Source organism: Kistimonas scapharcae, assembly GCF_039540975.1.
GTDB classification, from domain to species: domain Bacteria; phylum Pseudomonadota; class Gammaproteobacteria; order Pseudomonadales; family Endozoicomonadaceae; genus Kistimonas; species Kistimonas scapharcae.
On record NZ_BAABFL010000467.1, the window covers coordinates 1 to 49,160 of the forward strand.

Consider the following 49,160-nt stretch of genomic DNA (forward strand, 5'->3'; position numbering starts at 1 on the left):
CTAAAGCGAAACTTTGTCAGTGTCGTAGCTCTGGCTTGTGCTTTTGTCTGGTTACCAATGTGAAACGTCAACAGCTCCTAGTCGCTTATTAAACGATAACGCTTCATAGCCATCGAAACCACACGGTTCATCGGGCGAAATAAACGACTTACGTTATACTTCAGTCGCTTTCCTAGATGCACATGCAGACAGGAGTACCCTCCATGAAGCTGGCTTATTCCCTTATCGCTCTACTATTGCTGACATTACTTTCCTCCTGTATCGTCAAGCCACAGGTTAACTGGGATTACGACCCACAGGTCAACTGGCCCAGTCTGAAAACTTGGGCATGGCTGGAACCCAAGGGTAAATTCAAAGAGCGTATGATTCATGGCTTTATGAGCCAACGGATTCATCGCGCCGTAGAACAAGACATGGTACTAAAAGGGCTGAAGGAAGTAGCAGCCAAAGATGCGGATATGTTGCTTAGCTGGGGGTTTACGGAAAAAAGACGTCTGCAGGAAACACGCTATAACGCCGGTTTTTCATGGTATCCCTACCCTTGGATGATGAGCAGCTGGCCCACGGAAACGATCATTGATACCTATCAGGAAGGGTATTTAACATTAAACATGATCAATCCAAAGACAAAAAACCTGGTCTGGCAGGGCGTTGCTCGCCATCGAATCACAGGTGCCATGGCTCCAGCAGAGAAAAGAGACTATATTCGAAGTGCAATTAACCAGATCCTTTCGGGATTTCCACCAACACATGCACCATGACTGGCAAAATCAACAAACAAACGCTTTTTATCATACCACCGGTTCTACAAGTGGTATGATAAAGCAGTCTAGACCTGAACAATCACTACTGTCCCCACAAAAGAGACATATTTTTTACCTACGTAGCAATATCGCAGGAACGAACATCAGACGTTCTATAAAAGAGTTTTAACATCTCCTCATTATCAATGGCATACGTCGGATCCCATGCAACACCTGTATATCGAATCGTTACGTCATCTTCACCGAGAACCTTAAAGTAATCGCAACGATAGAGCCCGGGCTCCATTAAGGTCGCAACAAGTACTAAATCCCCGACATTCAATGCCTGAGTAGCACTTCTTCCAACTGTTAATGTTTTCCAGTCATCAACAGAAGCATTATCACTGGCATAATTAACATAACTTATAAACGCTGCACCAAAAGGCAGTTTGACTGTAACATTAGATTGCTGATCAGAATAACTATTGATAGAAAGAAGCAGTAAAAAAAACACTATCCCTTTTCTAAGCATCGAAAAAAGCATAAAGCACTCCTTGTCATTTATATGATTCAACGTGAAAAAACGCACAAAGAAAGATCACACGTCTAAATATCAGACAAGAAAGTATTTAATAAGTTCATACTCTTAGAGAACAATGTCTTATCAACTTTTAATACCCGGCAGAGTGCGAGTACTCTGCCGGGTATTTAGCCTATCAGCTGAAGTCTGTCAGCAGCTCATCCGCTACAGCCAGAACGTTATCAAGCGTGAAGCCAAACTCACGGAACAAATCTTCTGCCGGAGCAGATTCACCGAAAGAATTCATGCCCACGATGCGTCCGTCCATACCGACGTACTTGTACCAGAAGTCAGCGGAAGCCGCTTCAATAGCGATACGGGCAGGAACTTCGAGTGGCAGCACCTGCATACGGTACTCGATATCCTGTGCATCAAACGCTTCTGTTGACGGCATGGAAACCAGGCGTACCTTACGGCCCTGACCTGTCAGCGCATCATACGCTTTGGCTGCCAGCTCAACTTCGGAACCGGTGGCAATCAGGATCAACTCGGGCAGGCCATCGCAATCTTTCAGGATGTAACCGCCACGTTCGATGTCAGCCAACTGGGCGTCAGTGCGTGCCATTGCAGGCAATCCCTGGCGGGAGAAGACCAGCGCCGTCGGGCCATCCTTACGCTCAATCGCGGATTTCCAGGCGACTGCAGATTCAATGGTGTCGCAAGGGCGCCAGGTGCGCATGTTCGGGGTCAGACGCAGGCTGGCCAGTTGTTCTACCGGCTGATGGGTCGGACCATCTTCACCCAGACCGATGGAGTCGTGGGTATATACGAAGATAGAGCGCTGCTTCATCAACGCCGCCATGCGCACCGCGTTACGGGCATATTCCATGAAAACCATGAAAGTTGCGCCGTAAGGGATAAATCCACCGTGCAGGGCGATACCGTTCATCATGGCGCTCATGCCGAATTCACGGACACCGTAGAACAGGTAGTTGCCGCTGGCGTCTTCACGGGTCACACCCTTGGAATCGCTCCACAGGGTCAGGTTGGAACCGGCAAGGTCAGCAGAGCCACCCAGCAGTTCCGGCAATACCGGACCAAAGGCGTTCAGAGCATTCTGGGAAGCTTTGCGGCTGGCAATCTTTTCGCCTTTGGCCTGACACTCACGGATATATTCGGCCGCTTTTTCAGCAAAATCTGCAGGCAGGTCGCCGGCAATACGCCGCTGGTATTCCGCTGCCAGTTCTGGATATTCAGCCTGGTAAGCGGCAAACTGTTCATTCCACGCCGATTCGGCAGCAGCACCTTTCTCACGTGCGTTCCAGTCTCCATAAATAGCATCGGGAATTTCAAACGGGCCATAGTTCCAGCCCAGGCGCTCACGGGTCAGCGCCACTTCATCGTCGCCCAGCGGTGCGCCGTGGCAGGCTTCCTTACCTTCTTTGTTCGGGGAACCAAAACCGATGATGGTCTTGCAACAGATCAGGGTCGGCTTGTCGAGGTTGCTACGCGCCTGTTCCACAGCGGCGCTGATTGCGCTCGGGTTGTGGCCGTCCACACCGGCAATGACTTCCCAGCCATAGGCTTCAAAGCGCTTTGGCGTGTCATCGGTAAACCAGCCTTCGACTTCACCGTCGATGGAAATGCCGTTGTCATCATAGAACGCGATCAACTTACCCAAGCCCAGGGTACCGGCCAAAGAGCATACTTCGTGGGAAATACCCTCCATCATGCAGCCATCACCGAGAAACGTGTAGGTAAAGTGACCTACAATCTCGTGACCGGGACGGTTGAACTGCGCGGCCAGCACTTTCTCGGCCGTCGCCATACCAACGGCATTGGCAATCCCCTGACCCAGCGGACCGGTGGTGGTTTCAATACCGGGCGCATAGCCATGTTCCGGGTGACCGGCGGTCTTGGCGTGCAGCTGGCGGAAGTTCTTCAGGTCATCGATGGTCAGGTCATAACCGGAGAGGTGGAGCAGGGAGTAGAGCAGCATGGAGCCGTGGCCGTTGGAAAGGACGAAACGGTCACGGTCGGCCCAGCCCGGGTTGGCCGGGTTATGCTTCAGGTAATCACACCACAGGACTTCGGCGATATCCGCCATCCCCATGGGTGCACCCGGATGGCCTGATTGTGCTTTCTGAACCGCATCCATGCTCAGGGCGCGGATGGCGTTGGCGCGGTCTTGACGGGTTGTCATTGCGAGTTGGCTCCGATTGAAGACTCTCCGGCGACTTGGTAGAACGCCAGGGCGAAAAAAGAGCGCTATTGTATAGCCTGCACGGCCAAACGTGAACAAACCGACGGAAAGCCGGCGAGTCGGGTTCACAAATTACGCCAAAAGTACCGAAAACACCGCGTAGAGCCGAACACATGCCTCTACCAACTAGACTTGAGTTAATGAATGTTCTCAGTCAAGGCGGTCAGGGACGATGTGGTATTCAGCGGTTAAATGGTCATCCTGTGCGGTTTTCACCGCATTTCTCGGTTTGGTTTCCTTTTCTCACAATGCACTGTCAGCCCCGGCACCCCGTGATGCACTGACACACGATCTCAAGACATCGCTGGCCAAATCCCTCTACCGGCAGACCTATCTGAGTGAACAGTTCCACTTTTACTTCAAAGACAAGCAGGACAAGCTGAGTCAGGGGCTCACCGACTATTACCGCGAAAGCATGGGCGCCAAAGCCAATGATGAGGAATTGGAGGGACTCCTGCAGGCGCTGGACCGTATGATCCGTGACAAAATCACTCTGGAACGCTATGAACAGGCGATTATCGCATCATTGATCAATCATCTCTCTCTGAAGGAACTGGAAACCCTGCATCGCTGGATGGCGGAGCCCATCGCGGAAGCCATGGCTAAGGAACAGCAACACATCATGTCAGAAGCCGGACAGGTAGAAATGGGGGCATTTTACCAGCAGTTATCCAGAATCCCGCTGGATAAGCACCGGGTGGAACAGGTGCAGATTGTTGTCCAGACACTGCATCTGGATGACCTTCAGGCCCAGTTCCTGACCGACGATATCCTGAGTAATATCCGGATGATCAATGAGGTATTACCGACCAGCTTTAACCAGAAAAAAATTCCGGCGCCAGCCAGGCAGGAACTGCTCAGCCACTTCCGGCGCCAGGTACACAACATGAACATTGCCGCTACACTGTTTCTGCTAAGAAAACTGTCAGAAGATGATGTTGATCGTTACATCATGCTGCTGCGCCAGTCTGACGCCATGACCCGGTACCATGAGGCGGTCAGCAAGGCGATTCTGACATTGTCTCACTAAAAACGGAATCGTCTGGAAAACCATTTATTCCGACAGAAACTTCACCACCCAGCGGGCAACCCGACCGGAGTCGACCGGTGCCTGCAGGGAGATCAACGCTTCACGAATCCGATTGGGTGGCATCTGGAAATCCTGACTGCTGATCAGTCCCCGAACAAAACTCAGGCTGAACTCGGGATGCCCCTGAATACTCAGAAAACAATCACCATATTGCAGCATGTAATAGGGACAGAACGCATTCCCCGCCAGTACTTCAGCGTCACCCGGCAGCACTACGACCTGATCCTGGTGAAAACAGGCGAGATCCATCGAATCACACCAAGGCTCCATCCAGGGCTTGCGCTGCGCCACCTGGTTAAAGGCGACCCCAACTCCCCAGCCCCGGTCTGACTTTTCAACTGTTCCCCCCATGGCCTGCGCCATGATCTGGTGCCCAAAGCAGATACCGATGGTCTTTTTTTGTGCTTTGTAGAGGTCTCGGACAAAGTCTTCCAGGCGGGAGATCCAGTCAAGCGGGTCATAGACGCCATTTTTACTACCGCTGATCAACCAGGTATCACACTCATCAGGGCTGTCAGGGAACTGGTTCTCGAAGCAGGTATAGACCGCATACTCCAGCTCAACCCCGGCGCTGGAGAGCAGGGTTTCAATCATTTCAGGGTAAGAACCGTATTCGCTGGCCAGTTCGGGGGTAAAGCTGCCGCATTGAAGAATTCCCAGTTTCACAGGCTCGTTCCCTCCAACGGTTAGGTGCAGATTCCCTGTAGCAGGAATCTTGCCGTTTTCGCATCCTGCCTTTAATCACAAGCTGATCGAGCTCAGTCGTCAACTATTTCTTATCGGCGCAATGACTTTGACCGCCACTTCACATGAGAAACCCCGAAATCTATATCAAATTATTTTGATATAGATTGCAGGCATTGATAGACTTTCTCTCATGACTGCAACCGCCACCCCAATATCCCCACAAACCATAGGGGAACAGGATTTTCAAACACTGGCCGCCTTAAACAAGGCGGCCGGTGATCCATTGCGTCTGGAGATTCTGCGGTTGCTGCGTACGGAGTCCATGGGGGTACTGGAACTGACTGCTGTTTTTGACAGCAAGCAATCCGGCATGAGTCACCACCTGAAGGTGCTTGCACGCACCGGACTGGTCACCACCCGCCGGGAAGGCAATTCCATCTTTTATCGTCGAGCACTGCCGCCGGCAGAGGACAGCCTGGGCGATTACATCCGCGCCCTGTTTCAGGCCATTGACGCCATGCCACTGAGTCAGACGGTGCAGGCCCGTCTGGACGATATCCGGGCACAACGGGGCGAGCAGTCCCGTGCCTTTTTCGCCCGTCATTTCCACGAATTCCGTCGACATCAGGAAATGATTGCCGAGCATGAGCTCTATGCTCGCTCGGTGCTCGACATGCTCGGGAGTATCCAGTTGCCTGCCCATGACACGGCACTGGAGCTGGGCCCCGGCGAAGGCTGTTTCTTGCCAGCACTGTCAAAGCAGTTCCGGCGCGTCCTTGCTGTGGACAACTCTGCCGACATGCTTGATCAGGCCCGGACAACCGCCACCCGCGCGTCGCTGGGTAATGTGGAATTCATCCTGGGTGAAACCAGCGATCTGTTAACCGCTTACCCAAATGCCGTTGACTGCCTGATTGCCAATATGGTTCTTCATCATATTCCCCAACCAGACACCATATTCCGGCATGCCACGGCCATTTTGAAGCCCGGCGGCAGCCTGATCATCAGCGAACTCAGCGCCCATGACCAGCACTGGGTGAGGGAATCCTGCGGCGATCTCTGGCTGGGATTCCGGGAAGAAGAACTGACAGAGTGGGCACAAATGGCTGGGCTCACGACCGGTGAATCGCAATACCTGGGGCTGCGTAACGGCTTCCAGATACAGGTGCGCTGTTTCCGGCGCCCCCAAACCAATACCGTATTCAATGAATAACCTTTCAGAGGACACAGAGCACATGGCTGAATACTCACTGTTCACATCAGAATCCGTCTCCGAAGGCCATCCGGACAAGATTGCCGACCAGATTTCTGATGCGATTCTCGACGCCATGCTGGCGGATGATCCGGAGTCCCGTGTAGCCGTCGAAACCATGGTCAAGACCGGTATGGTCATCGTCGCCGGTGAAGTGCGCACTAACACTTATGTCGACATTGAAGATCTGGTCCGTCAGGTCGTAAAAGACATCGGCTACAACCATGGTGATCTGGGCTTTGACGGTGACTGTGTGGCCGTACTCAACGCCATCGGTAAACAGTCACAGGACATCGCCATGGGTGTGGATGAAACCAGCATCCACGAACAGGGCGCCGGTGATCAGGGCCTGATGTTCGGCTACGCCACCAATGAAACTGATGTGCTGATGCCTGCTCCGATCTATTACGCCCACCAGCTGGTGAAGCGTCAGGCGGAAGTCCGTAAGAACGGCCAGCTGCCCTGGTTGCGTCCGGATGCCAAGAGCCAGGTAACCCTGCGTTACAGCGCTGATGGCAAGCCTGTCGCGATAGATGCGGTGGTTCTGTCCACCCAGCACAGCCCCAATGTCAGTCAGGAAGAACTGCATAACGCGGTACTGGAAGATATCATCCGTCCGGTTCTGCCCGCTGAGTGGCTGAGTTCTGAAACCCGCTACCACATCAACCCAACCGGTAACTTTGTTATCGGTGGACCGGTTGGCGACTGTGGCCTGACCGGCCGTAAGATCATCGTGGACACCTACGGCGGCATGGCCCGTCACGGTGGCGGTGCATTCTCCGGTAAAGATCCGTCCAAGGTAGACCGCTCCGCTGCGTACGCCGGCCGTTATGTTGCCAAAAACATCGTTGCTGCAGGCCTGGCCGATCGCTGCGAAATCCAGGTGTCCTACGCCATTGGTGTTGCTGAACCGACATCCATCAGCATCAACACCTTCGGCACCGGCAAGGTCTCTGATGAGCGTATCGGCGAACTGGTACGCGAACACTTCGACCTTCGCCCGAAAGGTCTGATCCAGATGCTCGACCTGAAGCGTCCGATCTACCAGCCCACCGCCGCCTATGGTCACTTTGGCCGCGAGGAAAAGGAATTCACCTGGGAAGCCACTGATAAGGCCGACATTCTCAAGCAGGCCGCCGGACTGTAAAACGAAAGCCGCACGGGTTTCCCCCAGCGGCTTTTTTTTCGCCTGAACTGCATCAGGCAATGCTAAAAACGAAACAACGAACATGACAACGCCAGAGCTAACGCACTGGCAAAAGGAGATAAACCGATGACCGCCAACCTCAACACCGTGGCAACCTTCAGCGACTACAAAGTCGCCGATATCAACCTGGCGGAATGGGGCCGCCGGGAAATCCAGATTGCCGAAGGCGAAATGCCGGCACTGATGGCCATCCGCAACAAGTACCGTGACCAACAGCCGTTGAAGGGCGCCAGGATCATGGGTTGTATCCATATGACCATCCAGACCGCCGTCCTGATTGAAACCCTGATGGAGCTCGGCGCCGAGGTTCGCTGGTCATCCTGTAATATTTTCTCCACCCAGGACCATGCCGCCGCCGCTATCGCCGCTGCCGGTATTCCTGTGTTTGCCTGGAAAGGAGAGACCGAAGAGGAGTTCTGGTGGTGTATTGAACAAACCATCCAGAAAAACGGTGAACTCTGGGACGCCAACATGGTGCTGGACGACGGTGGCGACCTGACCCTGGTGCTGCATGAAAAATACCCGGAACTGCTGACTCGCATTCACGGCATTTCTGAAGAAACCACCACCGGTGTTCACCGTCTGCTGGAAATGCTGGAAAAAGGCACATTGCATGTACCTGCCATCAACGTAAACGACGCGGTTACCAAGAGTAAAAACGACAACAAATACGGCTGCCGTCATTCACTGAACGACGCAATCAAACGTGCCACAGATCATCTGCTGGCCGGCAAGAAAGCGCTGGTCATTGGTTACGGTGATGTCGGCAAGGGCTCTGCAGCCTCCCTGCGTCAGGAAGGCATGATCGTCAAGGTCACCGAAGTGGATCCTATCTGTGCCATGCAGGCCTGTATGGATGGCTTCGAGGTTGTTTCTCCCTACATCAATGGCGTGAATACCGGCACCGCTGAGTGTATTAACAAGGAGCTGCTGGCAACCATTGACCTGGTGGTGACAACCACTGGTAACGTCCACGTCTGTGACCGCCACATCCTGACATTCCTGAAAAACAGCTGTGTCGTCTGCAACATCGGTCACTTCGACACCGAAATTGATACTTCCTTCATGCGTGAAACCTGGGAATGGGAAGAAGTGAAGCCACAGGTACACAAGGTCTACCGCAACCGCGCCGAGAATGATCACCTGATACTGCTCTCTGAAGGTCGGTTGGTAAACCTGGGCAACGCCACCGGTCATCCTTCACGGATCATGGATGGTTCATTTGCCAACCAGGTACTGGCACAGATTCATCTCTATGAAGCTGACTTTGCCAACCTGCCTGCTGCCGAGAAACCGGCAAAAATCACGGTCACCGTCCTGCCCAAGAAGCTGGACGAAGAAGTGGCCCGTTACATGGTGGAAGGGTTCAGCGGGGTGATCACCCAACTGACGCAGGAACAGGCAGACTACATCAACGTACCGGTCGACGGGCCCTTCAAGAGCGACGATTACAAATATTAAAATCGTCGTTCATAAGGCGCGTCCGACAGGGCGCGCCATCTGCCCATAAAGACCCTAAAAAAATACGAGCAGAGCAGCGAACATGACAACATCAGCAGTAATACCCAGCTCCCCGACAGTCAGCTTCGAGTTTTTCCCCACGAAGACGGAAGAGGGCGCAGCCAAGCTGCTCGCGACCGCACAGAAACTGACTGCCGCCAACCCGGAATTCTTCTCGGTAACCTATGGCGCCGGTGGTTCTACCCGGGATCGTACCCGCAACTCGGTTTATAACATCCGGGAAACAACCTCTGTTCCGACCGCTCCACACCTCTCCTGCGTAGGCGACAGCAAAGAAGATATTCGTACACTTCTGACCCGGTATCAGCAGGATGGCATCCAGCGTATCGTTGCCTTGCGGGGCGATCTTCCGTCCGGCATGGGGCGTTTCAACAGTGGTGACCTGCAATATGCAAATGAACTGGTAGAGTTTATCCGCAGTGAAACCGGTGATCATTTCCATATCGAGGTGGCCGCCTATCCGGAAGTACACCCCCAGGCGCACAGCATGGAAGTGGACCTCCAGAATTTTGAGCGAAAGGTGAAGGCCGGAGCGTCATCCGCCATTACCCAGTATTTCTTTAATGCTGACAGCTATTTCTACTTTATCGAACGCTGTCGCGGTCTGGGCATTGAGATCCCGATTCTGCCAGGCATCATGCCAATCACCAATTTCACCAAACTAGCCCGTTTTTCTGATGGCTGTGGCGCTGAACTTCCCCGCTGGATCCGCAAACAGCTGGAAGCTTATGGCGATGATTCCGCCAGCATCCGCCAGTTCGGAGAAGAGGTGATTACCCGGCTCTGTGAACGCCTGCTGACTGGCGGTGCACCGGGATTGCATTTTTATACGTTGAATCAGGCAGAACCTAGCTTAAAAATATGGAATAACCTATACCCCTGATTCAGTCCGATGTATGGACACTTTTGTTCTCAAAAGTGTCCATACAAATGGTAGCAAATTAGCATTCTTTGCTAATGATTGAAGGTTGCCATCTTATATCCGCATAGCACTCAATAAGATTAACTATCTCGTTATACATAACAGACAAATGCCATTGTCTAATAAGGGAACCATATTTTCTGTTACACATTGAATGCTCGAATTGCATTCACTTCGAGGTAAGACAAATGGCAGCAAGTACAACCCCTGAAAGAATATCCCTAAATAGGTCTTTGGAGGATGTTTCTAATAATCCCCCATCGAATCCCCCCTCTACATTCGCAAACTACAAGGCAAAACGTGAAGAGGACGCACGCGCTTATTATCATGAATTCTATGAATGGAATGGACGTAATTGTTGCCGGGGCACATGGAAATGTCTAAGAGATTTCTTCATTTATCCTATTGTACGTGCCGCTACATTCGTCCTTGGTTGTACGCTTTTACTGCCTTACAGCATCTATTTAGCTGCCACTCGTCAACGACAAACCCTAAATATGCAACAGAGTGACATCACCAGGCAATTCTTAAACGCAACACCTGAGCCAGGTTCCCCCGAGTACATATGGCAACTCCGGATTATTGCACAACAGATCAATGAAGCAGAGAAAAGTGAGTTCAGACGGTGCCTGGATGTCACATGTCCACTGTTATGGCCACTCACAGGTGTTTGTCTGTTAGTCGACAAAGTTGATGCATGGTTCCATGGCCGTATAAGACCTGAAGAGGTTTACCTACACAAGCAAACCACTCCAACCACGCAGCGTGAACGGGAATTATTTGGTTTGCCTGATGAAAACAGAGCAGATGAGGCTGGGGAGCAATTACCCAATTTAGCGTGCAGATCTACCACTACCCAGCGATGAGTCATAATACGATGATTTAAATAGCAATAATCAAAACTGCAGTTGTTTCCAAACGAAAGCTGGAATACCTGATAGCAAACTGAGATGAATTGCTCATGGCTCAATCACGTTAATGTTATAAGATACGCCACAGTGCAATTCTGAAATGTTCTTCCACACATCATGAGAAATCCTAAAATCCACACACCGCAACCGCTGTGTGCAAACCGTGATATAACGCTGACAGACAGCGCCGCCAACCATGTTGGTAAAGTGCTCCGTATGCGTCCTGGGGACCCGCTGATCCTGTTTAATGGCGAAGGCCATAGCTGGCAGGCTGAAATCACCTGTGTCAGCAAGAAACAGGTGGACGTCAAAACGCTGGAACAACTGTCTGGCGATAGCGAATCCCCTCTTCGGATTGAGTTAGGACAGTGCCTCAGCCGTGGCGAGCGGATGGACTATGCGATCCAGAAAGCAACAGAGCTAGGGGTGACAGATATTACTTTACTCTTCAGTGAACGTTGTGAAGTTAAGCTGAGCAGTGAGCGTCAGGAAAAGCGTCTGAACCACTGGCAACAGGTTGCCATCAGTGCCTGTGAGCAGTGTGGCAGGAATCGTGTTCCAACCATCCACGCCCCCGTATCACTGGAGACCTGGATTCAGAATCGCCAAACAGATCTCAATTTTGTGCTGCATCATCGCACCGAAAAACAGCTCAAGGGATTTGAACGTCCTCAGTCCGTCTCTCTACTAATCGGGCCAGAAGGCGGTTTGACCGCAACCGAGATCGAACAGGCTCAGGATCGGGGCTTTCATCCACTGGCGCTGGGGCCGAGGATCATGCGCACAGAAACGGCACCCGTTGCCGCTGCAGCCGTTCTGCAATACCTCTGGGGCGACTGGAATTAAGGCATTGTGAATCAGGCAAATTTTTCTAACTAAACGACAAATTTTAAGCAATTGACCATTTGTTCAAAAAAGCTAACACTTGACGGGTTCAGGGCTATTCCCTGACTGCAGGATGCAATCGCTTTTAAGAACATACCAAGGTATTTCACATGAAAAAAATCGTTTTGACCGCTGCACTGGTTGCCGCTTCTTCCTCCGTTATGGCAGCAGCACCTGGTGGTCCAAGCTGTGGCTGGGGTAACATGCTGTTTGAAGGTCAGTCCGGCACGCCGACTCACGTTATCGCTTACACCACCAACGGTACTTCCGGTAACGCCACTTTCGGCATGACATCCGGTACCAACGGCTGCCAGACCTCAGCACCGTTGACCTACCGCGGCCAGAAGATGATCAATGTGTCTTACATGATGGACGAACTGTCTGAAGACATGGCACGTGGGAACGGTGAAGCCCTGAATGCGGTTGCTGTCATGATCGGTATTGAGCAGGATGACCGCGCACGCTTTGCCTCAGTCACCCACGAGAATTTCAACCAGATTTTCCCGAGCGCTGACGTGACAGCAGAACAGGTTGTGAACAACCTGGCCGTTGTCATGAACAATGACGAGCAACTGTCCAAGTACATTGCTTCCTGATAGCGTTTCATTAATAAAAGACAGTCGTATTTAATTGACGACTGTCTTATGAATAATCTGATTACCCATTCGTCTGATAACAAAGCAACCGGTTCTACCTATCCATGTCGCGCTTTTTGATTTCCGCCCTGGTCAGGCAGCTACCGGCCATGTTGCTGTGCCTGTTTTCTACGACCACTTTTGCCACGCCTGCCATCGAACCGTTGGCGTATTCCACGATGTGGTTAAAGCTTGGGCATTATCACTCCAGCCTGATGAGTCCTTCCGGTTACACCAGTTATGTGGATGATGCTGCGTTTTTCATAAGCAAAGAGGGGGATAATAATCCTCAGGCCGAACTGGCAGCAACAATCCAGTTATTCTCCCAACCGGAACCGCTTTCCGATAGCAAAGCCTGCCGTTTTCAGGCTCGCTACCAGTGGCTGACCGAGCAGGGCTATACCTTCCCTTCACTGTCCTGCCCCGAATACGACAACTGGCGTCAACAACTGCAGGCACATTCTGTCACATTGGCTTTCCCGGCCGCTTATATGAACAGCCCGTCGTCCATGTTCGGGCATACGTTCCTGCGTTTTGATCCGGAAAACATTGCTGAGGATTCCCTGTGGCTCTCCTGGGCGGTTAATTTCGGCGCTACACCGGAGGGCGACGACAACTCCATTCTCTACGCCTGGAAAGGGGTCGCAGGCGGTTATCCGGGCAAGTTTGCCATGATGCCCTATTACCGGAAGCTGCAGGAATACAACCGCTTGGAAAACCGGGATATCTGGGAATACCGATTAAACCTGTCCCCAGAACAGACGGCATTTATCAGCAGCCATATCTGGGAATTGCGGGATATCCGCTTTGATTATTTCTTCATTGATGAAAACTGCAGTTTCCGCCTGCTGGAGTTACTGGAACTGGCCGCCCCCGACCTCGACCTGACCAGCCACTTTCCCGTGGCAGCCATTCCTGTGGATACTGTCAGAACGGTGCTGAATGCCGATCTGGTTGAAAACGTCCATTATCGCCCTTCCAATGCCACGACCCTGCACCACTACCTCGCGCCACTGAGCCCGTCGGAACAGGCCCTGGTTTACGAAATGGCGCTGGATCCGGACTTAATGGATAGCGAGGCTGTCGCCCATTTGCCAGCACAACGACAGGCACGGATGATCCAGTCATCCTACAAATACTTGCGTTACGAGGTAAACAAGCAGTTTCGATCACCCGAAACCGCCGGCAACAGCCTGGCGCTGCTGCGAGGACTGAACCGGCTTCCACCGCATCACATCATCCCTCCGGTGGCACCGGAGAAACCAGAACAGGGGCATGACACATCCATGCTTGCGCTGGGCGCCGGCCACCACAAAGGCCTTGGCAATTATCTTGAGCTTCAGGGGCGCTTCACCTATCACGACCTTTTAGATAATCGTGAAGGCTTCCCGCCAGGCGCAGAGATCACCTTTGGCGATCTGCGCATCAGGGGCTACGAGGACAATTACTGGCAGCTTGAACAGCTGGATATCATCTCAATCCGTTCCCAGTACCCACGGAATAGATTCTTTAAGCCGCTGTCCTGGCAAGTCAAAACAGGACTTGAACGTCAACCCGGATCCGATGGCAAGGAGCACCTGGCAGCCCACCTTAACGGTGGGGCAGGTATCACATTACCGATGACCGCCAATAGCCAATGGTTTGGTCTGGCAACGCTGCGTCTGGAACATAACAGCGGCTTCGATCGCAATATGCAGCTGGCGCCTGGTATCAATACCGGATTCAGCAGCCATAATCCTCTGGGTAACTGGCGACTGGAATGGCAACTGGATCAATTTCTTAACGGCGAGCTGCGTTCAACAGTCACCCTGGGACAACACTGGGAGCTAAACCGTAACAATGGTCTGCGCCTTGATGTGCGCTATGAAGACCAGGATTCATTCAATAACTATGAATTGTCGTTGAGTTGGCGCCACTATTTCTGATCAGGGACGATAATGAAACGAAAGACTCTCTATTCGCTGACACTGACCATGGCCTTGTTGACCAGTTTACTGTCAGGCTGCCAGAACCTGACAGGGCTCTATTTCTTTCCGGAAAGTGGTTACCGGCTCACTCCGGATCAACTTAATCTAGCCTGGCAGCCCGTTGAGTTGAAAACCCGTGACAACATTACCCTGAAAAACTGGTGGCTGCCGGCCCAGCCCAATCCAGACACCGGAGAGATACTGGGCACTATCCTGTTCCTGCACGGCAATGCGGAGAATATCAGTACGCATATTCACAGCATCGCCTGGCTTCCCCGACAGGGCTATAACGTGTTTATGCTGGATTACCGGGGCTTCGGTCACTCAAGCGGTAAACCGAAACTTCCCGAGATTTTTCAGGATATTGACGCCGCCGCCACCTGGCTGCTGGCACAGGAGAGTGTTCAGAAAAAGCCTCTGTATTTACTGGGTCAAAGCATCGGCGGTGCACTGGGCGCCACATGGATCAGTCAAACCCGTGAACAGGATGCGTTCAGCGCGGTTGTACTGGATGCACCGTTCGCCAGCTGGCCAGGCATGGCCCGCTATGCCATGTCCCGTCAATGGCAGACCTGGCCCTTGTTACCGGGCACCTACCTGGTACCCGCCCAATGGGATGCCGAGAAACATATTGAGAAGCTCAAAAAACCGTTATTGGTGATTCACAGTATTGAAGACGAGATCATTCCCACAGCCCAGTCCCGAAAGGTGTACGACAAAAGCCACGCTCAAAAGCAGTGGCTGGAGGCAAAAGGGCCGCATATCGCGACCTTTGGTCAGCGGGAGAATCGAAACGCCGTCTTACAATTTCTACAGGAACATCGCGATTAAAAACGGGCCGTACGCTTAACTGCTTACCGCCATGGCTTCATCAATCCCTGCTTCAATACCGTCAAGATCGGGAATAACTGCAGGCGTTCCATGGACAATGACGCAGGCTTTCTCGTATTGGCCTGGCTCCTTGTCACGGTGAGAGATGTCAGCGGGTACAACACTTAATGGATGGGGTATTCCCTGAACAACCAGTGCGTAGAAGCATAAATCACCCTTCTCACTGACACGGTTCATAATAGCAAAGCGGGCGTTATCACGGCCCTCAGGCAAAGCTTCGCCATTAGCGCGTTCAAACGATACGACCGGAATCGTCTGATCACGCCAGCTGATCCTCCCCAATAACCACTCGGGGCCTTCTTCCAATCCTTCCAACGTTGAAAAAGGAATCATTTCAGCCAATGCCGCACTCGGCACCAGCAGGGCACTTCCCGACATTGGGATCAGTAACGCTGACAAGGTTTCCTGACTGTGACTCATGATCCTGTCCTGTTTACGGTTATCATCTGAGTTATGCGGGACATTCTTCGCGCTTTACTGCAGTCTGGCGAGCAATGCGGCTCACCAACCGCTGCGCCAGTTGCTCGGGCGTACCGGAAAAATCGCTGAAACCGGCCGATTGTACTGCGCCGGGCATTACATCACTGACGGCACTGTCCAGACATTGCGTCCAGACAGGCAGCCCCTCCTGTCGATACCGGCCCGCCTCAACCAGACCATCTTCCCCCATACCGGAAAAGATAATCGCACCACTGACCGACCAGGCCAGACGCGTCAGCGCCATCACTTCATCAATAGACGGGCTGTAAGGGCCGCCCCATCCCCGTCTGAGCAACCGAACACGCCGATTGTCGTCAATATCCATGGCCTGCTCCACCGGCGCCAGCAACACTTCCCCCTGATGGATCTGCTGCCCCTCATCCGCAGTGACCACATCAAAGGGGCTGTGTCGTGCAATTGTCGCGGCCAGCACCTGTGCAAAAGCCCTGTCGATATGCTGAGCATAAATAAAGGCCACCGGCAAATCTTCAGGCAGGCTGTCCAGAAAGACTTTCACGGCTTCCGGTCCGCCCAGCGACGCCCCGAGCACCCAGACTTCATTCGCCGGTTTATGACACGTTCCTTGACGGGAAGCGGGCTTCAAAGGCCATGGCAAAACCTTGCCCTGGCCTTTGGATTGATCTGCTATTTTCTTTGGCGTTTCCGGAACGAACACTTTCAGTTTCGTTAATAAACGACGTTGCCAACGTGAATAATCTGGCGTGTTTCTGGCTGGCGCCTTTCCAAGGCCGTAAAGCACCGGCGCCAGGGAAAGGTCTGGCAATGATTCCAGCAGAAAGTCACGATTATCCTCATCTTCCAGATCAACAACCCAGAGACTGACCCGATCATCTTCCAGCGCTCGGGTCGTACATCCGTCCGTTGCCAGCGTGGCAATAACGGGATAACCCGCTTCCATCAACAACGTGCGTATGGCATGTCGCTGCAACGACGTATCCGCAATAATGCCGACGCCGCTACGCTCAGCCATAGACACTGACCAGCCCCTCGATGGCTTCCAGCAACGGCCCTTCCTGGAAAGGCTTGCCCATGTAATCGTTGACACCGATCTCCATGGCGCGCTGACGGTGCTTGGTGCCGGTTCTGGACGTAATCATGATGATCGGTATGCCCGACAATGCAGGATCGTTCCGCACCGCCGTGGCAACCTCAAAGCCGTCCATTCTCGGCATCTCAATATCCAGCAGAATCAGGTCAGGCCGCTGATCCTGCAGCAGAGCCATGGCTTCCACACCGTCTCGTGCCACCAGCGTGTCGTAGCCATGCCGTCCCAGCAGTCGTGTGGTGACCTTACGGACGGTGACGGAATCATCGACCACCATGATCAATGCTTTCTCTTCATGGCTGTCCAATACAGCAACAGGCTCGGCAGCCTTGGATTCATCGGTAACTGTACGCGCCAACGTCCTGAGCGCCAGCGCCACCACATCCAGAATGATTACAACCCGACCATCACCCAGAATCGTAGCGCCGGAAATGCCGGGCAATTTCGCAAACTGCGGCCCCAGGCTTTTCACGACGATTTCCCGGCTGGCTGACAGACCATCAATCTGCAATGCGACACTGGTGTCTCCGGAATGCACCAGCAATACCGGTACATCCTGTGTCATCTGCGACAGCGAAGGTTGGCCTTTGCCGAACATTTCGCCGAGATAATGGAGTCGGTAGCTGCTCCCGGCATACTCGAACAGGCCACTGTCATAACCGGCCTGCAGGTCTTCCGGGCTCACACGCACAATACCCTCAATGGTATTGAGTGGGACGGCATACACTTCTTCACCCTGATTCACCATCAACGCCCGATTGACGGAAAGGGTAAAGGGCAGACGCACCTCAAAGGTGGTGCCAGCATCCTGATCAGAATGAATATCCAGACGACCACCGAGCTGCTTGAGTTCGCTGTTCACCACATCCAGACCGACCCCTCGGCCGGAAATCTGGGTAACTTTTTCCGCCGTACTGAAACCGGGCTCCAGTATCAGTCGGGTGACGTCAGCATCGCTCACATCCGCGCCGGATGCCAAGAGTCCACGCGCCAGCGCTTTCTCCCTAATAGCATCGGGATTCAGTCCTTTGCCGTCGTCACGGAGGCTCAGAACAATATCACCACCTTCACGGCCGAACACCAGACTGATCTGACCCGTGGCGGGTTTGCCCTTGCGGGTGCGCTCATCCGCACTTTCGATACCGTGGTCAACCGCATTCCGGAGCATATGCTCCAGTGGCGCCAGCATCCGCTCCATGACGCTACGGTCCATTTCGCCCTCAGCATTTTCTACCTTGAGTTCCACGTCCTTGCCCAGCTCCGATGAGACCTGACGGACAATCCGGCGCAAGCGGGGCAGCAGACGGGAGAAGGGCACCATGCGGGTCCGCATCAGCCCTTCCTGCAACTCGGTATTGATGCGGGCCTGCTGGGTAATCAGGGTTTCGGAATCCCGGTTACGGTCTGCCAGGGCATCCTTGAGATCCATCAAGTCCGTGGCCGATTCCACCAACGAACGCGACAGCTGGGTCAGTTCGGAATACTGATCCATTTCGAGCGGATCAAATTCAGGATGGTCCGCCAGCTCACCTTCATGGCGGGAGAGAATCTGGCTCTGGGTTTCAATATCGAGACGGCGCAGCTGCTCCCGCAAACGTTCGATAGTGTCGTGCATTTCCTGAAGGGTATAGCTGAAATCACTGATCTGCTGCTCTATCCGCGCCCGGCTGATACTGGTTTCACCGGCCAGATTAACCAGCTGTTCCAACAGCTCTGCAGGTACGCGCACCATTTCACGGGCAGACATTTCAACCGCGTTATTGCCCCTAGCTTGCCCTGATGCGAGAAAAGCCGGCGCCTTGATGAACGACACTTGATTATCATCAGGCTGCGGGAACGAGAGAACATCCGCAATTTTTCGTTCCGCTTCAACCGACTCAGAAGCATCTGAAGCTTCCGGTACCGGTGCAGTCGTAGAGGGTTCAACAGACTGCCCGAAGCTGGATGCGACATTCTCAACCAGACGTTGTAGCTGTTCAGCATTCGTAGCCAGTTCACGAATCTCGCCTTTACTGATACTGCCTTTCTGCTGCAGTCCTTCAACCACCACTTCCATCTGATGACTGGCATCACCCAGCTCAACCAGGCCGGCCATCCGGGCGCTGCCCTTGAGGGTATGGAGCGCCCGCATCAATTCCTCTGCCGGCATCATGTCAGCGGTATCGGACTGCCAGGCAGCCATCTGCTCCTCAACCTGTTCCAGCAGGTCGGTTGCCTCTTCCAGGAAGATACCGGCCATTTCCGGATCCAGTCCATCGGGCAGTGCAACCGATACAGGCTCGGGGGCTAACGGCTGACGATTCTCCTGCATCTCTTCTGTTGGAAGATCGTCGTCGGTCTTACCGTCCCTGAACTCATGAATCAGGATGCGCAGGTCTTCAGCTGAACGGCACACATTGTTGGAGCGCAGCTGGCTGAGCATTTCATCCAGAGTGTCATGGGTGCGCAACAAGAGATTGATCAATTCCTGTGAAGCAGAAAGCCGCGCTTCACACAGATCTTCATAGAGATACTCCAGCTCATGTCCCAGATCACCGATGGCAGTGACACCCGCCATGCGCGCACCTCCCTTCAAGGTATGGAGGTGACGCTGAAGTGACTGCAGGATATTCTTGTCGTCTGAATATTCCAGCCAGCGGTAAAGGTCACGTGACGCCTCTTCGAGGATATCCGTTGCCTCATCCAGGAACAGGGCAATAAGCTCCTGATCCATATCATCAGACGCGGCATCACCCACTGCGCTGGTCTCAACAAAAACAGCATTTTGATTATCGGTTGCCGCCGGAACACTGTCCTGCAGCAATACAGCAATCCGATCCAGCAACAGCTGAGAACCGGTCGGAGTCTGCTGGGCTGCCAACTGATCCATCATGGCAATCAGGTGTTCATGACTATCCCGTAAGAGCTGTACGAGATCATCATCCATCACAATCTGGCGCTGCAGAATACACTGATAGAGTTCAATGAGACTGTCGGCCAGTGTCGCCAGCGGCTCAATATCTACCCGTTTCGCACTGTCACTCACCGTAATCAAGGCATTGAGTAGTGCCTGGGCAGTCTCCGTATCCTGTTGATGATTCCAGTGAACCAGTGTGTCATTGGCATCCAGAAGCAGATCGACGCCTTCAGCCAGAAACAGCGCAACGGATTTCGGCGCCTGTCGAGCACCCGAGACCGACTCTTTCTCATCGATATCCGTTAAGCGTTCAGACTGCAGCAGTTGTATCTCATGAATAAGTTCATTCGCACCCGCCAGTGGCGATAAGGGATTGGCATCTAACTGATCCAGACCATCCTGTATCAGCAGGCCGCCACGATTGAGTAAGGCCAGTACAGGCTCATCTGCCACGATATTGTGTGCCTGGAATGCCTTGATCATCTTTTCCAGCGGTATCACTACATCTGCCACTGGCGTGATACCGGCCATACTGGCACTGCCTTTCAGGGTATGAAGTGATCGCTGCAGATCGTCACTGATAGTCAGGGCAACCTGTCGTTCATTCGATTCGGCAATAAAATCATTAATGACCTGCAGATGAACGACAGCTTCCTTGCGGAAGATATCCAGCAAATCCGCGTCTGATTCTGATTGCTCAGCATCGTCATCATCTACGATATCAGGCAAGGAAGAAGCAAGGACTGCTTCGACCGGTGTCCAGCTTTCACTTCGGGAATAACAATCCGCTTCATCCATCAGGGACTGGATTTCCGGCGATAAGATCTGTTGTTTTTCAGCAAAAGCCGCAATCGTTGAGGGAAGCACCGCAATCACACGATCAACCAGTGAAACCAGCGTATCGGTGGGATCAATAGAACCATCGATGACCCTGTTGAGCATGTTTTCGATGCTCCAGGCCAACTCACCGACAACCGTAGCACCTACCATACGACCACTGCCTTTCAGTGTATGGAACCCCCGACGGAACTCTGCCAGTGAATCCGCATCGGTACGATCCGCCTGCCAGCGAGGGAAATATTCAGCGAGGGTTTCCCGAACCTCCTGAGCCTCTTCTATAAAGACTTCAAGCAGTTCGTCATCGATCAGGTCGTCGGTTTGCTCTGACGTTGTACTCTCGACCGGCTCAGGAGAGACAGCCAAAGGCTCATCAGAGGCCAACACAATCTCTTCAGCAATCTCATCGGAGGGTGCGTCCTCAACCGCACTCCCAGGACGGTAACCCAATCGATTCAGGCTCTCATCCACAACATCCAGAATGACATCCCCTTGGCTTTGGCGGTCATCCAAAAGACGTTCAAGGAAATATTCAACCCCGGTAATGGCATCGGCCAACGTATCCAGCGCCTGCCAGTCTGGCTCTGCCCGGCCACTTAACAGTTCCTGTTCCACATACAGTGAGGCAGAAGCCACCTGCTGTGCGGCACGCTCCAATGGAATCATGGCCAGACCGCCACGTACACTGGCCAACACATCGGGTACCGGCGCCAGACAGCGGGTATCCCATTGAGACGCGATATAGTCGACAATAGCGTCCTTCGCCTGCTCCAGTCCGCTGCGGGCTTCCTGAATAACCGCCTGATGTGCACTGGAAAGATCTGCTTCCGGTACCGCGGAGTCATCCACGGAGGCCGGTTTTTCCTGCGCCATGCCGGCTAACGTCGCCTCGGCATAAAGCAGACTGCCGGCCACGTCCATCAATACATTGCCGTCATAGCGATCCTCATTCACCATACGGTTCAGGATATCGACCTGATCCTGAATCACCTTGCGGGGAATGCCCAGCCCCAGAACACCCATGGTGTCGGCCACCTGGCTGAGCACCGGTAGCTGCGCTTTCACCAGTTCACGATCATTGCCCGGGCTGCGGACATAAAGATCCAACGCATCCTTGACGGCCATCAGCTCATCAGACACCGCCTTGATCACCGATGACATCGCAGCATTGTCCGGCCCCTGCAGACGCTGACGCTGACGCTCCATTGATACGGTATTTTCATCCGGCAGGGCATCATTGAGCTGATATTGCGACTTAATGGCTGTTGTCATTGCGCCTTGAGAACTGGAGCGGGCTACGTAATACAGCAGATTTTTGAGCAGATCCTCCGGAACCGCTCGATTAACAGCCACTTCCCCTTCCTCTATCAAGCAACGAATTTCCGCATCTACCTGCCGTAACAGGTTCCGCACTGTCGATGTATTTTTACAGCCACCTGTCGAGAGACTTTCCACTAACGCAGAAACTACTGGCCACAACTTCCCCGCCGGAGAACCTTCCAGCAGCGCTTTAAGACGCTCAGAGACCTTCAGGAGATACGCCAGGTTCTCTTCGGTTTTGAGTCCCTTGATGTAGCCAACCAGTGCCATCTGGTACATCTGGCGCAGCTTTTTCAGAAAAGCCGGGAGTTTCGGGGTCCTGAACGGCTTGAGTTGTTCGCCAATCAACGCAGGAACCGGCTCACCCAGCTGCGGCTTGAACAGGGAGGTTTCAGACAACAGACTCTCACCACGGGCAGCCCGCAAGTCATTGAGTACCGGCATCACCACGACCGGCAGATCCCGACGTCCACGATAAACCTGTTCAAGATAAGGGGGAATCTGCAGGATGGACTGCATCAGCACTTCCAGCGCTTCATCCCGATTCGCGACCGCCCCTTCCAGCAGGGCGCGGGTCAGCGCTTCCATTTCTTCCGCCAACAGGGCCGCACCATAGAACTCCACCATGGTCAGCGTGCCGTGGACCTGATGGATATAGTTCAGGCAGAAACGCAGTCGGGTATCATCCTGCTCGCCGGACTGCACACTGTCGACATACGCTTCCAGCGACTGACGCGCCTGTGTCAGGGTGTCACTGATCTCACCTTTCACCCAGTCCAGGGCGACGTAATCGTGGTGATCCCCCATAATGTCTCCCGTTGGTTGCAGCCCTGCTGCACCTAAGTTATTTACTGCAGGTCACGCCAGTCCGGCGGTAAAAAGCCAGTACCTGGTCATTGTTGACCTGTTGCAGATCCGGATGCGTCCAGTCTGTCATTTCGCCCGGGCCCAGAATCAGGAGTCCGTTGGGCGCCAGCCGCTCCGCCAGTTGTCCAAGAATGATCCGCCGGCGCCAGGGCCTGAAATATATGAGCAGGTTCTGGCAGAAGATGACATCCATATTGCTCATGGGCGCCCGCTCCAGATCCAGCACATTGACACGGGTAAAGCAGACCCGTTCCCGCAACAAAGAGCCTATTGTCAAGGCTTCGCCCGAGCCGTCTTCAAAATAGCGCTGCTGTAATTCTGTTGGCAGATCGCCCAGACGCCGCCGGGCATATTCACCTTGACGGGCATGGGCCAGCGCCTTGAGACTGATGTCGGTGCCCGTCACGCTGTAACGAAGCACCTGTTCGCTTTGGCGCAGCAACTGACAGACCGTCATAGCCAGTGACCAGGTTTCCTCACCGGTGGAACAACCAACACTCCAAAGTTCCAGACCTGACTGCTGTTTTTCAGCAATGCGCTTTTCAAGGAAGGACGTCATCAATTCAAACGACGGCTGGTGCCTGAAAAAGCGGGTTTCATGCACCGTCAGACGTTCAACCAATGTCGTCCATTCCAGCGATCCGTCCGGCGCCGTGACCCGCTGGTAATACGCGTCATAATCATTCAGTCCGAGCTCACGCATCCGGCCGGCCAGATTGGCCTGCAGGATAGAGCGACGCTGCCAGCTGAAATGGTTGCCGGTACGACCCTCAAGCAGGTTCTGCCACTTGTCGTACTGTTCCGGCGTCATTTCCGGCACGGGCTGCACTGACCAGCCAGGCATGGACATATCAGGCTACTCCGGCATCAGACTCAGGAATCTATCGAATCCACCGGCGACTCCGGCAGCTTGAAGCCCGCCACCGACTGTCGCATGCCACTGGCCATGGTCGCCAGGTTACCGATAGACCGTGCCGTCGCATTGGTACCCGCTGACGTCTGGGACGTGATTTCCTGGATAACATTCATCGTGTTGGAGATATGGCCCGCAGAAGACGACTGCTGACGGGCTGCGTTGGAGATGTTCTGGATCAGGGTCGAGAGGCTGTTGGAAACCTGCTCAATATCTTCCAGCGCCACACCGGCATCCTGAGCCAAACCGGCACCACGAACCACTTCAGAGGTGGTCTGCTCCATGGAGATAACCGCTTCGTTGGTATCGGTCTGGATGGTTTTAACCAGGCCTTCAATCTGCTTGGTCGCCGCTGACGCCCGTTCTGCCAGACGCTGAACTTCGTCCGCAACCACCGCGAAGCCCCGGCCGGCCTCACCCGCCATAGAGGCCTGGATCGCGGCATTCAGTGCCAGAATGTTGGTCTGGTCGGCAATGTCGTTGATCAGGGAGACGATATCGCCGATTTCCTGGGAAGATTCACCCAGTCGTTTGATTCGCTTGGAGGTGTCCTGAATCTGCTCACGGATGGTATCCATGCCCGAGATGGTATTCTGAACCAGCTCGTTACCCTTGTTGGCCAGATCAACCGATCGCTCCGCAACCGACGCCGATTCAGCGGAGTTCGCAGATACCTGATCGATGGAAACCGCCATCTCGTTAATCGCTGCGGAGGCACCGGCAATCTCCTGCGCCTGGTGTTCCGCCGCCTCGGCCAGGTGTTTCGCCGTGGTCTGAGTTTCATCCGCCGCACTGGCGACCTGTACCGCCGTATCGTTGATGGTGTTAACCAACGCCCGGAGCTGTTCGATGGAGAAGTTAATGGAGTCAGCAATCGCACCGGTGAAATCTTCGGTTACGGTTGCGGTAACGGTCAGGTCACCATCGGCCAGGTCAGCCAGTTCGTCCAGCAGTCTCAGGATTGCAGCCTGGTTCGCTTCATTGCTGGCAGCGGTTTCAGCAAGACGACGACGGGTGCCGCCCACCATGACCAGGCCAATCAACAGAATCGCACCCAACGCTACGAGACCTGGTACGGCAACCGTCAGTTCATTACCCTGAATCACAGAACGCTGACCGCCCAGATGTTCGAAGGTCATGGCCAGATCGGAGGTATTTTTCAGCAGCTGCTGTGAATTCACAAAGATCTGGTCGGAGGCTTCACGCACCAGAAACAGTTCCGGTGAGGTTTCCAATATCTCATCTACCGAACCCGAAACGAATTCAAACAGATCGGCAATTTCCACCAGACGGTCGATGGCTTCTTCATCCTCAACCTGTGAGATATTCATGGCAATATTGCCTTCCAGCATGCCGTTCAGGACCCGTCCGAACAGCTTAGCGTCACGACCGAAACTGTCGGCCGCCATTACAGAATCCTCGCCCCCTTCAAGCACCTTGCTGACGCTTCGAACGATACGCTCAGCCAACCAGGGCTGACGCTGGGCCACGGAAATCTGTTCTGCCGGCGCTTCGGTTTCCAGCAGGATTTCCACGACTTCGTCGTATTCCACCTGAAGCTGGGGAATGGTTTCAGCCAGCGTTGCAGCAACATCGTGGAGTGACAGAACGGTTTCCTGACTTTCCAGGATGCTATCGGTGTTCTGCCGAACACGGTTCCAGGTTGCGGTAACGCCCTGCATCTGCTCAGCAACCACCGGAGACTGGCCACTGGCAGCAGGCAGCCCCATGGATGGATCGCCAGCGTGCAGATAGTTGTAACGTCGCTGGAATTCATCCCGCGCCCGCTTGAGCAACGGGAAGGCTTCGGATTTACCCGATACGGCTTCCGTGGCGTTCTTCGCTATCTGCTGCGACAGAACCCGCAATTCACCCGCGTGTGCGATGTATTCCTTGTCCTGTGTCGACTGTTTGTTGATCAGCCAGAACGCCCCAATCATCGCAACCAATGACAGGAACAACACAACAAACAGGGTCAGGATGACACCGTTTGTCTGCGATCCGCTTGCTGCTTTTGCTTTGCCTTTCATTTCTCTCTGGCCCCCGCTGGCCTGGAAGTCATTGTTCTTGCTTTATTCAGTCAGGGCTCTACAGAGCCATTCCCCAGAGACACTCGACACTGTCCGACTGTCAGGCCGTCTCCAGCGCCACCTGCATGAAACTGGCATGCTCTGCCAGCGTGAGAAGACTGAACACCAGGTAGGACGCTTCCCGCTGGTAGCTGCCCGCCAGGAATGGCTGCAGTGCCTCCGACGTACTGGCCGGTATACAGTCAGAAAAAGTATCTGCTTCAAAATGCTGCATGCCCTGAACGCCATCGACAATCAGGCCGCAGATCAAGTCACCCTGTTCAAGCACCAGGATGCGACGGGTGGTACTGGCAGACGAAGGCTCAAGTCCCAGAAACTCACCCAGATCCATCACGGGCAACAAACGTCCCCGGCTATTGGCAACGCCTTTCATCCAGGATTTCACCCCGGGCACCAGCGTTATGCTGTCTGGCACGTGAAGAATTTCAGCCACCTCTGACAGAGGCGCCACACAGCGCTCGCCGGCCAGTGAGAAACCCACACCACTCCAGTACTGTTTCAGGTCCTGCTGGGCAGGCAGACCATCACTGTTGGCGCGGGCACGCTGATCAAGGTCAAGCAACAGCTCAAACGGTGTACTCATACCAGACCCCGTCCGTCCGAAACCACGAAACCCTGCACAGGGCAGGGAGAGTAAGAGAGATGCACGGTTTGCACGTTTGTTATCGTTATCATGTCAACCTGCATGTGAGGAGCCGCTTCACGCGACCATGACGTCATTCAGCTTCTTGATCAGATTGGAAGCATCCACCGGTTTGGTCAGATAGCCCTTGGCGCCCTGGCGCTCACCCCAGACCCGGTCCGTTTCCTGATCCTTGGTGGTCACAATAATGACCGGGATATGGCTGGTTGCCTGATCCCGTGACAGCTGGCGCGTCGCCTGGAAACCATTCAGACCGGGCATAACAATATCCATCAACACCGCATCCGGCTTTTCGGCCCGGCACAGGGCAACGCCATCCGCACCATTGTCCGCCTTGAGCACTTCATGCCCATTCGCTTTCAGGACTTTTTCCAGAATCGCTGTTTCTGTTGGAGAGTCATCAACAATCAGTACTCGCGCCATGGTTCCCCCAGTGTTTCTTCACGCATTCCCATAAACTGATTGGGATGCGCTTGCTTATTCGTTATCACAACAGTCTGGCCCTGACTGTATTCATCGCTTTTATACGTTATGCGGCCGGTCGATATTCCCGTATCGCATCCAGCAATTCGTCCTTGCTGAACGGTTTTGTCAGGTACTTGTCTGAGCCGACAATGCGCCCCTTGGCCTTGTCAAACAGCCCGTCTTTACTCGACAGCATAATGACCGGTGTGCCTTTGAAAGTGCTGTTGTTCTTGATCAGGGCACAGGTCTGGTAGCCATCGAGGCGGGGCATCATGATATCGACAAAGATGATATGCGGGCGGGTATCGGCAATCTTGGCCAGCGCGTCAAAGCCGTCAATGGCGGTGACAACATCGCAGCCGACCTTCTTGAGCAGCGTTTCTGCAGTACGGCGGATGGTCTTGCTGTCATCAATGACCATTATCCGCAGATTCTCAAAGTTATCGCTCATTCTTGGCCCTTCCCTACCGGGTCAGTGCATCTGCCATGCTTCTTGTTATTGTCTGCCTTGCGGCGTAGAAGCCACTTTTTATCACACATTACTACGGCATTCTACCGACCTCATCACGGTAAATACAAATTCCCCATCCGGCGACAAGAACCGGAAAGAGGGAGAAACAAAAGCCCGAAACAGGGGCTCTGTAAGCCTGTACATCTGATACAATGCCGCCATCCATTATCTGCACAGAGAATCGGAATGACCATTAAGCTCGGCATTGTGATGGATCCTATTGCCGCCATCAGTTACAAGAAAGACAGCTCCCTGGCCATGCTGCTGGCCGCCCAGAAACGGGGCTGGCAACTGTTTTACATGGAGCAGGGCGACTTGTTCCAGGAAAATGGCGTCGCACAGGCGTCGATGAGTGAGCTGACTGTCAGGGCTGATCCGGAAGACTGGTTCACGCTGGAACCGGCAACGATCCGTGAACTGGCCGAGCTGGATGTGATCCTGATGCGTAAGGATCCACCGTTTGATAACGAGTTCATCTACAGCACCTACCTGCTGGAACAGGCGGAACGCGCCGGCACCCTGATCGTTAATAAGCCCCAGAGTCTGCGGGACTATAACGAGAAATTCTTCGCAACCCTGTTTCCACAATGCTGTACCGACTGCATGGTCAGCCGCGACATGAATCGCCTGCGGGAATTCGCCGCACGCCACCAGGATGTCATTTTCAAACCGCTTGATGGTATGGGTGGCACTTCCATCTTTCGGGTCAAAGCCGATGACCCCAATGTCAGCGTCATTCTGGAAACCCTGACCGAACGGGGCCAATGCCAGATCATGGCGCAGAAGTTCATTCCCGAGATCAAGCAAGGCGACAAGCGAATCCTGATGATTGACGGGGAACCGGTACCTTACGCACTGGCGCGGATTCCGGCCGAAGGCGAAACCCGGGGCAACCTGGCCGCTGGCGGCAGTGGTGTAGGACAGCCACTCTCTGACCGGGATCGCTGGATTGCCGGGCAGGTCGGCCCAGTATTGAAAGAAAAGGGGTTACTGTTTGTCGGGCTGGATGTGATTGGTGATTATCTCACCGAGATCAACGTCACCAGCCCAACCTGTATCCGGGAGCTGGATACCCAGTTCGATATCAGCATTGCCGACATGCTGATGGATAAAATTGCCGAGAAACGATAACTGGCCGGATGTATCAGACTGTCTGGCATCCTAATCGATGCCAGATAGAGAACAATAAAATGCTTAGCCTGTCATACTCCGGCACACGCTTCATGGACTTTTCCGGTTGATGTTGGCAGAGTGAAAGTCACTGCAGTAACCCTGATCCCCGGGGTATGGATAACAAGACAAGTCCACCAAACATGGCACAAGCAACGGCACCGGTCACAACAGCAGACCGATTAAGCTTTACCCTGCTCCTGGCAGTCGCCCTGCATGCGCTCATCATTCTTGGCGTAGGCTTCACGCTGCACGACAATCCCGAACCCGCCAAAACCATTGAGGTGACACTGGCCAGCTTCCAGAGTGAAAAAGCGCCGGAAAAGGCGGATTACCTGGCTCAGGTCAACCAGGAAGGCAGCGGTAGCCTGGAAGAAGCAGCCCGCCCGTCCAGCGATCAGCTGCAAGCACCAGTGCAGGATAATGAGATCCGAAAAGTGGAACTACGGGAGCAAACCGAGCAGCAACAGAGACAAACGCTAGACACCTCCCGCAAGGTGACCGCTGCCGTTTCGAATCAACGTATCAAAGAGGGCGCCGGTAAGCAGAAAGAAAGCCCCATCAGGGAAAATAACACACCCCGCCCAAAAATCGATTTACGCGCTGAAATCGCCAGCCTGGAAGCAGAGTTCTATGAGCAGCGCAACGCCTATGCCAAGCGCCCCCGCATCCTGCGCCTCAATGCCGCGTCAACACGGCAGAGCGACGGCGTCTGGTATATGGAAGCCTGGCGCAAGAAAGTCATGCGGATCGGTAATATCAACTATCCTGAGTCTGCTCGCAGCAAGAAACTGTATGGCCAGCTGGAACTGGCTGTCCAGATCAACCGGGACGGTACCCTGAACAAAATAGAGGTTCTGCGCTCTTCCGGTCATAAGGTTCTGGATGATGCCGCTATCCGAATCGTTGAGCTGGCCGCGCCTTTTGCCCCATTCCCTGACGATCTGCGGGAGAAGGATATCATCGAAATCATCCGGACCTGGCGCTTCGAACCCGGTGACCGGATATACAGCGGCTAAACGCCCTTTCCTGCTGCAGGCGGTTCACTCATCACCAGGATACACCCCATGAATCAGTCAACGGGTAACAGCCTGCGTCACCATTTTCTGATCTCCATGCCGCAGTTGGCTGATCCGAATTTCAGCGGCACCCTGACCTATCTTTGTGAACATAATGAACAGGGTGCAATGGGATTGGTCATCAACCGTCCAACCAGTCTCTGTTTAGGGGATGTGCTCATGCATATCGATATCACCATCTCACCCGGCTCATCCCATTTCCACGATACGGTTTTCGCCGGCGGCCCGGTGGACATTGAGCACGGTTTCATCCTTCACAGTCGCGATAACAGACGCTGGAACGCCACCATGCCGGTAACAGACACTCTGTCACTGGCGACGTCCCGTGATATTCTGCAAGCCATTTCAGAAGGCGATGGGCCAGACATGGCATTGATAGCATTGGGCTATGCCGGTTGGGGCGCCGGCCAGCTGGAGCAGGAAATCTCGCAAAATACCTGGCTCACCTGCCCGGCAGATACCGATATTCTTTTCAATACCCCCATTGACCAGCGCCTGATCAAGGCCGCCGCAAAGATTGGTGTGAACCTTGACTTACTCAGTCATGAAGCAGGGCATGCCTGAAGACGACTTGATGTTATTCAATATCCAGATCCAACCAGTCTCCGGCCATCCAAAAATCTTCCAGTTCCAGTGATAGTACCGGACACTCTCCACCATCAATCAGCCCCTTACCCATCTCAAAGACATTGCGGCATTCATCTTCTATAACCGGGCCTGTAATCTCGATACCTGATGATTTTAACTGCCCGATCAGCTCAGAGCATGCCACTTCCTTATCACCACCCCAGATATGGCTGATCGTTTCCCGTGAAGCGCCATAAATAACCTGATTAATGTTGTAGCCCATCACATTGGCCCAATGAATCGCACCTAACCCAACCGGCTCCGGCAAGGCGGTTGAGAACAGCGTTAACGCCTGCCCATCCCGGGCGCTGTAACGGGTACATAGCATATGCACCGCCAATGCCTCTGCGGTATAGAGCGGACTGATGTGACAGGCGCTACAGGCCGTTACCACGACCCGATCAGCTGCATCCACAAAGCAGGCGGCAAACGGGTAGCCGGGCGTGACATCCACACCCATTTCCAGCAGTTCTCGGATAATAAATTCATGGTTGTCCATAATCCGTACCTCTATAACAACCTGGGACGAAAGGAGAGAAATAACGCAGTTGAACCACCAGCATAGCTGTAATCTGACATTGCGCAGCACAGATGACCGGTCTGTCATATAATCCGCGCTTAATCCACGGCTATACGTGACCCATGAAAGCAGAACCCGCAAGAACTCTGATGGCATTTGACTACGGCACCCGCAACATCGGTGTTGCCATCGGCCAGTCCGTGACTGGCACCGCAACCGCCTTACCGGGCCTGAAAGCCCGTGACGGTATCCCTGACTGGCAACAGGTGAAGCGCCTGATTGATGAGTGGCAACCCGATGCTTTCGTCATTGGCATGCCATTGAATATGGACGGCACAGAATCAGAGATGTCACAACGAGCCCGCAAATTCGGCAACCGTCTTTACGGTCGATTCGGTAAAGCCTGGCATGCGGCAGATGAGCGATTGAGCACGTATGAAGCAAAAGAGTGGGCAGGAAGACTGGGTCATACCGGCAGCTACGGCGACAACCCTGTTGACAGCATGGCGGCACAAATGATTCTGGAGAGTTGGATGAATGATCCCGCCAACGCCTGCTGGTTGATCAGAGCAACACCCGGATCATGACACTACCCGGGTGGGTGCCTGATCGACTTAATGAGATTCACCATCATCCTCAATGGTAAGACCGCTAGACATAGAGTTCAGATGCTCGGCATCCGTTTCTGAACCCAGCTTGATCATCAGCCGGAGATCGTTGGCAGAATCTGCATGGGCAATGGCATCTTCATAGGTGATTTCGCCATTGTTATACAGTTCATACAATGACTGATCGAAGGTGTGCATCCCCACTTCATTCGACCGCGCCATCAGCCCTTTCAGTTCGTGAACATTTCCTTTACGGATCATATCTGCGGCGAGTGGCGTATTGATCAGAATCTCCGTAGCAGCTTTACGCCCTTTGCCATCAGGGGTTTTGACCAGTTGCTGGGCAATAATTGCCTTGAGGTTGAGAGCAAGATCATTCCAGACCTGCTGATGCTGGTCCGATGGGAAAAAGTGAATAATCCGATCAAGCGCCTGGTTGGCATTGTTCGCATGCAAGGTCGCCAGACATAAGTGGCCGGTCTCTGCGAATGTAACCGCGTAGTTCATGGTATCCCGCGTCCGCACCTCGCCGATCATGATGACATCCGGCGCCTGCCGCAGGGTATTCTTCAGCGCGACTTCAAAGGATTCCGTATCAATACCCACTTCGCGCTGGGTGACAATGCACCCCTTATGCTGATGGATAAATTCAATCGGATCCTCGATGGAAATGATGTGGCCATGGCTGTTTTCATTCCGGTGTCCAATCATCGCCGCCAGTGACGAGGACTTACCATGCCCCGTGGCACCAACAAAGATAATCAGCCCACGTTTGGTCATCGCCAGCTGGTTTATGACTTCCGGGACACCCAGTTCCTCCACCGTTGGAATCTTGGTCTCAATCCGGCGCAGCACCATACCTGCCAGATTGCGCTGATAGAAGGCACTGACCCGAAACCGCCCGATGCCACTGGCATTGATCGCAAAATTACATTCGTGATTGGTGTGAAATTCTTTCTGTTGCTTCTCACTCATGACACCGAGCACCGTCTCCATAGACTTCTCAGGCGACATGGGGTTTTTGGTGACCGGTATAATCTTGCCCGCCACTTTCATGCAAGGCGGCATGCCAGCGGTGATAAACAGATCCGAGGCGCGCTTATCCACCATCAGCTTCAGCAAGGGGTTGAGATCCATATGGCTCATTCACGTATCTCGCTTTATGTGTGGACTGTGCATTAAAAATCGTCTGGATTCTTCGCCTTCGAACGCGCAGCTTCCCGGGTGATAATCCCTTTCTGGAGCAGATTCTTGAGACATCCATCCAGCGTTTGCATACCAAGGTTACCCCCGGTCTGAATCGCGGAATACATCTGGGCTATTTTGTCCTCGCGAATCAGGTTCCGTATCGCGGGGGTGCCGATCATGATTTCATGCGCAGCAACTCGGCCACCACCAATCTTCTTCAGCAGTGCCTGGGAGACAACCGCCTGCAGGGATTCCGACAACATGGAACGCACCATCGCCTTCTCCTCACCGGGGAATACGTCGACGATACGGTCAATCGTCTTGGCGGCTGACGTTGTATGCAGGGTGCCAAAGACCATATGCCCGGTTTCCGCCGCGGTCAGGGCCAGACGGATGGTTTCCAGGTCCCGCATCTCACCCACCAGGATAATATCGGGATCTTCCCGCAGCGCAGAACGGAGTGCCGCATCAAATCCCAGGGTATCCCTGTGGACTTCCCGCTGGTTAACCAGGCATTTTTTTGACTCATGAACAAATTCGACCGGATCTTCCACCGTCAGGATATGGCCGTATTTGTTTTCATTCACATAATCCAGCATTGCCGCCAATGTGGTGGACTTACCGGAACCGGTTGGCCCGGTCACCAGACAAAGTCCTCGAGGAAGGACTGAAATATCCTTGAAAATCTGCCCCATGCCCAACTCATCCATGGAAAGCACTTTACTGGGAATGGTCCGGAATACAGCACCAGCGCCTCGACCATGGTTGAAGGCGTTAACCCGGAAACGGGCCACACCCGGTACCTCGAAGGAAAAATCCGTCTCAAGGTACTCTTCATAGTCCTTACGCTGTTTATCATTCATGATGTCGTAGATCAGGCCATGCACCTGTTTATGGTCCATGGCAGGCAGGTTGATCCGGCGCACATCGCCGTCGATACGAATCATGGGCGGCAGGCCTGCAGACAGATGCAGGTCGGACGCGCCCTGTTTGGTACCAAACGCCAGCAGCTCGGTAATGTCCATGACTCCCCCCGGGGTCTTGTTATTCTCTGGCCAGACGCATTGAAGCATTGCGCCTGCAGTCTTCTTTTAAGAATAGCTAGGTCACGGCCTGATTCTTCTTTCCACACAGGTGGTGGTATTCTTGCGGTTTTCAGCCGTACCCGGCAAAGACGGGAAGTATCATTACATAGCCATGTCTGCAATTGAAACCCAATTTCAACAGGTCCGTGACCGGATTCATGCCGCAGAAAACGCCTGTGGAAGAGCCGGCGCTGTCAAACTTCTGGCGGTCAGCAAAACCAAGCCTGCCCGTCTGGTGCGCGAAGCCTGGCATACCGGTCAGCGGGATTTCGGTGAGAACTATGTGCAGGAGGGTATCGACAAGATTCAGGCCCTTCAGGATCTTGTCGATATTTGCTGGCACTTTATCGGCCCTCTGCAGTCCAACAAAACCCGTGCCGTCGCAGAGCACTTCGATTGGGTGCACAGCGTCGACCGCCTGAAAATCGCCCAGCGCCTGAGCGAACAGCGGCCAGGGCATCTGCCACCACTGAACATCTGCATTCAGGTGAATATCAGTGATGAAGACACCAAATCCGGTGTTTCGCCGGAAGATGCCCAATCCCTGGCGGCAGAGATCGTGACGCTACCCAACCTGGCATTGCGTGGCCTGATGGCGATCCCCATACCCACGGATGATCCGGCAGCCCAACATGCCGCATTCCGGGCCATGTCAGCATTACTGGCAACGCTTCAGGACCGCTGGCCTGAGCAAGCGCTGGATACCTTGTCCATGGGAATGAGCAACGACCTGGAGGCCGCAATAGAAGAGGGCGCTACGATGGTACGCATTGGCACCGCACTGTTTGGCGCACGGGATTATTCGTAATTCCTGACGGCATAATTAACACCAAACCGGAACAACAGCATGACCACAGCAACACTGGCTTTTATCGGCGCCGGCAACATGGCTGGCAGCATTATCGGTGGATTGATCAGCAATGGCTATGATCCTGAGCGTATTATCGCTTCTGATCCGGGTCTGGAGACGCTTCAGTTGCTGAAAGCACGGTTTGGTATCAAGATTGCCGAAAACAACAGCGACGCCGTACGGGAAGCAGATGTGGTGATTCTCGCGGTCAAACCGCAGGTCATGAAACCCGTAGTGACAGAGCTGGCGCCAGCGCTGCAGGATGCCATGCCCATGCTGGTCTCTATTGCTGCCGGCATCACCATCGATAGCCTCAATGACTGGAGTGGCGGCAATCTCCCCATTATCCGCTGCATGCCAAACACGCCGGCACTGGTTGGCTGCGGTGCCAGCGGACTGTATGCCAACCCACAGGTATCAGAAGCACAAAAAACTTTGGCGGAGACTGTCATGAATGCCGTCGGTATCAGCCAGTGGCTGGATTCAGAAAGCGCCATTGATGCCGTTACAGCGCTATCAGGCAGTGGCCCGGCCTACTTCTTCCTGCTGATGGAATCCATGATCAATGCTGGCAAACAACTGGGTCTGCCACCAGAGACAGCCACGGCGCTGACACTGCAGACAGCACTCGGCGCAGCACGTATGGCAACCGAAGGGGATGTCGAGGCCGCCGAGCTGCGTCGCCGCGTTACTTCCCCCGGCGGTACCACCGAGCAAGCCATCAATACGTTTGAGCAAGGCGAATTCCGTACACTGGTACAGTCTGCCCTTGATGCGGCCGAGCGACGTTCTCGGGAGCTGGCCAAACAGGACTGACGTTTCCATCCGTGTTAACGGTGGATAAGATTAAGGCAGGGCTGTTGCAACTCGGTTGCAGCACCCCCATAGTGTGAAAATCCGGACTACTGAAGAGTTACCGATTACATGTCACCATTGACCAGCTCCCTATCATTCCTGGTGGAAACCATCGGCAGCCTGTTTGTTATGGCTGTGCTGATCCGCTTTCTGCTGCAACTGGTACGGGCGGATTTCTACAATCCCATCTCCCAGGCCATCGTGAAGGTCACGGGGCCTTTACTGAACCCGTTGCGCCGCCTGATTCCCGGTTTCAAGGGTATGGATGTCGCGGCTCTGATCCTGGCTCTGCTGGTTCAGATCGTGATTGTCTACCTATTACTTGGCATTCACGGCTACATTCCCTCGGTGATCCCGGTGGGGCAGGTACTGGCGATTTCGATCTTCAAGCTGCTAAATACCCTGCTGAATATTTACATGTTCAGCCTGATCATCATCGCTATCGCCAGTTGGGTGGCACCCGGCAGTTATAACCCGGCACTGATCCTGCTGCATCAACTGACCGAACCACTAAGCAGTCGTATCCGCCGTGTGATTCCCCCGGTGGGCGGACTGGATTTCTCCCTGATGGTACTCGTTATCCTGATCGTCATGATCAAGAATGCACTACCCGCCATTATTCCTGGGCTTCCCGGTTTATAAAGCCTTCGAAACATTGGCGTCTTCAAAAACCCGTAGCTGTCCTACGGGTTTTTATTGTTCTCAAAACCAATCCTGACCACATAGTTAGCCTCCCTCGGATTATCACTATATAATCGTGCCCGCTATCTGCGCACGAACAATAACTATGCAGCCTGCCTGAGGGTGAGGGGGATCGCGTCATGGGAAGACTGGAATCACAGTTTGACGCCTTTATTGACTGGAAACAGCATTTACTGGCCCAGGTCACCCGCTATCAATCCTGGTTGGTTCATAACCACCTGCTGACACCTGAGCTGGATCGTCGGCTGTCTCAGGCCAATGAGAGCCTGCGCCGTAAAACCATCACGATAGCCTTTGTCGGTGAGTTCTCCCGGGGTAAAACCGAACTGATCAACGCCCTGTTTTTCGGCAACCAACACGCCCGAATGTTGCCCTCCTGTGCCGGTCGCACCACCATGTGCCCAACCGAGCTCTTCCATGAGCCGGGAAAACCGACCTCAATCCGACTGCTGCCAATAACAACCCGGTTACAGGCAACGTCCCTCGCAGAATTACAGCATTCCCACGACCAATGGCACGAAATACCCCTGCCAACGGAAGATACAGACGCATTGGGCGTGGCTCTCGCACGGGTGGCAGAAACCCTCGACGTGACTGAAGAGAAAGCCCTTCAGCTGGGATTTGAACCCGAACACCTGCAGTTCAGCAAAGCAGATAACGGCTGTGTAAAAATCCCTGCGTGGCGACACGCCCTGATCAATATTGATCATCCTTTGCTGAGCAAGGGTATTCGTATTCTGGACACCCCGGGCCTGAATGCCCTGGGCCTGGAACCGGAGCTAACACTGAACATGTTGCCTTCGGCTGACGCCATTATTTACTTACTAAGCGCAGATACCGGCGTCACTGCCAGCGATATGGCCATCTGGCAGGATCCAATCCAAACCATCCAGCAAAACCGTCCCTCCAGCCTGTTTGCTGTGCTGAACAAGATTGATTTGCTGGATGATGAGCTGCTCACTCCAACCCAGCAACAGGATATTCGATCCGCTATTCTGGACACGTCCGCCCGTCAGCTTGGCCTTCGACCCGATGAGATCATCGCTGTCAGTGCCCGTCGGGCGCTGACCGGCAAACTGAAAGGGCGTCCGGCACTCGTCACCAGCAGCGGCATAGAAACACTGGAGCACCTGCTCAGTCAGGAGTTGATTCATCACCAGGAGCAGTTGCTGGAGGGCTGTGTCGTCAATGATCTGCACCATCTGCTGGACAACAGCCGTCAACTACTGGAAAAGCGTCTTCAGGATCTTTATACCCGACAGCGGCAGCTCAACGGTAGCCGTAAGGATGATCAGCTACTGGTTGCAGAACTCACAGAGCAAACACGTATCCAGTATAACCAGCACCACAAACGGCTTCTGGCGTTAAAATCCAGTCGTCGGCTGGTACAGCAGCAGGGCAGGGCACTGATTAGAGCCTGCCGTACCGACCTGTTTCAGGAGCGTGTCAGGAAAGTCCACACACTCCTGTTAAAGAGTCTGACCACGGTTGGTATTAACCAGACCATCACCCGTTTCTTCCTCTATGTGCAGGATGATATTCATCAGCTCAGCATTGAGGCACGGCTGGCAAACCGGCTGGTTCAGTCTATCTATGAACGGCATGCCGATGCTGACGGTCATACGCTTTATCCAACGCTGTTTCTGACAGACGATTATCTGAAAGAGCTAAACGCCATCAGAATCAAAGCAGACCATTTCGGTAAACGACTCAGTACTGTATTAACCGAGCAGCACCTCGTTATACGACGATTCTTTAATACGCTGGTACGCGAAGTGATTGCCCTGCATGAGCGCATAGAAACGGATACCGGGCAATGGGCAGATCAGGCGCTGTTACCATTGACCCAGCACGCTCTGGAACAAAAACAGTTGCTGGAGCGGCAACTGGTACAGCTAAAAAGCCTCAACAGGGACAACGCCAACCGCAAGCAGCTATTGGGCAAACTGGATGAGTTTCTGGCGGATACCGAGCATCAGCTGGTAAAAATTGACCATATTCTAAAAAATACCCGACAGCGAATCAGTCCTACCAAATCCAGCAATGTGGTGGTTCTCCATGAGCGCCCCGTGATGGCCTGATCAGGCCATCACGCCACGAATGGCATACCAATAGTCTGCTTCAGGCTATGCTTTATCATCTACCGTGATAGTCTCAAAAGACAATGAATACGCCCATCGCAATACACCTTGTGGCCGCCGTCTATGCCATTGTCGTCGGTGGTTTACAGCTGGCTTTCCCTAAAGGAATCCAACAGCATCGTTACCTTGGCCGTTCCTGGATGATTGCGATGTTAATAACAGCACTGTCGTCTTTCTGGATAAAAAGCTTCATGCCTCTCTGGCTCAGTTTTGGCCCTATTCATATCCTGTCAGCGTGGATCATCATTTGTGTGATCATTTCTACGCTTGCCGCCTGGCGGCACCGAATTAAACAACATAAGTATTATTCTATCGGTGCCTATATCGGTCTGGTCGGCGCCGGTGTGGGCACGCTTGCACCAGGACGTTACCTGAACCAGATACTCTTTGGCGGCTAGACCCGCCATCCCGGCTCCTTTAGACTTGCCAAACCTGCAATAATTCGAACAAATTCGCCATGACAGATGTTGCCGCCGAGCAGCGGGATGCGCCCCCTGTCCGCAGTCTGCCTGAAGATTCCGTGGGACTCGTCGAGCCGCGCAAGCTGCACTTTGCCGATCCCCTGCACCTGCGTTGTGGCCGAGTTCTGCCGCAGTTTGATCTGATGATCGAAACCTATGGCGAACTCAATGTCGATTCATCCAACGCTATCCTGATCTGCCATGCATTGAGCGGCAATCATCATGCGGCCGGTTACCACTCCCCCGAAGACCGCAAACCCGGTTGGTGGGATACCGCCATCGGCCCGGGCAAACCCATTGATACCAATACTTTCTTTGTCGTCTGCCTGAATAATCTGGGTGGCTGTCATGGCAGCACCGGTCCCACCAGCATCAATCCGGAAACAGGCCGCCCCTGGGGTCCCACTTTTCCGGTGGTGACTGTGGATGACTGGGTAGACAGCCAGGCGCGCCTGGCCGATCAGCTGGGCATTCAGCAGTGGGCGGCAGTGGTTGGCGGCAGCCTTGGTGGTATGCAGGTGCTGGAGTGGACAATCCGTTATCCGGAACGGCTTTGCCATGCCGTCGTTATTGCATCAGCACCGAAACTGTCTGCCCAGAACATTGCCTTCAATGAAGTGGCCCGCCGCGCCATCATGAGCGATGAAAACTTCCATGATGGTCATTACCAGGAACAGGGCGTCATTCCCAAAAATGGGCTGATGCTGGCACGCATGGTCGGCCATATCACCTATTTGTCCGATGACGCCATGGGCGCCAAGTTCGGCCGGGAACTCAAACAGGACAAGATCAACTTCGACTTCGGCGCGGAGTTCCAGGTGGAAAGTTACCTGCGTTACCAGGGCGAAGCCTTCTCTGGCCGGTTCGACGCCAACAGTTATCTCCTGATGACCAAGGCACTGGATTACTTCGATCCCGCCGCCCGGTTTGATCATGACCTGGTCAAAGCGCTGGAAAACACCACGGCCCGCTTCCTGGTACTGTCTTTTTCAACAGACTGGCGCTTTGCGCCTGATCGCTCCCGGGAAATTGTGAATGCCTTGCTGGCCGCTAAAAAGCCGGTTTCCTATCTGGAAGTCGATGCACCCCAGGGGCACGATGCTTTTCTGATGGCCATTCCCCGCTACATGGACACCCTGCAGGCTTATCTGGGACGTATCGCTGAGGAGGTCTGCTGATGCGTAAGGACTTTGAACTCATACAGCACTGGATCAAGCCCCAAAGTCGGGTACTGGATCTGGCCTGTGGTGATGGCGCCCTGTTAAACCAGCTGACCACCAGCCACAACGTGCAGGGCTACGGGCTGGAAATCAATCCGGAGAATATCCAGGCCTGCATCACCAAAGGGGTGAATGTGATTGAGCAAAATCTGGATCACGGGCTCAAGAACTTTGGTGATAACACCTTTGATACCGTGATCATGACCCAGGCCCTGCAGGTGATGCGTTTTCCGCACCTGGTGCTGGAGGAAATGCTGCGGGTTGGGAAGGAATGCATCGTCACCTTTCCCAACTTCGGCCACTGGCGCTGCCGAACCCATCTGACCCTGCGGGGGAAAATGCCGGTCTCCAAGTTCATGCCCTACACCTGGTATGACACCCCGAACATCCATTTTTGCACCTTCCGGGATTTCGAGGATCTCTGCCGCAAGAGCAACCTGAAGATTCTCAACCGCCTGGTGGCCAACCGGGAGCATGAAAGCCCGGCACTGGGCCGTGCCATGCCGAACCTGTTTGGCGAAATTGCCATCTATCACCTGTGTCGACACAACGAGGCTGCCTGATGCGACCTGTACGCTCATCCCTGCTGTTCCTGTCTCTGCTCCTGTCCCTCAACACAGCGGTTGCCAGTGAACCGGCGTCGACAAAACGGTTCGGCGATTACGTAATTCATTACTCCCCATTCAACAGTACATTTGTGACACCCCAGGTCGCAAAGAGCTATGCTCTGACACGTGACAAACGTACCGGGCTGGTCAATATCGCCGTACACTACAAGGGCAAGCCGGTTAAGGCAGACATCAAAGGCGAGGCGGTCAACCTGTTACAGCAGAAAGAAGCCCTGACCTTCCGGTTGATTGATGAAGGGGAAGCGGTCTACTACCTGGCGCCGTTCCGTTTCATCAATGAAGAGCTGTTGCGGTTCACCGTGACGGTGACACCCGAGCAGGAGGACGGCGGCCCGATGACCGTCCGCTTCTCACGAACATTCTACGAAGGCTGACAGCATCCATGTCCTCAGAGATTCGACAGATCGTCCTCGCCACCGGCAACCACGGCAAGCTGGCGGAGTTCCAGCACCTGCTGGGCGCCCATAACATCAAGATGCTGACCCAGAAGCAGTTCGGGGTCACGGGTGTGGAAGAAACCGGGCTGACGTTCGTCGAAAACGCGATTCTCAAGGCACGGGCGGCGGCGGAAGCCTCTGGTCTGCCGGTTATTGCAGATGATTCCGGACTGGAAGTCGACGCTCTGAATGGCGCACCCGGCATATACTCCAGTCGCTATTCTGGTGAGAATGCCTCGGATGCGGACAATATTGAAAAGCTGCTCAAAGCACTCCAGGGATTGCCCGTCTCTGAACGAACAGCACGTTTCCAGTGCCTGCTGGTCTACCTGCGCCATGCCAATGATCCGACGCCGTTGATCTGTCAGGGTACCTGGGAAGGCTATATCATCGAAGAACCCCGGGGTGATCATGGCTTCGGTTATGATCCGGTCTTCTTCGTGCCCGGCATGCACAGCACGGCAGCCGAACTGACACCGGAGCAGAAAAACAGCCAGAGCCACCGCGCGATGGCCATGCGGCAGCTGGCAGAAAAGCTCACGGCATAATCCTCTGCGCACGCTGGTCATAGTGTCCGGCGTGCCCGTCCCTTATGATTTCAGTCCCTGTTATTGCTGGCGGTAACCAATTTGCTGACCCTTCCTCCTCTCAGTCTCTACGTTCATGTTCCATGGTGCATCCAAAAGTGTCCCTACTGCGACTTCAACTCCCATACAGCCAAAGGCGAGCTGCCGGAAAGGGACTATGTAAACGCGCTACTGCAGGATTTTGAAACCTCTCTGAATGCGATTCAGGGCAGAACCCTGCACAGTATATTCATCGGTGGCGGCACCCCGAGCCTGCTATCCCCCAGTGCCTACGAGCGACTGTTTTCCGGGCTGCGCCAGCATATCGATTTCAGCGACGAGATCGAAATCACCCTTGAAGCGAACCCCGGAACGTTTGAGCAGGACAAGTTCACTGGGTTCCGGCAAACCGGTATTAACCGGCTGTCTATCGGTATCCAGAGTTTTCAGGATGACAAGCTGAAAAAGCTTGGCCGTATTCATCATGGAGAAGAAGCTCAACGTGCGGTGGGAATGGCGTTTGCTGCCGGTTTTACCAATATCAATCTGGACCTTATGCATGGTCTGCCCAATCAAAGCCAGGACGATGCCCTCTTTGACCTGAAAACCGCCCTTGCGCTCAAACCGACACACCTCTCGTGGTACCAGCTGACCATTGAACCCAATACCGTCTTTTACTCAAAGCCGCCGGCCTTGCCGGAAGATGACACCCTTTGGGATATTCAGGAAGCGGGTCAGGCACTGCTCGCAGAATCCGGCTATCAGCAATATGAAATTTCCGCTTACAGCCAACCGGGCCGCCAATCCCGACACAACCTGAATTACTGGCAATTTGGCGATTACATCGGGATCGGCGCCGGAGCCCATGGCAAGCTCACCTTGCTGGAAGAGGGCGTAATCCTACGAAACTGGAAGACCCGGTTACCGGCGGATTACCTCAATCCTGCCAAGCCCTTTGAAGCCGGCAACAGAGTGCTGATCAAAGAGGATCTGCCCCTTGAATTCATGATGAATGCCCTGCGACTGCATCATGGTGTCGATATTGACTATTTCGGTAGCAGAACAGGGATACCCTATCACGAAATTAGCGAGCCAATTGAGCATGCGATAGAACTTGGCCTAATAACCATAAAGAATAAAAAAATACTGCCCACTGACAAAGGCAGCCTGTTTTTGAATGATGCCTTGGCACTTTTTGGATAATTAAACAGTACTTAGCGCTATTCGGAAAAATGCATATAAGAATACTGACTATAAAAAGTGAGCATATAATTACCATGCTCACTTTTCAGCTTTTTTTAGGAACTTCCATTAGATAATCATTGTCAAAAACACTAATCAATACAGGTAGATTATAAGCACCAGACCGAGGTTAATGATGATTATTGAAAAACTTCTTACACCTATACGTCATCTTCATGGATCTTATGTTGCTCAGAAGAAGTCAGATCCAGTAGTCGATGGCAGAACGCTACTTGGCGATCTTTCCAGTGAACAGCTGGAAATCCTGACAAACAATTGTTTACAGGAAAATCTGACAAATCTATACCGTACACTCGACACTAGACGAGTAGCGATCCTAGGTGAGATTATTGAAGATGATGCTGCCAAGGAATATTGGGAGTGCTTTCAGGACTTTGCTGATACTCTGTATGCAACCATTGTGCAACTCGAGGAATATGGGTATGAGATTACCGATAATCATCCCATCAGAGGGCTTAATCAATACTTCCAAACTGAATGCGCCCGAGTAAGAGAAGAATTATATGGAATCGAAAAAGAAGGGAAATATAGAACCACACCTGAAGCAAGAATAATGCAACTTAAACTTGAAGCCATACCAGAACTTCTTAAAAATACCAACATTCGGCCAGATAGCACTATTGATTTTACGGATATCCCAAAAATAGGTTTCGAAAAAACAAATACAGCATTAGAGCATCAACTCAATCAATTATCAGGTTTAGAAGAGGCGGGCCACTACGATGATAATTATGAAGATTTTGGTTTAACAATCACTAGACCCATTCTTACCAATGCCCATAATCTCGTCAGAGCCTATGAACTTGAAACACAACAGAGCCTCGACATTAGCCACCCCCTCAAACGACTGGCCAGTTTCAGCCATGCGACAGATGATCAGTTATCCGAATGGATAGCCAGTGGTGATCAGAATTTTCATCCTGTCTATGCAGCAATTAATAATTTTTATTATGACAGGGAAATAAAAAAACTAGTTCAATTCTCTGAGGATCACTTGTTAGAGGATGAGACAGGCTCATTATTTTCAACAAGCCAAATGCGACACACCTATGATGAGGCGGAAGACGACGACATGTGGCCAACGGATTATGACACTCGTGTACCTTGGAGAGAGACTCCTGGATTAACAATTCGGGAGCTGCATAGTAGTGATGATGAAGATGAACCCCATTCTCCTGTTATGAAGCGACGTCGGCATAGTGTCGATTCCACGACCAGGCTAAAAACTTATAGAAGCGCTGACTCGCTATTATCAAGCGTTGATCGTGCTCCATTACCCCATATAAAAGACGGTGAAGAGTAAGAAACGCTAACAACACTGATGCATTCATGCAATAAGCTTCGTTTATTTATACGAAATATTGGAACTTTCTGCCATGCTAATCAGTCTCAATAACAGCCCCGTTTTACTGATATAAACAATGGTATGATATGGATAGGTCGTATAACTCAAATCTTGAATTAACTACAAGATGTCCTCATAAAAGCAGCTTCAAACCATCTGTCGATAGACCGAAGGGAGCCCTTTTTAAAAAGTGGAACTTGATGTCTACAGCTGAAAAAGGGCGATTGGTTATTAATTCAAATCAACAGCTAAAATCAGACATAGATATGCTGGAGCAAAGACGAATTGATCATTCACTATTAAGCATTGGAAATGAATTTGATGTCGAAACAGTAAGAACACTATGGAATGATTTGAATTTAATCAGGGATCACCAACTGGCACTAAGGCTCCAACTGGAAGAATTAAACTATAGCCCTATCCAACTCACCCCATTAAAAAATCTTGACGACTCCATCTCCAGGTTAATTAAAAATATTAACACTAATGTCGATAACATCCCGAATGAAATAGAAAGAGATTCAATCCTCAACAACCTACTGATTAATAATACATTTATTCCAGAAGAAACACTGACCGACGATTTATACACTCTACTGAACCCTGCCATTAAAAAACAATCAACATATGAAGATGATGACTGGGCAGCTCCACAACTGAAGCGCCAAAAACGTCATAATGATCCATTAGAAGATTCTGATAGTGAAGTCACTTTACCTGATCACAGGGGAGAAGAGATCAGTTACGACGATGACGACTTCAAAGATCTTGAAAGAAGATACTTGGCATTAAAGGATCAAGATAGCCAACCTCAGACAGGTGTTGTCAGATAAAAACCCTCTGGTAACTCTATTTCAACTGAAACGGGCAAATGATCAGAAAGGGCAAAATCCACCACGCCATAATCCCGAACCGCCAAGGATGAACTTAGAAAGATATGATCCAGGGACTTGCGGGGACGCCAGCTGGGAAAGGTGTTGTCATTCCATAACGCAGGCCGTAAATCACTCCCTTTAAGCGGTGAGTGCCCCATCAGTTGTTCTGCATGGGTATTCATATCCCCCATCAGAATCACATGCTCACAGCCTTCAATCAGATCTCGGATATAAGCCAGCTGATTGTTCCGGGTTCTCTGACTCAGCGCCAGATGCATCATGACCACCAGCAATGGATTGTCCACTGACCCCAACCGCGTCACTATCGCTCCACGGCCCGGCAAGAGGCCAGGCAACTTATGGTCTTCAAGATCCAGTGGCTCCTGCCGTGTCAGCAGGCCATTGCTGTGCTGGGCAATCCGCCCCAAGTTACGGTTAAGCTGCTGATACCAGAAAGGGAAACGGGCTCGATGGGCCAGGTATTCAATCTGGTTGATAAACCCGCTGCGCAGGCTGCCGCCATCCGCTTCCTGAATGGCGACAATATCGTAGGGGCTGATCAGACGGGCAATCTGGTCAAGATTGGTGACGCGGGCGGACGTCGGCAGGATATGCTGCCAACTGCGGGTAAGGTAGTGACGGTACTGCTGGGTATTGATACCCACCTGGATATTAAAGCTCAGCAGCTTGACGGTGTTCCGGGCCGCATCCTGAACGGCATCATCAACGCTGGCGGAAACCACCTGCCCCTGATGAAAACCACGACCTGTCTTGTGGTGGGCCAATAGCCCGCGGATAGCATTCAACGACTTTACCTGCGTCTGTACGGCTCCCGGAACACACCAGAATCAGAAAACCGACTTAACCGGCTGTTGCGGCTTTCTGCTTTGGCGCCTTTTCCCGGCGAACCTTCTCTACCAGTGCATCGGCGACCTTGAGCATTTCCTCCAGCCCACCGGCAGATTGTGGATCCACCACGTAGCGTCCGTCGATAATCAGGGCGGGTACTCCCATCAGCTGGGCGCCCCGGACTTTAGCATACGCCTTCTGGGACTGGTTGCGTACACCGAAAGAGTCATAGGTCTTCAGGAATGTCTCCTTGTTGACCTTGAAGTGCTCATTCAGGAAATCCGCCATGTCAGCCGGTTTGTCCAGCCGCCTGCCTTCCTTCTGGACGGCTTCGAAAATAGCGGTATTGGCGGTCTCATCCAATCCCATTTCCTCTAAAGTGTAGAAAAGCTGCGCATGGGGTTGCCAAGGACGACCAAAAATAACCGGTGTTTTCACCACATCCACATCCGCTGACAGCGTTTTTTTCCAGGCAGGGATCAGCTTTTCCAGATCGTAGCAGTGGGGGCAGCCATACCAGAAGATGGTATCGACTTCGATTTTTCCGTCCGTTTGTTCAACAGACACCGCTTCTTTCAGCACTTTATATTGCTGGCCTGCCCGGTACTCATCCGCCTGGGCCTGAACAAACATCAGGCCGATGGCCATGATCAGCCCACATAACAGCTTTCGCATACGATTCTCCACTGCTCCAAACATGATGTATTTATGTGTGATCTATATAGCAAAAAGAAATATTCGGAAGTATCGGTATTGGCACCTGTTGTACCGACATTCTCGGCCCACTCAGGATGTCATTCACCTCCGTCCACAATAGACAAGCTTTCAAAACAATAGTGCCGTATACGCTGAATAAACAGGCACCAGCGTTTTGCGGATAAGACAGAGTGCCCACATTGAGCGATGGATGTGAATTTCAGGCACAAAAAAGGCGGCTCTCAAGCCGCCTTTCTGGTTCAACCGGAAGATCAGTGCAGACCATTGATATAGCTGGCCAGCGCATCGATTTCCTTGTTGCTGAGTTTCTCAGCAATGGTACGCATGATCTTGGTATCCCCATCATTCACACGGTCACCTTCACGGAAATCACGCAGTGTCTTGCCAATGTAATCCGGGTGCTGACCGGACAACAGCGGGAACTTCGCCAGACTATTGCCCTTACCGGTCGGCGAATGGCAGCTGGAGCAGGCCGGAATCCCCCGATCCACATCACCACCCCGATACAGTTTCGCGCCCAGAGCGATATGTTTTGGATCCACCTGACCTACACTGACGGCCTGGCTGGCGTAGAAAGCTGAAATATCAGCAATATCCTGGTCAGACAGGTTGTCCACCATGCCGGTCATCTCCAGCACCTTGCGCTCACCGGACTTGATATCCTGGATCTGCTTGACCAGGTACCCCTCACCCTGGCCGGCCAATTTGGGGAAATTCGGCGCCATGCTGTTACCGGTTGGCCCATGGCAGGCCGCACAGACAGCGGTTTTTTCCTTGCCTGCCTGCGGATCCCCACTACCCGCCTGCACAACACCCGACACCCCCAGAGACACCACAAGACTCAGAATGATTTTTTTCATAGCAAACCCAGCTTTTCGGCTAATCCAGCGCGTTACCGTTCTGTATTCAGAGATCTATTGCCCAGACATATAGCGGATTACCGCCTCATAATCCTCGGCTGTGCAATCCATACACATACCTTTAGGAGGCATCGCCCCCTTGCCCTGGACGACGCTGTTCACCAGCGTTTCCATCGGCAACTGCAGCCGGGTCTCCCAGTCAGCGGCATTGCCCTTCCGGGGCGCCGCGGCCACACCCGTGTCATGACAGATTTTACAGGCTTTCTGGTATACGGATTCCGGGGTCTGTCCGGCAACCGCCGCCTGGGACATCAGGCCGGCTGCGATCAGCAGAACGCTTCTGGTTAGTATTTTCATATCCGCCTCATCAGACAGCGAAATCCGGTTTTGTCCTTTGTCATGCCGGGCATGAACAGGCTGCTTTTCCGTCTTCCACTGCAGTGCAACACCTTTATCGTTGTGATTGAGCTTATGACCGGCTCGCACTATAGCGTCAGCATTATATACTATCGACCCTGCAATCAGAACATGGTAATCCGTGTCCGCGCCGATTGCAGGTAGTCAATTAACCGATTTTCACCGTAAATGAGTTCTTTTCATGTCTGAACAGATGACCGGCCTAAACTATCGTACAACACGATACGAGACCAGTGCCGCGCGGCTGGACCAGTGTCCTGCCGATACCGGCCGGGAAGTGGCGTTTGCCGGTCGTTCCAACGCCGGCAAGTCCAGTGCCCTGAATACGCTCACGGGTTCCAGCAGCCTGGCACGCACCAGTAAGACGCCGGGACGCACCCAGCTGATCAATTTCTTCCCCATTGATGAGGAACACCGCCTGGTCGATCTGCCCGGCTACGGCTATGCCAAGGTGCCTGTCGCCATGAAGCAGGACTGGCAGAAACACCTCGGCGAATACCTGGAAAAGCGCCAGAGCCTGGTCGGTGTCGTGTTATTGATGGATATCCGCCATCCCATGAAGGAGTTTGACCAGATCATGCTGGACTGGGCCCGGGACAGCCAGATGCCCATCCATATCCTGCTGACCAAGGCTGACAAACTGAAGTTTGGCGCCGCCAAGAGTACGCTGATCAAAATCCGTAATGATCTGAAAGAATGGGGTGATCAGCTGAGTATCCAGCTGTTTTCCTCCCTCAAGCGCACCGGCGTTGAAGAGCTGTCCGCCCGGCTGGATTCTTGGTTACTGGCCGATGATGCCGAATAATGGCTGAGACTGAATAAAAAAGGCTCCGGCCTCCTGGAACGGATGAGCCGGAGCAAACGTCGGAGCTCCGATAACCGACGGTATGGTGCAATACCCGTGATGGATCATCACATGGGGGGTGATGCTCACTGGCATTACAGTCATTTGACCATTCACAGGCTGGATTGTTCCCATTAACAACGGCTGAAATCAGTCAGGAATCCCCATAAAAACAAGCGAAATTAATAATACCTTAAATCCCGCTTAACCTTGGGAATGTGAGCAAGCTGGCCGTACTTTTGGCAACAGAGTACAGTTTTTGCACAAAAC

At 53.0% G+C, this 49,160-nt stretch carries 46 protein-coding genes; 28 read left to right on the forward strand and 18 right to left on the reverse strand.

Annotated elements, in window-relative coordinates:
- Positions 1-203 precede the first annotated feature (203 nt).
- Complete coding sequence (locus ABD892_RS22515) at positions 204-761, forward strand: DUF4136 domain-containing protein (protein ID WP_345198456.1); 558 nt, start codon at positions 204-206, stop codon at positions 759-761.
- A gap of 118 nt (positions 762-879) precedes the next feature.
- Here ABD892_RS22515 and ABD892_RS22520 read toward each other — a convergent pair whose 3' ends face one another.
- A complete protein-coding gene (locus ABD892_RS22520) occupies positions 880-1,287 on the reverse strand; it encodes a hypothetical protein (protein ID WP_345198457.1) in 408 nt (135 codons plus the stop codon).
- A gap of 172 nt (positions 1,288-1,459) precedes the next feature.
- A complete protein-coding gene (gene tkt, locus ABD892_RS22525; RefSeq protein WP_345198458.1) occupies positions 1,460-3,466 on the reverse strand; it encodes a transketolase in 2,007 nt (668 codons plus the stop codon).
- Positions 3,467-3,698: 232 nt separating this feature from the next.
- Between tkt and ABD892_RS22530 the strand changes: the two genes are divergently transcribed.
- A complete protein-coding gene (locus ABD892_RS22530) occupies positions 3,699-4,556 on the forward strand; it encodes a hypothetical protein (protein WP_345198460.1) in 858 nt (285 codons plus the stop codon).
- A 24-nt stretch (positions 4,557-4,580) separates the two neighbouring features.
- Here ABD892_RS22530 and ABD892_RS22535 read toward each other — a convergent pair whose 3' ends face one another.
- A complete protein-coding gene (locus tag ABD892_RS22535; RefSeq protein WP_345198461.1) occupies positions 4,581-5,282 on the reverse strand; it encodes a type 1 glutamine amidotransferase in 702 nt (233 codons plus the stop codon).
- Between the two features lie 211 nt (positions 5,283-5,493).
- On the opposite strand from ABD892_RS22535, the gene ABD892_RS22540 reads away from it, so the two are divergent.
- The 9 genes from ABD892_RS22540 to ABD892_RS22580 all read left to right on the forward strand — a co-directional run bounded on the left by ABD892_RS22540 (position 5,494) and on the right by ABD892_RS22580 (position 15,434).
- On the forward strand, positions 5,494-6,516 hold the full coding sequence (locus ABD892_RS22540) for an ArsR/SmtB family transcription factor (RefSeq protein ID WP_345198462.1): 1,023 nt from the start codon (positions 5,494-5,496) through the stop codon (positions 6,514-6,516).
- A 22-nt stretch (positions 6,517-6,538) separates the two neighbouring features.
- Entirely contained in the window at positions 6,539-7,702 is a 1,164-nt protein-coding gene (gene metK, locus ABD892_RS22545) for a methionine adenosyltransferase (RefSeq protein WP_345198464.1), read from the forward strand.
- Positions 7,703-7,828: 126 nt separating this feature from the next.
- Positions 7,829-9,223 carry an adenosylhomocysteinase gene (gene ahcY / locus ABD892_RS22550; RefSeq protein ID WP_345198465.1) on the forward strand — a complete coding sequence of 465 codons (1,395 nt, stop codon included), beginning with the start codon at positions 7,829-7,831 and terminating at the stop codon, positions 9,221-9,223.
- Between the two features lie 82 nt (positions 9,224-9,305).
- Positions 9,306-10,166 (forward strand): methylenetetrahydrofolate reductase [NAD(P)H], encoded by an 861-nt coding sequence (gene metF, locus ABD892_RS22555; RefSeq protein ID WP_345198467.1) that lies wholly within the window; start codon positions 9,306-9,308, stop codon positions 10,164-10,166.
- 227 nt (positions 10,167-10,393) lie between these two features.
- On the forward strand, positions 10,394-11,071 hold the full coding sequence (locus ABD892_RS22560) for a hypothetical protein (RefSeq protein WP_345198468.1): 678 nt from the start codon (positions 10,394-10,396) through the stop codon (positions 11,069-11,071).
- 162 nt (positions 11,072-11,233) lie between these two features.
- On the forward strand, positions 11,234-11,962 hold the full coding sequence (locus ABD892_RS22565; protein WP_345198469.1) for a 16S rRNA (uracil(1498)-N(3))-methyltransferase: 729 nt from the start codon (positions 11,234-11,236) through the stop codon (positions 11,960-11,962).
- A 149-nt stretch (positions 11,963-12,111) separates the two neighbouring features.
- Positions 12,112-12,597: a DUF3015 domain-containing protein gene (locus tag ABD892_RS22570; protein WP_345198471.1), complete on the forward strand. Its 486-nt coding sequence runs from the start codon at positions 12,112-12,114 to the stop codon at positions 12,595-12,597.
- Between the two features lie 104 nt (positions 12,598-12,701).
- On the forward strand, positions 12,702-14,561 hold the full coding sequence (locus tag ABD892_RS22575; RefSeq protein WP_345198472.1) for an Lnb N-terminal periplasmic domain-containing protein: 1,860 nt from the start codon (positions 12,702-12,704) through the stop codon (positions 14,559-14,561).
- Positions 14,562-14,573: 12 nt separating this feature from the next.
- Entirely contained in the window at positions 14,574-15,434 is an 861-nt protein-coding gene (locus ABD892_RS22580) for an alpha/beta hydrolase (protein ID WP_345198473.1), read from the forward strand.
- A gap of 15 nt (positions 15,435-15,449) precedes the next feature.
- On the opposite strand, the gene ABD892_RS22585 is transcribed toward ABD892_RS22580, so the two are convergent.
- The 8 genes from ABD892_RS22585 to pilG all read right to left on the reverse strand — a co-directional run bounded on the left by ABD892_RS22585 (position 15,450) and on the right by pilG (position 27,522).
- On the reverse strand, positions 15,450-15,914 hold the full coding sequence (locus ABD892_RS22585) for a chemotaxis protein CheW (protein ID WP_345198474.1): 465 nt from the start codon (positions 15,912-15,914) through the stop codon (positions 15,450-15,452).
- Between the two features lie 31 nt (positions 15,915-15,945).
- Complete coding sequence (locus ABD892_RS22590; RefSeq protein WP_345198475.1) at positions 15,946-16,965, reverse strand: chemotaxis protein CheB; 1,020 nt, start codon at positions 16,963-16,965, stop codon at positions 15,946-15,948.
- Positions 16,958-22,900: an Hpt domain-containing protein gene (locus ABD892_RS22595; RefSeq protein WP_345198476.1), complete on the reverse strand. Its 5,943-nt coding sequence runs from the start codon at positions 22,898-22,900 to the stop codon at positions 16,958-16,960. The genes ABD892_RS22590 and ABD892_RS22595 overlap by 8 nt, the downstream gene beginning before the upstream one ends.
- A 37-nt stretch (positions 22,901-22,937) precedes the next feature.
- Entirely contained in the window at positions 22,938-23,804 is an 867-nt protein-coding gene (locus ABD892_RS22600; RefSeq protein WP_345198477.1) for a CheR family methyltransferase, read from the reverse strand.
- Positions 23,805-23,833: 29 nt separating this feature from the next.
- The gene (locus ABD892_RS22605) at positions 23,834-25,903 is read right to left on the reverse strand and encodes a methyl-accepting chemotaxis protein (RefSeq protein ID WP_345198478.1); all 2,070 of its coding nucleotides are present in this window, start codon (positions 25,901-25,903) and stop codon (positions 23,834-23,836) included.
- A 100-nt stretch (positions 25,904-26,003) separates the two neighbouring features.
- Positions 26,004-26,546 carry a chemotaxis protein CheW gene (locus ABD892_RS22610; protein ID WP_345198479.1) on the reverse strand — a complete coding sequence of 181 codons (543 nt, stop codon included), beginning with the start codon at positions 26,544-26,546 and terminating at the stop codon, positions 26,004-26,006.
- A 117-nt stretch (positions 26,547-26,663) separates the two neighbouring features.
- On the reverse strand, positions 26,664-27,029 hold the full coding sequence (gene pilH / locus ABD892_RS22615; RefSeq protein WP_345198480.1) for a twitching motility response regulator PilH: 366 nt from the start codon (positions 27,027-27,029) through the stop codon (positions 26,664-26,666).
- 106 nt (positions 27,030-27,135) lie between these two features.
- Entirely contained in the window at positions 27,136-27,522 is a 387-nt protein-coding gene (gene pilG / locus ABD892_RS22620) for a twitching motility response regulator PilG (RefSeq protein ID WP_345198481.1), read from the reverse strand.
- Positions 27,523-27,768: 246 nt separating this feature from the next.
- On the opposite strand from pilG, the gene gshB reads away from it, so the two are divergent.
- From gshB to ABD892_RS22635, 3 genes are all read left to right on the forward strand, one after another.
- Positions 27,769-28,713 carry a glutathione synthase gene (gene gshB, locus ABD892_RS22625; RefSeq protein ID WP_345198482.1) on the forward strand — a complete coding sequence of 315 codons (945 nt, stop codon included), beginning with the start codon at positions 27,769-27,771 and terminating at the stop codon, positions 28,711-28,713.
- Between the two features lie 182 nt (positions 28,714-28,895).
- A complete protein-coding gene (locus ABD892_RS22630; RefSeq protein ID WP_345198483.1) occupies positions 28,896-29,771 on the forward strand; it encodes an energy transducer TonB in 876 nt (291 codons plus the stop codon).
- A 48-nt stretch (positions 29,772-29,819) separates the two neighbouring features.
- A complete protein-coding gene (locus ABD892_RS22635; protein ID WP_345198484.1) occupies positions 29,820-30,395 on the forward strand; it encodes a YqgE/AlgH family protein in 576 nt (191 codons plus the stop codon).
- A gap of 13 nt (positions 30,396-30,408) precedes the next feature.
- Here ABD892_RS22635 and ABD892_RS22640 read toward each other — a convergent pair whose 3' ends face one another.
- Positions 30,409-30,957, reverse strand: a complete 549-nt coding sequence (locus ABD892_RS22640) for a hypothetical protein (protein WP_345198485.1) — start codon at positions 30,955-30,957, stop codon at positions 30,409-30,411.
- A 143-nt stretch (positions 30,958-31,100) separates the two neighbouring features.
- Here ABD892_RS22640 and ruvX point away from each other — a divergent pair, with 143 nt between their 5' ends.
- The gene (gene ruvX / locus ABD892_RS22645) at positions 31,101-31,565 is read left to right on the forward strand and encodes a Holliday junction resolvase RuvX (RefSeq protein WP_345198486.1); all 465 of its coding nucleotides are present in this window, start codon (positions 31,101-31,103) and stop codon (positions 31,563-31,565) included.
- Between the two features lie 27 nt (positions 31,566-31,592).
- On the opposite strand, the gene ABD892_RS22650 is transcribed toward ruvX, so the two are convergent.
- Both ABD892_RS22650 and ABD892_RS22655 read right to left on the reverse strand, forming a co-directional pair.
- Positions 31,593-32,723 (reverse strand): PilT/PilU family type 4a pilus ATPase, encoded by a 1,131-nt coding sequence (locus tag ABD892_RS22650; RefSeq protein ID WP_345198508.1) that lies wholly within the window; start codon positions 32,721-32,723, stop codon positions 31,593-31,595.
- A 41-nt stretch (positions 32,724-32,764) separates the two neighbouring features.
- A complete protein-coding gene (locus ABD892_RS22655; protein ID WP_345198487.1) occupies positions 32,765-33,799 on the reverse strand; it encodes a type IV pilus twitching motility protein PilT in 1,035 nt (344 codons plus the stop codon).
- Positions 33,800-33,971: 172 nt separating this feature from the next.
- Between ABD892_RS22655 and ABD892_RS22660 the strand changes: the two genes are divergently transcribed.
- The 12 genes from ABD892_RS22660 (at position 33,972) to ABD892_RS22715 (ending at position 45,161) form a co-directional block, all read left to right on the forward strand.
- Positions 33,972-34,667, forward strand: coding sequence for a YggS family pyridoxal phosphate-dependent enzyme (locus ABD892_RS22660; protein WP_345198488.1), 696 nt, complete (start codon positions 33,972-33,974; stop codon positions 34,665-34,667).
- Between the two features lie 39 nt (positions 34,668-34,706).
- Positions 34,707-35,525: a pyrroline-5-carboxylate reductase gene (proC, locus tag ABD892_RS22665; RefSeq protein WP_345198489.1), complete on the forward strand. Its 819-nt coding sequence runs from the start codon at positions 34,707-34,709 to the stop codon at positions 35,523-35,525.
- 108 nt (positions 35,526-35,633) lie between these two features.
- Positions 35,634-36,206 (forward strand): YggT family protein, encoded by a 573-nt coding sequence (locus tag ABD892_RS22670; RefSeq protein WP_345198490.1) that lies wholly within the window; start codon positions 35,634-35,636, stop codon positions 36,204-36,206.
- A gap of 179 nt (positions 36,207-36,385) precedes the next feature.
- On the forward strand, positions 36,386-38,347 hold the full coding sequence (locus ABD892_RS22675; protein WP_345198491.1) for a dynamin family protein: 1,962 nt from the start codon (positions 36,386-36,388) through the stop codon (positions 38,345-38,347).
- 83 nt (positions 38,348-38,430) lie between these two features.
- Positions 38,431-38,805, forward strand: coding sequence for a DUF2306 domain-containing protein (locus ABD892_RS22680; protein WP_345198492.1), 375 nt, complete (start codon positions 38,431-38,433; stop codon positions 38,803-38,805).
- Between the two features lie 59 nt (positions 38,806-38,864).
- A complete protein-coding gene (gene metX, locus ABD892_RS22685) occupies positions 38,865-40,046 on the forward strand; it encodes a homoserine O-succinyltransferase MetX (RefSeq protein ID WP_345198493.1) in 1,182 nt (393 codons plus the stop codon).
- A complete protein-coding gene (metW, locus tag ABD892_RS22690; RefSeq protein WP_345198494.1) occupies positions 40,046-40,651 on the forward strand; it encodes a methionine biosynthesis protein MetW in 606 nt (201 codons plus the stop codon). Before metX ends, metW begins: the two co-directional genes overlap by 1 nt.
- On the forward strand, positions 40,651-41,091 hold the full coding sequence (locus ABD892_RS22695) for a DUF4426 domain-containing protein (protein WP_345198495.1): 441 nt from the start codon (positions 40,651-40,653) through the stop codon (positions 41,089-41,091). The genes metW and ABD892_RS22695 overlap by 1 nt, the downstream gene beginning before the upstream one ends.
- 8 nt (positions 41,092-41,099) lie before the next feature.
- Entirely contained in the window at positions 41,100-41,702 is a 603-nt protein-coding gene (locus ABD892_RS22700) for an XTP/dITP diphosphatase (protein WP_345198496.1), read from the forward strand.
- Between the two features lie 81 nt (positions 41,703-41,783).
- Positions 41,784-42,923, forward strand: coding sequence for a radical SAM family heme chaperone HemW (hemW, locus tag ABD892_RS22705; RefSeq protein WP_345198498.1), 1,140 nt, complete (start codon positions 41,784-41,786; stop codon positions 42,921-42,923).
- A gap of 172 nt (positions 42,924-43,095) precedes the next feature.
- Positions 43,096-44,286, forward strand: coding sequence for a hypothetical protein (locus tag ABD892_RS22710; protein WP_345198500.1), 1,191 nt, complete (start codon positions 43,096-43,098; stop codon positions 44,284-44,286).
- Positions 44,287-44,528: 242 nt separating this feature from the next.
- Positions 44,529-45,161, forward strand: coding sequence for a hypothetical protein (locus ABD892_RS22715; RefSeq protein ID WP_345198501.1), 633 nt, complete (start codon positions 44,529-44,531; stop codon positions 45,159-45,161).
- Here the strand turns inward: ABD892_RS22715 and ABD892_RS22720 are convergent.
- The 4 genes from ABD892_RS22720 to ABD892_RS22735 all read right to left on the reverse strand — a co-directional run bounded on the left by ABD892_RS22720 (position 45,140) and on the right by ABD892_RS22735 (position 48,115).
- Positions 45,140-46,009: an endonuclease/exonuclease/phosphatase family protein gene (locus ABD892_RS22720; protein WP_345198502.1), complete on the reverse strand. Its 870-nt coding sequence runs from the start codon at positions 46,007-46,009 to the stop codon at positions 45,140-45,142. The two genes, ABD892_RS22715 and ABD892_RS22720, sit on opposite strands and share 22 nt — an antisense overlap.
- 55 nt (positions 46,010-46,064) lie before the next feature.
- Positions 46,065-46,727 (reverse strand): thiol:disulfide interchange protein DsbA/DsbL, encoded by a 663-nt coding sequence (locus ABD892_RS22725; protein ID WP_345198503.1) that lies wholly within the window; start codon positions 46,725-46,727, stop codon positions 46,065-46,067.
- Between the two features lie 293 nt (positions 46,728-47,020).
- Entirely contained in the window at positions 47,021-47,629 is a 609-nt protein-coding gene (locus ABD892_RS22730) for a c-type cytochrome (protein WP_345198505.1), read from the reverse strand.
- A 54-nt stretch (positions 47,630-47,683) separates the two neighbouring features.
- Complete coding sequence (locus tag ABD892_RS22735) at positions 47,684-48,115, reverse strand: c-type cytochrome (RefSeq protein WP_345198506.1); 432 nt, start codon at positions 48,113-48,115, stop codon at positions 47,684-47,686.
- Positions 48,116-48,227: 112 nt separating this feature from the next.
- On the opposite strand from ABD892_RS22735, the gene yihA reads away from it, so the two are divergent.
- Positions 48,228-48,851, forward strand: a complete 624-nt coding sequence (yihA, locus tag ABD892_RS22740; protein ID WP_345198507.1) for a ribosome biogenesis GTP-binding protein YihA/YsxC — start codon at positions 48,228-48,230, stop codon at positions 48,849-48,851.
- Positions 48,852-49,160 lie beyond the last annotated feature (309 nt).

Excerpts from the sequence above, each read along its gene's own strand:
- ABD892_RS22640 (WP_345198485.1), bottom strand. The coding sequence starts at position 30,957 with ATGGACAACCATGAATTTATTATCCGAGAACTGCTGGAAATGGGTGTG.
- ABD892_RS22540 (WP_345198462.1), top strand. The coding sequence starts at position 5,494 with ATGACTGCAACCGCCACCCCAATATCCCCACAAACCATAGGGGAACAG.
- ruvX (WP_345198486.1), top strand. The coding sequence starts at position 31,101 with ATGAAAGCAGAACCCGCAAGAACTCTGATGGCATTTGACTACGGCACC.
- ABD892_RS22675 (WP_345198491.1), top strand. The coding sequence starts at position 36,386 with ATGGGAAGACTGGAATCACAGTTTGACGCCTTTATTGACTGGAAACAG.
- ABD892_RS22695 (WP_345198495.1), top strand. The coding sequence starts at position 40,651 with ATGCGACCTGTACGCTCATCCCTGCTGTTCCTGTCTCTGCTCCTGTCC.
- ABD892_RS22600 (WP_345198477.1), bottom strand. The coding sequence starts at position 23,804 with ATGCCTGGCTGGTCAGTGCAGCCCGTGCCGGAAATGACGCCGGAACAG.
- ABD892_RS22655 (WP_345198487.1), bottom strand. The coding sequence starts at position 33,799 with ATGGACATTACCGAGCTGCTGGCGTTTGGTACCAAACAGGGCGCGTCC.
- ABD892_RS22570 (WP_345198471.1), top strand. The coding sequence starts at position 12,112 with ATGAAAAAAATCGTTTTGACCGCTGCACTGGTTGCCGCTTCTTCCTCC.
- pilG (WP_345198481.1), bottom strand. The coding sequence starts at position 27,522 with ATGAGCGATAACTTTGAGAATCTGCGGATAATGGTCATTGATGACAGC.
- ABD892_RS22590 (WP_345198475.1), bottom strand. The coding sequence starts at position 16,965 with ATGGCTGAGCGTAGCGGCGTCGGCATTATTGCGGATACGTCGTTGCAG.
- ABD892_RS22680 (WP_345198492.1), top strand. The coding sequence starts at position 38,431 with ATGAATACGCCCATCGCAATACACCTTGTGGCCGCCGTCTATGCCATT.
- ABD892_RS22635 (WP_345198484.1), top strand. The coding sequence starts at position 29,820 with ATGAATCAGTCAACGGGTAACAGCCTGCGTCACCATTTTCTGATCTCC.
- ahcY (WP_345198465.1), top strand. The coding sequence starts at position 7,829 with ATGACCGCCAACCTCAACACCGTGGCAACCTTCAGCGACTACAAAGTC.
- metX (WP_345198493.1), top strand. The coding sequence starts at position 38,865 with ATGACAGATGTTGCCGCCGAGCAGCGGGATGCGCCCCCTGTCCGCAGT.
- ABD892_RS22710 (WP_345198500.1), top strand. The coding sequence starts at position 43,096 with ATGATGATTATTGAAAAACTTCTTACACCTATACGTCATCTTCATGGA.
- ABD892_RS22515 (WP_345198456.1), top strand. The coding sequence starts at position 204 with ATGAAGCTGGCTTATTCCCTTATCGCTCTACTATTGCTGACATTACTT.
- pilH (WP_345198480.1), bottom strand. The coding sequence starts at position 27,029 with ATGGCGCGAGTACTGATTGTTGATGACTCTCCAACAGAAACAGCGATT.
- ABD892_RS22605 (WP_345198478.1), bottom strand. The coding sequence starts at position 25,903 with ATGAAAGGCAAAGCAAAAGCAGCAAGCGGATCGCAGACAAACGGTGTC.
- ABD892_RS22670 (WP_345198490.1), top strand. The coding sequence starts at position 35,634 with ATGTCACCATTGACCAGCTCCCTATCATTCCTGGTGGAAACCATCGGC.
- tkt (WP_345198458.1), bottom strand. The coding sequence starts at position 3,466 with ATGACAACCCGTCAAGACCGCGCCAACGCCATCCGCGCCCTGAGCATG.
- ABD892_RS22660 (WP_345198488.1), top strand. The coding sequence starts at position 33,972 with ATGTCTGCAATTGAAACCCAATTTCAACAGGTCCGTGACCGGATTCAT.
- metF (WP_345198467.1), top strand. The coding sequence starts at position 9,306 with ATGACAACATCAGCAGTAATACCCAGCTCCCCGACAGTCAGCTTCGAG.
- ABD892_RS22575 (WP_345198472.1), top strand. The coding sequence starts at position 12,702 with ATGTCGCGCTTTTTGATTTCCGCCCTGGTCAGGCAGCTACCGGCCATG.
- metK (WP_345198464.1), top strand. The coding sequence starts at position 6,539 with ATGGCTGAATACTCACTGTTCACATCAGAATCCGTCTCCGAAGGCCAT.
- ABD892_RS22530 (WP_345198460.1), top strand. The coding sequence starts at position 3,699 with ATGTGGTATTCAGCGGTTAAATGGTCATCCTGTGCGGTTTTCACCGCA.
- ABD892_RS22700 (WP_345198496.1), top strand. The coding sequence starts at position 41,100 with ATGTCCTCAGAGATTCGACAGATCGTCCTCGCCACCGGCAACCACGGC.
- ABD892_RS22580 (WP_345198473.1), top strand. The coding sequence starts at position 14,574 with ATGAAACGAAAGACTCTCTATTCGCTGACACTGACCATGGCCTTGTTG.
- ABD892_RS22585 (WP_345198474.1), bottom strand. The coding sequence starts at position 15,914 with ATGAGTCACAGTCAGGAAACCTTGTCAGCGTTACTGATCCCAATGTCG.
- ABD892_RS22630 (WP_345198483.1), top strand. The coding sequence starts at position 28,896 with ATGGCACAAGCAACGGCACCGGTCACAACAGCAGACCGATTAAGCTTT.
- ABD892_RS22725 (WP_345198503.1), bottom strand. The coding sequence starts at position 46,727 with ATGCGAAAGCTGTTATGTGGGCTGATCATGGCCATCGGCCTGATGTTT.
- ABD892_RS22565 (WP_345198469.1), top strand. The coding sequence starts at position 11,234 with ATGAGAAATCCTAAAATCCACACACCGCAACCGCTGTGTGCAAACCGT.
- ABD892_RS22595 (WP_345198476.1), bottom strand. The coding sequence starts at position 22,900 with ATGGGGGATCACCACGATTACGTCGCCCTGGACTGGGTGAAAGGTGAG.
- ABD892_RS22730 (WP_345198505.1), bottom strand. The coding sequence starts at position 47,629 with ATGAAAAAAATCATTCTGAGTCTTGTGGTGTCTCTGGGGGTGTCGGGT.
- ABD892_RS22560 (WP_345198468.1), top strand. The coding sequence starts at position 10,394 with ATGGCAGCAAGTACAACCCCTGAAAGAATATCCCTAAATAGGTCTTTG.
- gshB (WP_345198482.1), top strand. The coding sequence starts at position 27,769 with ATGACCATTAAGCTCGGCATTGTGATGGATCCTATTGCCGCCATCAGT.
- ABD892_RS22610 (WP_345198479.1), bottom strand. The coding sequence starts at position 26,546 with ATGAGTACACCGTTTGAGCTGTTGCTTGACCTTGATCAGCGTGCCCGC.
- yihA (WP_345198507.1), top strand. The coding sequence starts at position 48,228 with ATGTCTGAACAGATGACCGGCCTAAACTATCGTACAACACGATACGAG.
- ABD892_RS22520 (WP_345198457.1), bottom strand. The coding sequence starts at position 1,287 with ATGCTTTTTTCGATGCTTAGAAAAGGGATAGTGTTTTTTTTACTGCTT.
- ABD892_RS22715 (WP_345198501.1), top strand. The coding sequence starts at position 44,529 with ATGTCTACAGCTGAAAAAGGGCGATTGGTTATTAATTCAAATCAACAG.
- ABD892_RS22650 (WP_345198508.1), bottom strand. The coding sequence starts at position 32,723 with ATGGATCTCAACCCCTTGCTGAAGCTGATGGTGGATAAGCGCGCCTCG.
- metW (WP_345198494.1), top strand. The coding sequence starts at position 40,046 with ATGCGTAAGGACTTTGAACTCATACAGCACTGGATCAAGCCCCAAAGT.
- proC (WP_345198489.1), top strand. The coding sequence starts at position 34,707 with ATGACCACAGCAACACTGGCTTTTATCGGCGCCGGCAACATGGCTGGC.